The sequence below is a fragment of the Desulfovibrio faecalis genome (assembly GCF_053570625.1).
The window spans coordinates 3,327,551-3,384,908 of the sequence record NZ_JBRBQR010000001.1 but is presented as its reverse complement, the minus strand read 5'-3'; the positions used below and the strand labels follow the sequence as shown (position 1 = coordinate 3,384,908).

At 59.3% G+C, this 57,358-nt stretch carries 52 protein-coding genes and 1 tRNA gene (2 of these 53 cut by a window edge); 31 read left to right on the top strand and 22 right to left on the bottom strand.

What is annotated here, in order from left to right; translation table 11 throughout:
* From ACUZ79_RS14845 to ACUZ79_RS14785, 13 genes are all read left to right on the top strand, one after another.
* Positions 1-142: the 3' end of a putative nucleotidyltransferase substrate binding domain-containing protein gene (locus ACUZ79_RS14845; protein WP_449252054.1), read on the top strand. 1,673 nt of this gene lie to the left of the window's left edge; 142 of the gene's 1,815 nt are visible here — the last part of the coding sequence; its start codon lies beyond the left edge, outside the window; the stop codon is at positions 140-142.
* Position 143: 1 nt separating this feature from the next.
* Positions 144-776 (top strand): 3'-5' exonuclease, encoded by a 633-nt coding sequence (locus ACUZ79_RS14840; RefSeq protein ID WP_449252053.1) that lies wholly within the window; start codon positions 144-146, stop codon positions 774-776.
* Between the two features lie 54 nt (positions 777-830).
* Positions 831-1,145, top strand: a complete 315-nt coding sequence (locus ACUZ79_RS14835; protein WP_240825509.1) for a DUF485 domain-containing protein — start codon at positions 831-833, stop codon at positions 1,143-1,145.
* Positions 1,142-2,866: a cation acetate symporter gene (locus ACUZ79_RS14830; RefSeq protein ID WP_449252052.1), complete on the top strand. Its 1,725-nt coding sequence runs from the start codon at positions 1,142-1,144 to the stop codon at positions 2,864-2,866. The genes ACUZ79_RS14835 and ACUZ79_RS14830 overlap by 4 nt, the downstream gene beginning before the upstream one ends.
* Before the next feature lie 350 nt (positions 2,867-3,216).
* A complete protein-coding gene (locus tag ACUZ79_RS14825) occupies positions 3,217-3,771 on the top strand; it encodes a hypothetical protein (protein WP_449252051.1) in 555 nt (184 codons plus the stop codon).
* 156 nt (positions 3,772-3,927) lie between these two features.
* Entirely contained in the window at positions 3,928-4,407 is a 480-nt protein-coding gene (gene ahbB, locus ACUZ79_RS14820; RefSeq protein WP_240825506.1) for a siroheme decarboxylase subunit beta, read from the top strand.
* Positions 4,408-4,422: 15 nt separating this feature from the next.
* On the top strand, positions 4,423-5,694 hold the full coding sequence (gene hemL / locus ACUZ79_RS14815; protein ID WP_449252050.1) for a glutamate-1-semialdehyde 2,1-aminomutase: 1,272 nt from the start codon (positions 4,423-4,425) through the stop codon (positions 5,692-5,694).
* 121 nt (positions 5,695-5,815) lie between these two features.
* A complete protein-coding gene (locus ACUZ79_RS14810; protein WP_449252049.1) occupies positions 5,816-7,033 on the top strand; it encodes a cobalt-precorrin 5A hydrolase in 1,218 nt (405 codons plus the stop codon).
* The gene (cobJ, locus tag ACUZ79_RS14805) at positions 7,033-7,812 is read left to right on the top strand and encodes a precorrin-3B C(17)-methyltransferase (RefSeq protein WP_449252048.1); all 780 of its coding nucleotides are present in this window, start codon (positions 7,033-7,035) and stop codon (positions 7,810-7,812) included. Before ACUZ79_RS14810 ends, cobJ begins: the two co-directional genes overlap by 1 nt.
* Positions 7,813-7,909: 97 nt before the next feature.
* Complete coding sequence (locus tag ACUZ79_RS14800; RefSeq protein WP_240825498.1) at positions 7,910-8,296, top strand: cytochrome c3 family protein; 387 nt, start codon at positions 7,910-7,912, stop codon at positions 8,294-8,296.
* Positions 8,297-8,587: 291 nt separating this feature from the next.
* Positions 8,588-10,945, top strand: coding sequence for a hypothetical protein (locus ACUZ79_RS14795; protein WP_449252047.1), 2,358 nt, complete (start codon positions 8,588-8,590; stop codon positions 10,943-10,945).
* Between the two features lie 446 nt (positions 10,946-11,391).
* Complete coding sequence (locus ACUZ79_RS14790; RefSeq protein WP_192112785.1) at positions 11,392-11,562, top strand: hypothetical protein; 171 nt, start codon at positions 11,392-11,394, stop codon at positions 11,560-11,562.
* A gap of 1 nt (position 11,563) precedes the next feature.
* The gene (locus ACUZ79_RS14785) at positions 11,564-12,304 is read left to right on the top strand and encodes a ubiquinone/menaquinone biosynthesis methyltransferase (protein WP_346770025.1); all 741 of its coding nucleotides are present in this window, start codon (positions 11,564-11,566) and stop codon (positions 12,302-12,304) included.
* 108 nt (positions 12,305-12,412) lie between these two features.
* Here ACUZ79_RS14785 and ACUZ79_RS14780 read toward each other — a convergent pair whose 3' ends face one another.
* On the bottom strand, positions 12,413-12,610 hold the full coding sequence (locus tag ACUZ79_RS14780) for a DUF2065 domain-containing protein (protein ID WP_240825494.1): 198 nt from the start codon (positions 12,608-12,610) through the stop codon (positions 12,413-12,415).
* Positions 12,611-12,770: 160 nt separating this feature from the next.
* Here ACUZ79_RS14780 and mqnB point away from each other — a divergent pair, with 160 nt between their 5' ends.
* The 5 genes from mqnB (at position 12,771) to ACUZ79_RS14755 (ending at position 19,823) form a co-directional block, all read left to right on the top strand.
* On the top strand, positions 12,771-13,532 hold the full coding sequence (mqnB, locus tag ACUZ79_RS14775) for a futalosine hydrolase (RefSeq protein WP_449252046.1): 762 nt from the start codon (positions 12,771-12,773) through the stop codon (positions 13,530-13,532).
* A gap of 7 nt (positions 13,533-13,539) precedes the next feature.
* On the top strand, positions 13,540-14,505 hold the full coding sequence (locus ACUZ79_RS14770) for a polyprenyl synthetase family protein (protein ID WP_192112781.1): 966 nt from the start codon (positions 13,540-13,542) through the stop codon (positions 14,503-14,505).
* Between the two features lie 27 nt (positions 14,506-14,532).
* Entirely contained in the window at positions 14,533-17,532 is a 3,000-nt protein-coding gene (locus ACUZ79_RS14765; RefSeq protein WP_240825490.1) for an AIR synthase-related protein, read from the top strand.
* Between the two features lie 434 nt (positions 17,533-17,966).
* Complete coding sequence (locus ACUZ79_RS14760; RefSeq protein WP_240825487.1) at positions 17,967-18,785, top strand: septal ring lytic transglycosylase RlpA family protein; 819 nt, start codon at positions 17,967-17,969, stop codon at positions 18,783-18,785.
* A 144-nt stretch (positions 18,786-18,929) separates the two neighbouring features.
* Entirely contained in the window at positions 18,930-19,823 is an 894-nt protein-coding gene (locus ACUZ79_RS14755) for a DMT family transporter (protein WP_240825484.1), read from the top strand.
* A 55-nt stretch (positions 19,824-19,878) separates the two neighbouring features.
* On the opposite strand, the gene leuB is transcribed toward ACUZ79_RS14755, so the two are convergent.
* The 6 genes from leuB to ACUZ79_RS14725 form a co-directional block, all read right to left on the bottom strand.
* Positions 19,879-20,952, bottom strand: coding sequence for a 3-isopropylmalate dehydrogenase (leuB, locus tag ACUZ79_RS14750; RefSeq protein WP_449252045.1), 1,074 nt, complete (start codon positions 20,950-20,952; stop codon positions 19,879-19,881).
* A 316-nt stretch (positions 20,953-21,268) separates the two neighbouring features.
* Positions 21,269-21,760: a 3-isopropylmalate dehydratase small subunit gene (locus tag ACUZ79_RS14745; RefSeq protein WP_022659801.1), complete on the bottom strand. Its 492-nt coding sequence runs from the start codon at positions 21,758-21,760 to the stop codon at positions 21,269-21,271.
* Positions 21,761-21,829: 69 nt separating this feature from the next.
* Entirely contained in the window at positions 21,830-23,092 is a 1,263-nt protein-coding gene (locus ACUZ79_RS14740; RefSeq protein WP_240825479.1) for a 3-isopropylmalate dehydratase large subunit, read from the bottom strand.
* 198 nt (positions 23,093-23,290) lie between these two features.
* On the bottom strand, positions 23,291-24,838 hold the full coding sequence (locus ACUZ79_RS14735; protein ID WP_192112774.1) for a 2-isopropylmalate synthase: 1,548 nt from the start codon (positions 24,836-24,838) through the stop codon (positions 23,291-23,293).
* 115 nt (positions 24,839-24,953) lie between these two features.
* Positions 24,954-25,718, bottom strand: a complete 765-nt coding sequence (pssA, locus tag ACUZ79_RS14730; RefSeq protein ID WP_449252044.1) for a CDP-diacylglycerol--serine O-phosphatidyltransferase — start codon at positions 25,716-25,718, stop codon at positions 24,954-24,956.
* A gap of 73 nt (positions 25,719-25,791) precedes the next feature.
* Positions 25,792-26,433 (bottom strand): phosphatidylserine decarboxylase family protein, encoded by a 642-nt coding sequence (locus ACUZ79_RS14725; RefSeq protein ID WP_449252043.1) that lies wholly within the window; start codon positions 26,431-26,433, stop codon positions 25,792-25,794.
* A gap of 260 nt (positions 26,434-26,693) precedes the next feature.
* Between ACUZ79_RS14725 and ACUZ79_RS14720 the strand changes: the two genes are divergently transcribed.
* The 5 genes from ACUZ79_RS14720 (at position 26,694) to infA (ending at position 30,191) form a co-directional block, all read left to right on the top strand.
* A complete protein-coding gene (locus ACUZ79_RS14720; RefSeq protein ID WP_449252042.1) occupies positions 26,694-27,056 on the top strand; it encodes a chemotaxis protein in 363 nt (120 codons plus the stop codon).
* A 4-nt stretch (positions 27,057-27,060) separates the two neighbouring features.
* Positions 27,061-28,269: a metal-dependent hydrolase gene (locus tag ACUZ79_RS14715; protein ID WP_449252041.1), complete on the top strand. Its 1,209-nt coding sequence runs from the start codon at positions 27,061-27,063 to the stop codon at positions 28,267-28,269.
* A gap of 233 nt (positions 28,270-28,502) precedes the next feature.
* A complete protein-coding gene (gene moaC / locus ACUZ79_RS14710; protein ID WP_027180997.1) occupies positions 28,503-28,994 on the top strand; it encodes a cyclic pyranopterin monophosphate synthase MoaC in 492 nt (163 codons plus the stop codon).
* Positions 28,991-29,836 (top strand): prolipoprotein diacylglyceryl transferase, encoded by an 846-nt coding sequence (gene lgt, locus ACUZ79_RS14705; protein WP_449252040.1) that lies wholly within the window; start codon positions 28,991-28,993, stop codon positions 29,834-29,836. Before moaC ends, lgt begins: the two co-directional genes overlap by 4 nt.
* Positions 29,837-29,972: 136 nt before the next feature.
* Positions 29,973-30,191 (top strand): translation initiation factor IF-1, encoded by a 219-nt coding sequence (infA, locus tag ACUZ79_RS14700; RefSeq protein WP_006008898.1) that lies wholly within the window; start codon positions 29,973-29,975, stop codon positions 30,189-30,191.
* 102 nt (positions 30,192-30,293) lie between these two features.
* On the opposite strand, the gene ACUZ79_RS14695 is transcribed toward infA, so the two are convergent.
* On the bottom strand, positions 30,294-30,764 hold the full coding sequence (locus tag ACUZ79_RS14695) for a phosphatidylglycerophosphatase A family protein (protein ID WP_240825471.1): 471 nt from the start codon (positions 30,762-30,764) through the stop codon (positions 30,294-30,296).
* A 122-nt stretch (positions 30,765-30,886) separates the two neighbouring features.
* Between ACUZ79_RS14695 and ACUZ79_RS14690 the strand changes: the two genes are divergently transcribed.
* The 3 genes from ACUZ79_RS14690 to ACUZ79_RS14680 all read left to right on the top strand — a co-directional run bounded on the left by ACUZ79_RS14690 (position 30,887) and on the right by ACUZ79_RS14680 (position 32,414).
* Positions 30,887-31,333, top strand: coding sequence for a hypothetical protein (locus tag ACUZ79_RS14690; protein WP_449252039.1), 447 nt, complete (start codon positions 30,887-30,889; stop codon positions 31,331-31,333).
* Positions 31,334-31,341: 8 nt separating this feature from the next.
* A tRNA-Leu gene (locus ACUZ79_RS14685) sits at positions 31,342-31,426 on the top strand.
* A 49-nt stretch (positions 31,427-31,475) separates the two neighbouring features.
* Positions 31,476-32,414 carry a hypothetical protein gene (locus ACUZ79_RS14680; RefSeq protein WP_449252038.1) on the top strand — a complete coding sequence of 313 codons (939 nt, stop codon included), beginning with the start codon at positions 31,476-31,478 and terminating at the stop codon, positions 32,412-32,414.
* Positions 32,415-32,685: 271 nt separating this feature from the next.
* Here ACUZ79_RS14680 and ACUZ79_RS14675 read toward each other — a convergent pair whose 3' ends face one another.
* The 6 genes from ACUZ79_RS14675 to ACUZ79_RS14650 form a co-directional block, all read right to left on the bottom strand.
* Complete coding sequence (locus ACUZ79_RS14675; RefSeq protein ID WP_449252037.1) at positions 32,686-33,510, bottom strand: 4Fe-4S binding protein; 825 nt, start codon at positions 33,508-33,510, stop codon at positions 32,686-32,688.
* Positions 33,507-34,031 carry a 4Fe-4S dicluster domain-containing protein gene (locus ACUZ79_RS14670; protein WP_449252036.1) on the bottom strand — a complete coding sequence of 175 codons (525 nt, stop codon included), beginning with the start codon at positions 34,029-34,031 and terminating at the stop codon, positions 33,507-33,509. The genes ACUZ79_RS14675 and ACUZ79_RS14670 overlap by 4 nt, the downstream gene beginning before the upstream one ends.
* Entirely contained in the window at positions 34,028-34,369 is a 342-nt protein-coding gene (locus ACUZ79_RS14665) for a chaperone NapD (protein ID WP_449252035.1), read from the bottom strand. Before ACUZ79_RS14665 ends, ACUZ79_RS14670 begins: the two co-directional genes overlap by 4 nt.
* A gap of 78 nt (positions 34,370-34,447) precedes the next feature.
* Positions 34,448-36,718: a nitrate reductase gene (locus ACUZ79_RS14660; protein ID WP_449252034.1), complete on the bottom strand. Its 2,271-nt coding sequence runs from the start codon at positions 36,716-36,718 to the stop codon at positions 34,448-34,450.
* Between the two features lie 110 nt (positions 36,719-36,828).
* A complete protein-coding gene (locus ACUZ79_RS14655; RefSeq protein ID WP_192112751.1) occupies positions 36,829-37,275 on the bottom strand; it encodes a hypothetical protein in 447 nt (148 codons plus the stop codon).
* Complete coding sequence (locus ACUZ79_RS14650) at positions 37,272-37,844, bottom strand: cytochrome c3 family protein (protein ID WP_449252033.1); 573 nt, start codon at positions 37,842-37,844, stop codon at positions 37,272-37,274. Before ACUZ79_RS14650 ends, ACUZ79_RS14655 begins: the two co-directional genes overlap by 4 nt.
* Positions 37,845-38,187: 343 nt before the next feature.
* Between ACUZ79_RS14650 and uvsE the strand changes: the two genes are divergently transcribed.
* Complete coding sequence (uvsE, locus tag ACUZ79_RS14645; protein WP_449252032.1) at positions 38,188-39,441, top strand: UV DNA damage repair endonuclease UvsE; 1,254 nt, start codon at positions 38,188-38,190, stop codon at positions 39,439-39,441.
* Between the two features lie 42 nt (positions 39,442-39,483).
* On the opposite strand, the gene ACUZ79_RS14640 is transcribed toward uvsE, so the two are convergent.
* From ACUZ79_RS14640 to ACUZ79_RS14620, 5 genes are all read right to left on the bottom strand, one after another.
* Positions 39,484-40,005 (bottom strand): GNAT family N-acetyltransferase, encoded by a 522-nt coding sequence (locus tag ACUZ79_RS14640; RefSeq protein ID WP_449252031.1) that lies wholly within the window; start codon positions 40,003-40,005, stop codon positions 39,484-39,486.
* Positions 40,002-40,316: a hypothetical protein gene (locus tag ACUZ79_RS14635; RefSeq protein ID WP_240825451.1), complete on the bottom strand. Its 315-nt coding sequence runs from the start codon at positions 40,314-40,316 to the stop codon at positions 40,002-40,004. The genes ACUZ79_RS14640 and ACUZ79_RS14635 overlap by 4 nt, the downstream gene beginning before the upstream one ends.
* Before the next feature lie 21 nt (positions 40,317-40,337).
* The gene (locus tag ACUZ79_RS14630) at positions 40,338-40,796 is read right to left on the bottom strand and encodes an MOSC domain-containing protein (RefSeq protein WP_449252030.1); all 459 of its coding nucleotides are present in this window, start codon (positions 40,794-40,796) and stop codon (positions 40,338-40,340) included.
* Between the two features lie 244 nt (positions 40,797-41,040).
* Positions 41,041-45,354, bottom strand: a complete 4,314-nt coding sequence (locus tag ACUZ79_RS14625; RefSeq protein ID WP_449252029.1) for a translocation/assembly module TamB domain-containing protein — start codon at positions 45,352-45,354, stop codon at positions 41,041-41,043.
* Entirely contained in the window at positions 45,354-47,339 is a 1,986-nt protein-coding gene (locus ACUZ79_RS14620) for an autotransporter assembly complex protein TamA (RefSeq protein WP_240825448.1), read from the bottom strand. Before ACUZ79_RS14620 ends, ACUZ79_RS14625 begins: the two co-directional genes overlap by 1 nt.
* 132 nt (positions 47,340-47,471) lie before the next feature.
* On the opposite strand from ACUZ79_RS14620, the gene ACUZ79_RS14615 reads away from it, so the two are divergent.
* Positions 47,472-47,819, top strand: coding sequence for a DsrE family protein (locus ACUZ79_RS14615; RefSeq protein WP_240825447.1), 348 nt, complete (start codon positions 47,472-47,474; stop codon positions 47,817-47,819).
* Positions 47,820-47,916: 97 nt separating this feature from the next.
* Positions 47,917-48,750, top strand: coding sequence for a hydroxyethylthiazole kinase (thiM, locus tag ACUZ79_RS14610; RefSeq protein WP_240825446.1), 834 nt, complete (start codon positions 47,917-47,919; stop codon positions 48,748-48,750).
* A gap of 135 nt (positions 48,751-48,885) precedes the next feature.
* On the opposite strand, the gene ACUZ79_RS14605 is transcribed toward thiM, so the two are convergent.
* The 3 genes from ACUZ79_RS14605 to ACUZ79_RS14595 form a co-directional block, all read right to left on the bottom strand.
* Positions 48,886-50,928: a chemotaxis protein CheW gene (locus tag ACUZ79_RS14605; RefSeq protein ID WP_449252028.1), complete on the bottom strand. Its 2,043-nt coding sequence runs from the start codon at positions 50,926-50,928 to the stop codon at positions 48,886-48,888.
* Positions 50,929-51,465: 537 nt separating this feature from the next.
* Positions 51,466-53,295 (bottom strand): translational GTPase TypA, encoded by a 1,830-nt coding sequence (gene typA / locus ACUZ79_RS14600; protein WP_449252027.1) that lies wholly within the window; start codon positions 53,293-53,295, stop codon positions 51,466-51,468.
* A gap of 182 nt (positions 53,296-53,477) precedes the next feature.
* A complete protein-coding gene (locus ACUZ79_RS14595; protein WP_449252026.1) occupies positions 53,478-54,389 on the bottom strand; it encodes a purine-nucleoside phosphorylase in 912 nt (303 codons plus the stop codon).
* Positions 54,390-54,704: 315 nt separating this feature from the next.
* Here ACUZ79_RS14595 and ACUZ79_RS14590 point away from each other — a divergent pair, with 315 nt between their 5' ends.
* Positions 54,705-56,159, top strand: a complete 1,455-nt coding sequence (locus tag ACUZ79_RS14590) for a biotin carboxylase N-terminal domain-containing protein (protein ID WP_240825442.1) — start codon at positions 54,705-54,707, stop codon at positions 56,157-56,159.
* Between the two features lie 199 nt (positions 56,160-56,358).
* Positions 56,359-57,358: the start of an acetyl-CoA carboxylase carboxyl transferase subunit alpha/beta gene (locus ACUZ79_RS14585; protein WP_240825441.1), read on the top strand. It continues 1,256 nt past the right edge of the window; only the first 1,000 of its 2,256 coding nucleotides appear in the window; it begins with the start codon at positions 56,359-56,361; its stop codon lies beyond the right edge, outside the window.

Genomic DNA, 57,358 nt, shown 5'->3' with positions numbered 1-57,358 from the left:
GCGCAAGGGGAACCCCCTGGGCAACGAGATTGACACGGCCTCCCTGTCCACTCTGGACAAAGACCTGTTGCAGGACGCCCTCCAGGTGGTCAAACGCTTCAAGCGCATGATCAACCAGCGCTACGGGCTGGACAGGTTCTAAAATGCAAAACACCTGGATACAGGCCGTGACGCGCCGCTGGCGCATGCGCGGCCTGCGGGAACCCTACCGTTCCCTGCTGGATCAGGATGACGGCCGGCTTGTGAGCATCGATTGCGAAACAACCTCGCTCAATGTGAAGGAAGCTGAGCTGTTATCCATCGCCGCCGTCTGCATAGACGGCAGGCGTCTTTGCACCAAGGACGCCTTTTACGCGCTGATAACGCCGCAGCATGCCCCTGACGGGCAGAATGTGCGCGTGCACGGGCTGCGCCCGTGTGATTTCAGCACGGGTCTGCCGCTTCAGGATGTGTTGTCGGCTTTTCTTCAGTTTGTCAGAGGCAGAACACTGGTGGGCTATTATCTGCAATACGACCTTGCAGTGTTAAACAAAAACTTGAGGCCACTGATGGGGGCAGCATTGCCAAACAGTCGCATAGAGGTTTCAGGCCGCTATTACGACTGGCGATTTGCGCAATATCCTGGCGCCTACATTGATCTGCGATGGGAAACGATGGTCAGAAATCTTCGCCTTCCCACGCTGCCAAGGCACGATGCCATGAACGACGCCATAACAGCCGCCATGATGTATCTGGCGCTGCAATCGCGCGGATACGGCGCGCACAGGCTCCCATAACGTCCAATGTCTGCGCAAAAGACATTGCGGACAAATGTATGCGAGGAGGGAACAATGGCCTCAGAACTGACGCAACGAATTGAAAAGAACGCGCAATACCAGCACTTGATCAAGACGCGCAACGCCCTTGGCTGGCGTCTCACGCTTGTGGTTTTTGCCGCGTATTACGGTTTTATTCTGGTTGTCGCCTTTGACAAACAGCTCTTTGCCACGCCTCTTGCAGCCGGAATGACAACAACCTGGGGCATTCCCCTTGGCATCGGCATCATCCTGCTGACCGTTGTGCTTACGGCGGTCTATGTTCGCAAGGCCAACAACGAGTTTGACCCTGCGCTCAAGCAGATTCTTGAAAAAGAGGTGCAGTCATGAGGGGAATAAGCGCTTGCACATGCGACCATAAATTCGGGCGACACAAACTCGCCCCAGCGATCACCGCCACAACCTTCTTCATGGTTCTTTTTGTCGCCCTTCTGCCCGGTCTGGCCCTGGCGGCGGGTGTCATTGAAGAAACGCAAAAACAGAACACCGACTGGACAGCCATCATCATGTTCACCATTTTTGTCGGTGCATCGCTGTGGATAACCAAGTGGGCCGCCAAGCGCACACGCTCCGCTGCGGATTTTTACACGGCAGGCGGCGGCATCACGGGCTTTCAGAACGGCCTTGCCATCGCGGGCGACTTTATGTCGGCGGCATCCTTTCTGGGCATTTCTGCCGCAGTCATGGCAACGGGCTTTGACGGCCTGATATACGCCATAGGCTTTCAGGTGGGCTGGCCGCTCATAACCTTCATGCTGGCGGAGCGTCTGCGTAATCTTGGGCGCTTCACCTTTGCCGATGTGGTGGCCTACAGGCTCCAGCAGGTGCCTGTGCGCATTTTTGCCGCATCTGGCACCCTGGTTGTGGTGTTGTTCTATCTTATCGCTCAGATGGTGGGCGCGGGGCAGCTCATCAAGCTGCTCTTCGGGCTTGATTACCACTATGCGGTGGTTATCGTGGGCCTGCTCATGATGGCCTATGTGCTTTTTGGCGGCATGACGGCAACCACATGGGTGCAGATCATCAAGGCCTGCCTGCTGCTCGGCGGGGCCTCGTTTATGGCCTTTATGGTTATGGCCCAGTATGGTTTCAGCCCCGAAAAACTTTTCACCGCCGCTGTGGGCATCAAAAAAAGCGCGGCCATCATGGGGCCGGGCGGTTTTGTCAAAGACCCCGTTTCTGCCATTTCGCTCGGTATTGCCCTCATGTTCGGCACTGCCGGGCTGCCGCATATCCTGATGCGCTTTTTTACCGTGCCGGACGCCAGGGAAGCCAGAAAAAGCGTACTCTGGGCAACCACATGGATCGGCTATTTCTACATTCTGACCTTCATCATCGGCTTCGGGGCCATAGTGTTTGTGAGCACCAATCCCGAATTCCTCGATCCAAACGGCGTTTTGCGCGGGGGCAGCAACATGGCTGCCGTGCATCTGGCCAACGCCATTGGCGGCAATATCTTTCTTGGCTTCATGTCGGCGGTGGCATTTGCCACAATTCTAGCCGTGGTGGCTGGGCTGACGCTCTCGGGGGCGTCCGCCGTGGCGCACGATCTGTACGCCTCTGCCCTCAAAAAGGGCAAGGCCAGCTCCAGCGAGGAACTTAAGATATCCAAGCTGACAACCGTGGCCCTCGGCATCATCGCCATGTTTCTGGGCATTGTGTTTGAAAAACAGAACGTGGCCTTCATGGTGTCTCTGGCCTTTGCCATTGCGGCCTCGGCCAACTTTCCGGCTCTGATCCTCTCGGTGCTGTGGAAGGGCTGCACCACCAGAGGTGCTGTTGCCGGGGGCTTTGTGGGTCTGTTGGCCGCGCTGGTCATGACCATGCTCTCGGATGCCGTGTGGGTGGCAACCTTGGGTAATCCGCCAGGCTCCGCGCCCTTTCCGTATTCCTCCCCGGCCATTTTTTCCATGCCGCTGGCCTTTTTGTGCATATGGGTAGTGTCCATATGCGATCAGTCCCCGCAGGCGCAGAAGGAAAGGGAGGCTTTTGCCGACCAGAAAATCCGGTCTGAAACCGGCCTTGGAGCTTTCAAGCCCACGGCGCATTAAGACGACAGACACACTACGCCCACACCAAGGCCGTGTAGCAAAGCCTGACATGGGGCAGTGTTAGCCGTCAGCGGCCATCAAACAACCTGCCCGCCCGGAACAGATATTTTTCGGGCGGGCAGGCTCAATGAACTTGTAAACCTCATCCGCAAAAGCAACACGGCATTGCAGGGCATCTTATTTTACGGCGCGCGACTGCGAATGCCAACGCATTCCGGTTGCGGCGCTTTTCTTTGCGGGCTTGCCTTGCCGACTGCTGCAAATTTTGCCATGATGTTCATGAAGCTTCTGCCGGTTTTTTTGGCCCTTATACCCTTGTCCGGCGCAACAATCCTTTGAGGAGGGCATCCATGCTTACCCCCAACCAGTGTGTGCTTTACAGCGGCGGCGCCGCAGGAACAGAGCAGTTCTTCGGCGCTTTGGCCGAAAGCTGGGGTATGGAAGAAGTAAACTACAGCTTTGAAGGCCACCAGATCGAACGCACGCGCGGCGTGCGGGTGCTCACCTCTGAAGAACTGGCCCTCAAGGATGTCAGCCTGACCTATGTTTCGCGCCTCATGAGCCGCGAATACACGCGCGCACCCCTTTTCCGCAAAGTTTTGCAGTCCATCTGCTGGCAGGTCAGCAGCGGCGAGCAGATCATTGTCATCGGCGCAGTCCAGCCTGACGGCACCGTCAAGGGCGGCACCGGATGGGGAGCGGAATTTGCCAAGATATGCAACAAGCCCCTGCTTGTTTTTGATCAGCCCAAGAACGCCTGGTTGTCCTGGAACAAAGACAACTGGACCCAGACAGACGAACCCATGATCACCCATGCCCATTTTGCCGCCACAGGCACGCGTTTTCTTGAAGACAATGGCCGCATCGCCATTCAAGACCTGTTTGCGCGTTCTTTTTCGCGCTAAAGCAGAATAATTTAGTGTCAATGCACTAGAAAAATAATCCGCTTCTGCTGCAACGGCCCCTGGTTCGCAAACGGTCCGGGGGCCGTGCCTGCGACATGTATCCCACCTGCCGCAGGTTGCGCAGGCAGCGCCTCAGCCCATCGTACCGGAGAATTCATGAGCCGTCAGTTTACCCCCGCAGAACAAGCCGTGCTGCGCATCGTGCAGGACAACCTGCCGGATTCGCTCACGCCCTACGCAGATATTGCCGAAAAGGCAGGAATGACAGAAGCCCAGGTGCTTGAGCTGCTTGGTTCGCTCAAGGAATCCGGGGCAATCCGCCGTTTTGGCGCCAGCATCAAACACCAGAAAACCGGCTGGACGCACAACGCCATGGTGGCCTGGAAGATCGACGCCGACCTGGTGGAACAGTGCGGCACGCAGGCCGCACTGCACAACCATATCTCCCATGTCTACTACCGCCCGAGTTCCGCGCCAGACTGGCCGTATGAACTCTACACCATGATTCATGGCCGCAGCGAGGCCGAGTGCCTTGGCGTGGTGGAAGACCTCAAGCGTGATACCCTGCTGCGCGAGCATGCCGTGCTGCGCAGCCTCAAGGAACTGAAAAAAATTTCCATGACCTATTTTGCCTGATACAAGGAGCCTTTGATGGATACCACTTCTCGGCAGCTTTTTGAAAAGGCCTGCGCGGTTATTCCCGGCGGCGTCAACAGCCCTGTGCGCGCCTGCCACAACGTGGACAGCCAACCCCTGTTCATAGCCGAAGCTCACGGCTGCCGGATTACCGATGTGGACGGCCACGAGTATGTCGACTTTGTACTCTCCTGGGGGCCCATGATCCTTGGGCATGACGAACCTTCCGTCACCCGGGCCGTGTGCGAGGCCGCCAAACGCGGCACCAGCTACGGCGCTCCCTGCCCGGCGGAAGTAACCCTGGCCGAAGAAGTGGTTGCCGCCATGCCCAGCCTTGAAATGGTGCGCATGGTCAACTCCGGCACAGAGGCCACCATGAGCGCCCTGCGCCTGGCCCGCGCCGCCACCAAGCGGGACAAGGTGCTCAAGTTTGTGGGCTGCTACCACGGGCACGCCGATCCCTTCCTCGCCGCCGCCGGTTCCGGCCTTGCCACGTTCTCCATTCCCGGCACTCCCGGCGTGCCCGCCGCCGTTGTGTCCGACACCCTGCTTGCGCCTTACAACGACATTGATGCCGTCAAGGCCATCTTTGAGCAGCACGGCGCGAGTATTGCCGCCATCATTGTGGAGCCTGTAGCCGCCAACATGGGCCTTGTGCTCCCCAAACCCGGATTTCTTGAAGGCCTGCGCTCCCTCTGCGACCAGTACGGCAGCCTGCTCATTTTTGACGAAGTCATCACCGGTTTTCGCGCGGCCTTTGGCGGCGCGCAGGCCCGCTTCAGCATAGATCCCGACCTCACCACCTTTGGCAAGATCATTGGCGGCGGTCTGCCCGTGGGGGCCTTTGGCGGAAAGCGCCGCTACATGGAGCTCATCGCGCCCAGAGGCGGCGTGTATCAGGCGGGTACGCTTTCGGGCAATCCGCTGGCAATGGCTGCCGGCATAGCAACCTTGCGCTACCTCAAAACCGCTGACTACGCGGCACTTGAAAAGCGTACCCATGCCTTTGCCATGGAGCTGCGCGACATTCTGGCTTCCAAGGGCGTGCCGATTCAGATGCCCACCCTTGCTTCCATGTTCTGCCCCTATTTCAGCGAACAGGAAGTTACGGATTTTGCCAGCGCCACGCTGTGCGATCAGGCGCTTTTCACCACGTTCTACAAGCAGATGCGCACCCACGGCATCTACCTTGCGCCTTCCGGCTACGAGACGGGTATGGTTTCCTTTGTCCACACGGACGAGGATTTCAACAAGGCCCTGGACGCTGCCCGCAAGGTCATTTTTTAAGTCGAACCAGCAAGAAGGGGACCTCGCATGCAGGGGTTCCCTTCTTTATTTTTTCCTCGCAGCGGAATCCGCCGTATCCCCGTTGCCGCGCGTCACCAGACAGGCAGCCTAGGGAGGCCCCTTGCACAGTCCCCGCCGAATCACCGCGCTTGCCTGCTATGCGCTCAGCCAGTCTGCCCTGCCTCTGGCGCAGCGTCTGACGGACTGCCTTGCGGCCAAACCGTGGGGCCTGCCCGGTCAACTCCAGCCTCCCGCGCGTCCGGCCCAGCCATCAGAGCACACAGCCCCCGGCAAGCCCTCCGGTCTGGCCCGCGTGGAAATTTTCGCCCCCTCGCGGTTTTGCCCTGCGGGTGTTACGCCCTTTGAAAAAATCGGCTCCCTGCTGGCGGCAACCTATAAAAATTTTACGGCGCATGCCTTCATCGGCGCTACGGGTATAGCCGTGCGCGCGCTTGCGCCCCTGCTGGCGCACAAGAGCACCGATGCCCCTGTGATTGTACTTGATCCTGCGGGGCAGCACGTCATAAGCCTGCTCTCCGGCCACTGGGGCGGAGCCAACGAACTGGCCAGCCATGTGGCCCACCTGCTCGGCGCTACGGCAGTTATCACCACAGCATCGGACACGGCCTCCGATGCGCCCGGAGCAGGGACAAACCACCCCCGCAAGAGCGCTCCTGCGCTGGATATGCTCCTGCGCGACGCGGGGCTGCTGCCCGTGGACTGGAACCGCCTGCCCGCAGCGCAGGCCGCCATGGTCGAAGGGGAAAGCCTGAGCCTTTGGGATCCCTGCCATGCCGTGCCGGATCATCCCCAGTTGCAGCGCCTGCCCGCAGGGGAAGCCGAGGCCACGCCGCCAGAACAGCTCGGCCCTCTGGTTGCGGCGCACTGGCGCGAGCTTGCACCAAACCCCGCAATCTTGCGTGTGGCAGTTCCCCGACTGGTGATAGGTCTTGGCTGCCGCAAAAACGCGCCCGGCGATATGGTGGAAACCGCTACACGCAAACTGCTGGCGGCCCAAGGGCTTGAACCTCTGGCTGTGGCTGCGCTGGCGACCGTGAAAGAAAAATTACAGGAGCCCGCCCTGCTGGCCCTTGCCGAGCGGCTTGGCGTTCCCTTGCACGGATTTGAAGCCGCCGACCTTGCGCGCTGCCCCACGCCCAATCCGTCCGCAGCGGCGGGCAGACGCTTTAAACAGCCGCCTTTCAGTGTGTGCGAAGCAGCGGCTCTGCTGGCGGCAGCGCAGATTTTTCCGGCGGGCGCGCCCCGTCTGCTCCTCCCCAAAACTATCGAGCAAGGCCAGTTGACTCTGGCCCTAGCCATCTCGGACAGGATTGAATGATGAACCCAGCCAGTCTGCATGTTGTCGGCCTTGGCCCCGGCGATGCCGCATGTCTTACCCCTCAGGCCCGCACGGCCATAGCGAATGCATCCTGCGTGGCTGGCTACAGCCTCTACATGGAACTGGTGCCGCCGGAACTGCTGGCAGGCAAGCAGTGCATCAGCACCGGTATGCGGCACGAGGAAGAACGCTGCTCTGCGGCGGTGGACGCAGCGCTGTCAGGCCAGCCCACGGCCCTTGTCTGCTCTGGCGACCCCGGTATCTATGCGCTGGCGGGTCTGGCCCTCGAAATTCTGGAAAGCCGGGGCCTTGTGGGCAGAGTGCCCTTCAATGTTGTACCGGGCGTTCCGGCGGTCTGCGCGGCGGCAGCCCTGCTGGGCGCTCCCCTGATGCACGATTTTGCCTGCATCAGTCTGAGCGACCTGCTCACGCCCTGGGAAACCATTGAACGCAGGCTCCACGCGGCCCTTGAGGCCGATTTTGTCTGCGCTATCTATAATCCCCGTTCCAAGGGGCGCCCCCACCATCTGGAACAGGCTCTTGAAATTGCCCGGCATTTCCGCGCGCCGCACTGCCCTGTGGGGCTTGTGCGCAAGGCCTTTCGCCCCGGCGAAGAGGCCCGCGTGTTCCGCCTTGACCAATTTGACCCGGAACAGGTGGACATGCTCTCCATACTCATCATTGGCAATGCAGAGAGTCGGGCGCTGGGGAACTTCATACTCACCCCCAGAGGTTACGCGCGCAAAAAGACTTCCAATCTCGGCAACTTATCAAAATAGTTGGAATGTCATTTTTCCATAGTCATTGACTTACCGTAATGAGAGCCGTAAAATTACACCAATTTGTTCTCATCTGCCGCACAAAAGGAGGTCTGCCGTGAAGAAAGTTCTGGTTCTTACCTGTATCATGGTGTTTGCCCTGGCTCTGCCCGCGCTTGCAGCGCCCGCCGCTCCTGACAAACCGCTGGAATTCAAGGGTTCCCAAAAGACCGTTATGTTCCCGCACGCTGTGCATGCCAAGGTTGAATGCGTTACCTGTCACCATCAGGTTGACGGCAAGGAAAGCTTTGCCAAGTGCGGCAGCTCCGGTTGCCACGACGACCTCGCAGGCAAGCAGGGCGAAAAGAGCCTGTACTATGTTGTGCACACCAAGAAAGAACTCAAGCACTCCAACTGCATCGGCTGCCACTCCAAGGTTGTGGAAGAAAAGCCCGAACTCAAGAAAGATCTGACCGCCTGCGCCAAGTCCAAGTGCCATCCGTAGGTCTGCTTGGCTGCCTTGCTTCAAAAGCCGCCTCTGGGCGGCTTTTTTATTTGGGCATAACAGCCTTGTAGCCTTTGTATCGCGGCTGGCATGATCAGTAAGTCACGCGTTCCCTGCGCATTATCTTTTTGCTTCTGCGCGGCAGAAGGCAATTCTGGCGCAAAGAGTTTTGTCCTATTTGCGTCTTTTGCCATAAACTGATACGAAAATCTGTCGTTTTTGCAGTATGAAACGATGTATTTTGCATGACTCCGGCCTTTGGCCGCTGCACATAACCCCATGAGGTGGCGCATGGTTGCCAAGAACACCGCTGAAACCGATGACCAGATCATCGATCTCACAGAACTGATCGAAAAAGGCGAAGTTCCGGCAAACGATCCGTCCGAGCAGCCCCAGGCCGCTGCCGCCCCCGATGTGGAGGCGGATCAGGAGGCGCTGAACGAACATCTGCGCGGCCTCAACGATGGTTCAAATGCTGCGGATGCAGAAATTGACGACCTGCTCGCCCAGATGGACATCAAGGACGAAGGCCAGGACGCCCCCAATGACGTGGCGCTGGACTTCTCCGCTCCGTCTACGCAGACCGATCACCCCATTGACCCCAATGAGCAGTTGCTCATGCCGGGCATGGGCGATGTGGACAACCTGCTCAACGCCCTTGATATCCCCCCGCAGCCATCGGAAAGGGAGCCGGAAATTGCCGCCCCTGCCAGCGCAAGCCCTGTCGCAAGTCAGGCCGCTGACGATGCCGTGGACGCCCTGCTGAACGATTTTCATGCTACTGCGCCCGCGCCTCAAGCGTCTGCTGAACCACAAAACAGTATTCCTGATCTGGACGAACTGCTGGCATCTGTGAGTGCCGCCCCGGCCACCGGAAACACAAGCGATATTGACGACCTGCTCAACGCTGGCAACCTCGCAGATGCAAAGGCCGAACCTGCGACAGCAGCACCTTCCGCTGCGCAAAGCCCAGCCTTTTCCAACGATGATCTCGACAGCCTGCTGGCCGCTGCGGCCAATGGGCTGGATGTGCCCCCAAGTCCTGCGCAGGCAGCTGCCCCGGCACCAGCTGCCGTTTCTGCTCCAGCTTCGACACCTGCACCAGCACCCGCTGCAAGCCCAGACATGGGCGCCGACCTCGGTGTGGATATCGACAGCCTGCTGGCTGCCGCCGCAGACGACTTGCAGAGCAAGCTTGATGCTGCCCAGCCAGAAGCGGCTCCCGCGACGCAACCAACTCCTGTTCCTGCGCCAGCTCCAGCGCCAGCCCCTGCTGCAAGCCCGGATATGGGTGCCGACCTCGGCGTGGATATCGACAGCCTGCTGGCTGCCGCCGCAGACGACTTGCAGAGCAAACTTGACGCTGCCCAGCCCGAAACGGCCCCCGCGCCTGCTTCGGAACCTCAGCCCGATCTGAATGCAGACCTCGACAGCCTGCTGGCTGCTGTGACCGGCGGTGCGGCCCCTGCCTCTGAACCGCAGGAAGAAATTTCCGATGTTCTGCTCCATCCCGAGCTGGAACTCATGGCCGATGCACAGCCAGAGCCTGTTGCTGAAACATTGCCCGCCTCTTCGCCAGAACTGGAACCAGTGTTGGAGTCAGTTCAGGCCCCCCAGCCGGAACAGGCTATGGAACTGCCCACAGATTTTGACGCACTGCTGGCCGCCGCTACGGAACAAGCAGCCACAGACCATGCGGATGTGGCCTCGGCAGACATGCAGGACATTATGGCAGACGCCTCAGCTCAGGCAGAATCCGATGTATTTGAAGCCGTTGCCGCCGCTGAACCAGCGCAGGCAGATGAGCTTCCCCTGCTTGAACCCGATGAAATCCTGCCGCCGGATGCCAACGTGCGGACAGAGCCTTCCGTAGATGAACCTGCCGAAGTAGAAGCTGACGGAGCCGAACTTTTCACGGCTGAGCCTGCCGAAATGGAAGCTGCCGAAGTGGAGCCTGCTGCGGCAGATATGCCGGAAAGCGCCGGGCAGTTCGCCTATGAACCCGCATTCAGGCCTCAGGCGGCCCCTGTTACGGATTCGACAGATATGACAACTGCCGTTGCCGCCGCAGCCGTTTCCGGCGCAGCCCTTGAGGCTGTCATGGAGCAGGCCAAAGAGGCCTCGTCTCACGCCATTGACGCCTTTGCCCAGGCCTTTGACGCCTCCACGCGTGCGGCAGACGCTGCCGAAACCGCCAGCAAGCTCACGGCACGCGTTGAGCAGTGCGAGGCCGCGCTTCAGGAAGCCGGGGATCGCATCATTGCGCTGGAAACCGCGCTGGAAGCCCAGATTCACGCATCGCATGAGCTGGCCGCCAACAGCCTGCCCCGTCAGGAACTGGAAGACATGTTTGTCGAGGGGCATCCCCTGCATCAGAGCCTCATGGATTGCATCGGCAAGGCGGTTGCGGCAGCCCTGGCATCTGCGCCGCCCCTGCAGGCCGAATCTAACGATGCGCAATCGCTTGTGGAAGAGCGCCTGCAACCCGTTGTCACTGCCGCCCGCAGCGCCACGGCGCGCATAGACGCCCTTGAAACACGGCTGGATGCCCTTGAACCGCGCTTCAACGACAGGGTGGAACGGGCCGCTGCCGCAGCTGCGGCGCGCATACTGCGCGAAGAGATCGGCAGACTGCTCGAAGATCAGTAGGGGGCTTTTTGCCCTATGCAGCGGGGGGGCAACCAGCCGCCGGACCATTCCGGGTTGTTGGTGCCTCTTGGCAGCATGACTGCCCGTCTGCACTACGAGATTTTTTGGAGTAATCCCCTTGGCAACGTGCCCCAAGGCGAACCAGATTCGCCCCTTGCCAGGGCCCTGCTTCAATCGTTGCTTCGCCAACAGCGGGTATTTCAAGGTTAAACGGCTCCAGGCGCACAGGCATGTCGGCCTTGCCAATGACAGGCGGAACGCATATGCTGTTGCGCGGTTTCGCGGGCGCTGCCCCGTGATTCTCAATCAAAAAACAAAGGGGCGGGGGCTGTTGCTTCCGTTTCTTAACCCGTCCAGGCAATACCCGCTGTGGGTCACGGCCGTTCCCCAAAGGGGCGGGTTTTTCATATTTGCCGCGCCCGTCAGGGCCGGAAGCTGAGGCCCGCATGGATAAGGATCGCAAGGAAGCCCTTCAGGTTGCCAAGGAACTGACCGCCAAATTCATAGAAACGCGCACGGTTTCCCCCAGCAATTTTGCTGAGGTATTTCCTTCGGTCTATCGTGTTGTCTGCGCCGCCATCGGTGTGGATGCCGACCAGGACAAGGCCGGGAAATAACGTGGAATCTCCCCGCAACAACGCTACGGAAACTGTTGTCAAACCTGCGCACGATGCGGCTGTGGCAGGCATGTTTGGCCGTATTGTGCCTTTTTATGACCTGCTGAACCGCGTGCTCAGCCTCGGGCTTGACCAATACTGGCGCAAGGTGCTGGCGCAAAACGTGCGCCTGGGCGATACCGGGCGCGTACTGGATCTGGCGGCTGGCACGTTGGATGTTTCCCTTGCCATTCGCCGCCGCCACCCCTCGGCCATTGTTCCGGCTATGGATTTTTGCCCGCCCATGCTGGTGCGCGGCAGCCGCAAGCTCAAGGACGCCAACGCCCGCTGCATTCTGCCTGTTGCCGCAGACGCCAAGCGTCTGCCCCTGCCCGATGCTTCTGTTGACTGCATCACCATTGCCTTTGGCATCCGCAATATTCTGCCCCGCGAGGCGGCTTTTGCCGAAATGCTGCGCGTTCTGCGCCCCGGCGGCAGGGCCTGCATTCTTGAATTCGGTTCCGGGCAGGAACGCATCTGGGGCGGCCTGTACAACGTGTATCTCAACCACCTGCTGCCCAGGGTTGGCAAAGTCTTTTCAAAAGATCCGGGCGCGTATGAGTACCTTGCCGATACCATCCGCAAGTTCCCCTCGGCCCTCAGCCTTGAAAAAGAAATGCGCGCAGCGGGCTTTGAACGTGCATGGCACGAAAAGCTCACGTCCGGCATTGTCTGCCTGCATGTGGGTGAAAAAGCGCGCTAGATCAGATTGACGCACAAGAATATGCTGTTTCCTTGCCATCTGACGGCAAACGGCATCTGGAGGCTCACCGGTCGGCAAGCCAGACGAGGTGACGCAGGGAACCATGCCTCACCGCGAGGCCAATGCCACCAGACCAAGCCCTACGGCCAGGGCGATCAGCCCAAGGACGCGGAGACGGCTTTCCGGCTGGGGCAGCAATTGCAGCAGGGCACGCCGCATGCCGCCGGGAAAGAGTGTCCAGCAAAGGCCCTCAATAACGATGGCCAGACCAAGAGCGCGGAGAAAAAGGGCGTAATCGAATTTCATGGTTTTCTGGTGACGGAAAACCCGCCTTTTGTAAAGGAACGAATCATGGCTGCTCACACGGCGCTGTACAAAGGCACAAGCTTGACCTGCGGGGGAAATCCCGCAGGCGCGCTCTGTCCAGGCCTGCGTCCGGCAAGCAGCAGCCAAAGGCAGTAATCCTGTGAGCCTGCTGCTTTGCGCCGCCACCGGCCCGGAACTGGCGAGCCTTGTGCCCGGTTTTTCCCCGGCGGGGCTTGCCGCCACAGCCGGGGAAGCAACTGAAAGCCCGGCAAAATGCTGGCCAGAAATGCACCTTTGGCCCGTGAGCCTCAAGCATGGCGCCGCGCTGTGCTGCATTACCGGAGTCGGCCCCATTAACGCCGCTCTGGCCATGGGCATGGCCCTTTGCCGGGCTAAAGCCGAGGGTACGCCCATAACGGCTGTGCTCAACGCAGGCCTTGCCGGGGCCTTTGACCTGACAGAGCGTCGGCTTCTGGGATTGTGCATGGTGAGCGAAGAAATCTGGCCCGAATACGGTCTGCACGACGGGCGCTCCGTCACCGCCGAAGCTTTTGGCTTTCCGCAGTGGCAACCAGAGGGCGGGCCTGCGGTGCGCAACCGCCTGTCCCTGGCAGGGCCGGAAGCGCTGGAGCGCTTTGGCGCACGTCAGCAACGGCATGTTTTTTTGCCATGCACATCGCTCACCGTGGCCGGGGTCAGCGCAAGTTTTGCCAGAGCGGCAGACCTACGCGCCCGCTACCGGGCTGATCTGGAAAATATGGAAGGCTTTGCCGTAGCGTATGCCTGCGCCCGCGAGGGCATCCCCTGTGTGGAAGCGCGCAGCGTTTCCAACAAGGTCGGGCCGCGCGCCAATGATGAAAAGGATTTTCCCGGCGCGCTGCGCGCGCTTACGCGGGTGTTGCCCGCGCTTAACCTTATCTGAGTAGCATATGATCCAACTGAAAGCACGTCTGGCCCTTGAGCTGCCCGGCATCAACCGCGCTCTGAACAAGGCAGTGGATACCCTGCCGGAACCGGTGCGGCCTGTGGCCCGGCATATTTTTGATGCGGGCGGCAAGCGCCTGCGGCCCCTGCTGACCGTGCTCACGGCCCGCCTGCTGGGGCATGAGGCCAAGAGCATACAGGATCTGGCGATCACGCTGGAGATGCTCCACGCCGCAACCCTGCTGCACGACGATGTGCTGGACAATGCCGTAAGCCGCCGTGGCAAGCCCGCTGCGCATACGCTTTTTGACGTTTCCAGCGTCATTCTTGCAGGCGATGCCCTGCTGGCCGGGGCCAACGCCCTGGTGGCCAATTACGGCGACACGCGACTGACCCGCTGTTTTTCGGAAGCCACCAGCCGCACAGCGGCGGGTGAAATCCTCGAGATCGCGGCCCAGCGCCGCGTGGATTCCAGCAGCGCCGACTATGAAGACATGGTGCGCGGCAAAACGGCCTGGCTTATTCGCGCTGCCTGTGAAATGGGCGCGCTTGCCGCCGGGGCCGATGATGCCGCAGTGGCCGCTGCCGCCGCCTATGGCGAAAACCTTGGCATGGCCTTTCAGATGGTGGACGATGCCCTTGATTTCGCGCCAGAAAGCGTGACAGGCAAGCCCACTGGCGGCGATGTGCGCGAGGGCAAGCTCACGCCGCCCCTGCGCCTCTACCGCGACAGCCTGAGCACCGCAGAACGTAGCGCCTTTGACGCCGCGTTTTGCGCAGGGCTGATGACGGAAACCGATGCCGCAAGCATTGCCGAGAGCATCCGGCAGGCCGGACATGACGATGCCGTGCGCCGTCAGGCCGATGAATTTCTTGACGCGGCCAGGCAGGCATTAGAAACTCTGCCTGACAGACCCGAGCGCGAGCTTATGCGCCAGATGGCCGACTACGTGCGCGACAGAAAAAAGTAAGCAGCCAAACCAAGAGGAATGCAAATCATGCTCTATAGGGTGGAAACCGGCCCCCGCGCCGGACTTGACGATACCCAGGGCCGCAAGACGGCCCAGCACCTGCGCAAGGCGCTGAACATTTCTGTTTCTGGCGTTCGCCAGATCAAGGTCTTTACGGCTGACGGGCTTGATGCCGCGCAGGTGGCCCGCTTGCTGGACGAAAGCATCTGGCACGACCCCATCCTTCAGGAAGCCTCCCTTGAACCGCTGCCCCTGCTGGACCCTGCGGCAGACTGGTTTGTGGAAGTGGGCTTCCGCCCCGGCGTGACAGATAACGAGGCCCGCACCGCACGCGACACCGCCGCCATGGTGCTGGACATCCCGCGTGACAGCCTGCGCGTGTATACCGCCGTGCAGTACCGCATCAGCAGCGACAAGGCCGCACCCCTCACCCGCGAGCAGGTGGACATGCTGGCCCGCGACCTTTTGTGCAACACGCTCATTCAGCGCTACCGCATCAAGAGCCGTCAGGAATGGGACGCCCAGCCCGGCTTTGAAGCGCAGGCTGCCAGGGTTACAGGCGAGATCAACGAAACCGTTGACACCATCGCTCTTTCCGCCATGGACGACGAAGCCCTGACCAAGGCCAGCCGCGAAAATACCTGGGCGCTCAACCTCAAGGAAATGCACAGTATCCGCGAGCAGTTCACCGCGCAGGAAGAGGCTGACCGCCGCAAGGCCCTTGGCCTGCCCGCCGACCCCACGGATGTGGAAATGGAAGTGCTGGCCCAGACGTGGTCCGAGCACTGCAAGCACAAGATTTTTGCCTCGCGCATCAATTATACCGATGCCGCCACGGGCCGCAGCGAAGTGGTGGACAACCTCTACAAAACCTGCATCCGCGACGCCACGGCCATGCTGCGCGAGCGCATGGGCGAAGACGACTACTGCAAGTCCGTTTTCAAGGACAACGCGGGCGTTATCGCCTTTATCAACGGCTACGACGCCTGCATCAAGGTTGAAACCCACAACAGCCCTTCGGCGCTCGACCCGTACGGCGGCGCACTCACCGGCATTGTGGGCGTGAACCGTGACCCCATGGGCACCGGCATGGGCGCGGAACTGGTGTGCAATACGGACGTGTTCTGCTTTGCCTCGCCCTTCCACGATAAAAACCTGCCCCCGCGCCTGCTGCACCCCCGCCGCGTGCTGGAAGGCGTGCGCGAAGGCGTGGAACACGGCGGCAACAAGTCGGGCATTCCCACGGTCAACGGTTCGCTGGTTTTTGACGAGCGCTATCTTGGCAAGCCGCTGGTTTACTGCGGCACCGTGGGCATCATCCCCGCAGAGATTCATGGCCGCCCCGGCTGGTTCAAGCAGGCCGAAGAAGGCGACTACATTGTCATGACCGGCGGCCGCATCGGCAAGGACGGCATCCACGGCGCGACCTTCTCTTCTGAAGAGCTGCACGAAGGCTCGCCCGCCACTGCGGTGCAGATCGGCGACCCCATCACCCAGCGCAAGATGTACGACTTCATCATGCGCGCCCGCGATATGGGCCTGTACCACGCCATCACCGACAACGGCGCCGGCGGCCTTTCCTCCTCCGTGGGTGAAATGGCAGAAGATACGGGCGGCTGCGTGCTGGATATCGCCAAGGCTCCGCTGAAATACGATGGCCTGCGCCCCTGGGAAATTCTGCTTTCTGAAGCGCAGGAACGCATGACCCTGGCCGTTTCGCCGGAAAAGCTCGAAGAATTCATGGCCCTTGCCGCCCGCATGGATGTGGAAGCCACGGCCCTTGGCCGCTTCACCACATCCGGCTTCTTTGAAGTGCGCTACCACGACCGCATCATCGCCTCCATGCCCATGGAATTCATGCACGACGGCGTGCCGCAGCTCGAGCTTGAAGCCGAATGGAAGGCCCCTGAGATCACCGACGTCACCGTGGACGTGGCCGAAGTTGAGCAGACCGCATTTTTGCAGCGCATGCTCGGCACGCTCAATATCTGCTCCAAGGAATACATCATCCGCCAGTATGACCACGAAGTGCGCGGCGGTAGCGTGGTGAAACCCCTTGTGGGCGTCAAGCGCGACGGCCCGGCGGACGCTGGCGTTATCCGCCCCCTGCTGGAATCGGACGCGGGCCTTGTGATCTCCCATGGCATCTGCCCCAAGTTCAGCGATTACGACACCTACTGGATGATGGCCAACGCCATGGACGAAGCCATCCGCAATGCCGTTGCCGTGGGTGCAGACCCTGACGCCCTGGCAGGTGTGGACAACTTCTGCTGGTGCGACCCGGTGGTCAGCCCATCCAACCCTGACGGACGTTACAAGCTGGCTCAGCTTGTGCGCGCCTGCCGCGCCCTGCGCCAGTTCTCGCTGGCCTACGGCGTGCCGTGCATCTCGGGCAAGGACTCCATGAAGAACGACTACACCGGCGGCGGTGAGCGCATTTCCATTCCGCCCACGGTGCTGTTCTCCATTCTTGGCGTCATCCGCAACGTCACTGCGGCCCAGACCTCGGACTTCAAGCAGCCCGGCGATGCCATCTACGTGCTCGGCGGCACCTGGCGCGAAATGGCAGGCAGCGAAGCCGCTACGGAGCTGGGCCTCAAGGGTGGCCGCGTCCCCCATGTGGACGCCTCCAACGCCATGCTGCGCTACCGCGCCGTCAACGCCCTCATGGGCCAGCGCGCCATTTCCGCCTGCCACGACTGCTCTGACGGCGGCCTTGCCGTGGCCATTGCAGAAATGTGCATCGGCGGTCGCCTGGGTGCGGAAATCAACCTTGATGCCGTGCCCGCCTTTGAAGCCATGAACGTGACCGAACTGCTCTACAGCGAAAGCGCCAGCCGCCTGGTTGTGAGCGTCAAGCCCGATCTGGCCATGATTCTCGATGCGCTGGGAATGTGGCAGCCCTGTACCCGTATCGGTACTGTCACCGGTAACGGTCAGCTGACCATGAAATCCGGCGACAGCGTCATCGTCAACTCTTCGGTGGAAGATCTGGCCCGCGCTTTCAAGCGCACGCTGGATTGGTAACACCGCTACGACGGAACTGTCAGGGCAGGTAGCTTTGCGGCTGCCTGCCCTTTTTATTTGGCGGAATCCGGTGCCATTTCCTGCATTTCTGCGCAAATATTTCTGCCGCACGCAGGCTTTTGCCTCATCTCCATGCCAGTTCGCCATGCCGCGCGATCGTACCGATTTCATACTCCCCTGCTGCAATTTTGACATTTTCTAGACTATCTTTTTCAATAACTAATTGAATTAAAAGGTTTTATCAGTTTGACACGGAGCATTTTTTTACTGTATAGTGCCTCTACAAAGAACAGGCATTCCCCTGGGGAACCGATGGACGTTGAGCGCAAGGCGCGCTTGCTGCCATCATTGGAAGGTTCCTGGGGTCAGAACCGCGGGCGCGGTTCGTCCGGCAATTTCGCTGGCCAGCCTCGAACACTAACAAAGGAACGATCATGAAGTATTCACGCTGGCCATTAGTGCTGGCGGCCATAGCCTTATGCATGCTTTTGGCCTCCCCCATGAACGCCGACGCGGCTTCACAAAGCGCTCCCTCCGATCAAAAGCATTCGAACGCTACCCCCCACGCCGCCAAAAAGTCTTCCGGCGACACTGAGACTCGCAAATCCAAACGCGAAAAGACCAGTGACAAAACCGCCTCTTCGCACAGCTCGCGCTCCAAGCGCGATAAAGCTGAATCGCGCTCCAAATCCAAGCAACGCAAATCCTCATCCACTGCGTCCTTATCCGAAAAAGAACGCCGGGATAGCACAGACAGCCGTGATATCTGGCTGAAACGCGCTCAGGAAAGCGAAATCATGGCCGGCAAGGCCTCATGGTATGGACGCGATTTCCATGGCGGCTCCACCGCCAGCGGGCTTGATTACGACATGTACACCTTTACCGCCGCGCACCGCACCCTGCCCATGGGCACGGTTGTTCGCGTCACCGACCAGAATAACGGCAAGAGCGTTATGGTCTGTGTGACAGACAGAGGCCCCTTTGTGCGCGGGCGCATCATTGATCTTTCCTTTGCCGCAGCGCAACAGATTGATATTGATGATAAAGGCATCAGCAAGGTCAAGCTGGAAGTCATCAGTGACGAAAGCGGCACGCCCCTCAAACCCGATGAAGCATATTTTGTGCGCTACAACGCCGCTCAAGGTGATGAAAAAATCGGCCCCTTCCGCGCATTTGCGGATGCAGCCGCCATGCATGAAGCACTGCGCCAGGTTCACCCCGAGGCTGAAGTGGTCATGGATCAATCCAAGTAACAGCGCGATACCTTCCGCGCTGCACACGCGCGACAACGTCCCCGGTTTGTACCGGGGACGTTTTTTTATGCCGTGCGCAAGCTTGCCACACTGTCGCTTCCCCGGTATGGAATCTGTTTGTTGTTCCCCACCAAGAAGGATGTCATGGGCTTTTTTTACAGTATTCTTTCTTCTGCGGCCTTTGGCCTTATCCCGCTGTTTACACTACCGCTGATGCATGGCGGCGTTTCAGGGCCTTCCGCCCTGTTCTATCGCTTTGCCATTGCCACAGTGGTGCTGGGCATAGTGCTTGCCGTACGCGGCGAAAGATTCAGCGCGCGCGGCATTGATCTGTGCAAGCTTGCCGCCATGAGTTCCATGTACACAATGGCGGCCCTGCTCTTTTTTTGGGGATTCAAGCACATGCCGAGCGGTGTTGTGGCAACGCTGCAATTTACCTATCCCGTCATGGTCATGCTGATTATGATTGTGTTTTATCACGAGCGCTTCTCGTGGATCACGGCCCTGTCCATCCTGCTGGCAATTGCTGGCGTGTATCTGCTCTGCGGCGGAAGTGACGGCGACATGGGCGGGGCAAGCCTGCTGGCCGTGGCCCTGCTTCTGCTTTCCGCACTGTGCAACGCCGTATACATCACAACCATTTATGCCGCGCGCATTCCCAACATGAGCGGTCTTGTGATGACTTTTTACGTGCTGGCCTTTGGGGCGGTTATTTCCGGGGCCAACGCCCTGTTGTCAGACTCGTTCCAGCCCCTGCACTCATGGTGGGAACTGCTGCTCGCAACATTGCTGGCAGTGGTGACAGCCGTTATTTCAAACCTCACCCTCATTCTTGCCGTACAGCGCATCGGCTCCACGCTGACATCCATCCTTGGCGTTATGGAGCCTGTAACCGCCGTGGTGGTGGGTATTCTGGTATTCAGCGAGCCGTTCAGCATGTCGCTGGTCGCAGGGGTGGCCTTTATTGCCGCATCGGTTGTACTGGTCATGCTGGGCAAACAGATAACAGCCTTTTTTCAGCGCCACAAACACGCATAAAACAAAAGGCCGCCCGATGATGCGGACGGCCTTTTGAAATGGTTTGAAACGGAGACTACAGCCGCTCCACAACCTTGTCGCCCATCTCTTTGCAACCCAGCAGAGTTTTGCCGGGTTCCATAATGTCGCCAGTGCGGAAACCATCAGCCAAGGCCTTGCACACTGCCGCCTCGATGGCATCGGCTTCCTTGCCCATATCAAAGCCAAGGCGCAGCATCATGGCCCCGGAAAGGATGGTGGCAAGGGGGTTGGCCTTGTTCTGCCCCGCGATGTCGGGAGCGGAGCCATGGATGGGTTCAAACAGGCCGGGGCCGGAAGCGCCCATGGAGGCCGAAGGCAGCATGCCCAGCGAGCCGGTGATGACCGAGGCTTCGTCAGACAGAATATCGCCAAAAATATTACCCGTGAGGATCACGTCAAACTGCGAAGGATCGCGCACAAGCTGCATGGCGGCATTGTCCACGTACATGTGAGTCAGTTCCACATCGGCGTATTGGCGATGGGTTTCAATGACCACTTCCTTCCACAGGCGCGAGGTTTCCAGCACGTTGCTCTTTTCCACAGAGCAGACCTTGTTGCGGCGTTTACGTGCCGTTTCAAAGGCCACCGTGGCAATGCGGCGGATTTCTTCCTCGTTGTACACCATGGTGTTGTAGCCGGTGCGCAGGCCATCGCGCATTTCCTGCCCGCGCGGTTCGCCAAAATAGATGTCGCCGGTCAGTTCTCGCACAACCACGAGGTCAAGGCCCTTGGCGGCGATGTCGGCACGCAACAGGCACGCGCCGGCCAGTTCGGGCAACAGCATGGCCGGACGCAGGTTTGCAAAAAGCTCAAGCTCCTTGCGGATGCGCAGCAGGCCTTTTTCCGGGCGTTTTTCAGGCGCGAGGGCGTCCCACTTGGGACCGCCCACAGCTGCCAGAAACACGGCATCGGCATTGCGGCACTTGCGCACGGTTTCTTCCGGCAGCGGGTCGCCAGCCGCATCGATTGCGGAACCGCCGATGTGGGCGGTGTCGAAAACAAATTCGTGGTCAAACTTTTCGGCGGCGGCCTTGAGAACCTTAACACCTTCGGCCAGAATCTCCGGGCCGATGCCGTCACCCGGCAAGAGGCAGATGGTCTTTTTCATAAAATATCCTTGAACTCAATGCTTTCTGTTGATGCTCATTTTCTTATAATTAGCCGACTACCAGCTCTTTTTTACATGAAGATTTTTGCGCCAGAACAAGGAAAAAAGGGGGTTGCCGACAGGAATATACACTTACGGTATTTGACTGGAGGCAAAAGCCCGTTTTGACGCAGTTCTGACCAAAAATATCCTGTAAAAATTGGATTTTTGTTCTCTGGCAAGGCAGATAATCCTTTTTGCGCAGGGAGTGTACTCTCATGGTACTCGACCGGAGTAAAAAGGATTATCTAACGCAGCCAGAGGGCAAAAGGCCAATTTAGGCCAAGCGTTCCTTGACATAGCCAACCAACCCACCCTTATCCAGGATGGCAGCCATGGACTTGGGCAGCGGCGGGCAGGTTATCTGCGCGCCGTTGGTCAGATCGCGGATAATGCCGGTGGCGGCGTCGATTTCCAGCTCGTCGCCGTCATTGATCTTGTCCACGTCATCGCCCACTTCCATGAGCAGAAGGCCCATATTGAAGGAGTTGCGGTAAAAAATGCGCGCAAAGCTGTGTCCGATCACCACGTGCATGCCCGCGCCAAGAATGGCTATGGGCGCGTGTTCACGGGAAGAGCCGCAACCGAAGTTACGGCCCGCAACCATGATGTCGCCGGGGGTCACGCGCTTGACCCAATCGGGTTCAAGGCCGGACATGCAGTTTTCACCCAGCTTTTTGGAATCGGTCGTAACCAGAAAACGCGCGGGAATGATGGCGTCCGTATCAATGTGTTCGCCCACTTTGTGAGCCTTACCTTTGTAATTCATGAGGCTGTCCTTCTTTCTCTGCGCCGGGCGCGGTGGGCCGTGGCACAGACAGGTGCTGATGTGTGCTGCCTACAGCTGATCAGGCCCGGCCACGCAACCCGCAATGGCCGAAGCGGCTGCCACGATGGGGCTTGCCAGATAAACCTCGGAACTCAAGCTGCCCATACGGCCCTTGAAGTTACGGTTGGTGGTGGCCACGGCGCGTTCTCCATCGCCCAGAATGCCCATGTGACCGCCAAGGCAGGGGCCGCATGTGCAGGGGCCGACCACGCAGCCGGATTCCATGAAGGTTTCGATGAGGCCTTCCTTGAGGCACTGCTTCCATACCGTGGGCGTGGAGGGCAGCACAATACAGCGCAGGTGCTTGGCAACCTTGCGGCCCCGCAGCACTTCGGCGGCGTCACGCATGTCGCTGATGCGGCCATTGGTGCAGGAACCGATAACCACCTGCTGGATGGGCGTATCACGCACCTCGGAAACAGGCTTGACGTTGGAGGGCAGGTGCGGGCAGGCCACCACAGGCTCCTTGCCGGTCACGTCGATATTGACTACGCGCTCGTAAACCGCGCCGGGGTCTGCGGCCAGATCCTGCGTCAGGCCGGGGCGCTTGTGCTCCGCACAGTAGGTGCGCGTTTTGGCGTCCACGGCAAACAGGCCCACCTTGCCGCCAGCTTCAATAGCCATGTTTGCCATGCACAGGCGGCCTTCAACGGAAAGATCGTCCACCACAGAGCCGCCGAATTCCAGGGCCTTGTAGAGAGCGCCGTCCACGCCGATGGCGCCGATGAGCATGAGCATCAGATCTTTGCCGCGCAGCCACTTGGGCATCTGACCGTTGATGTTCACGCGGATGGTGGAAGGCACCTTGAACCAGGTTTCGCCCAGCGCCATTGCGGCGGCGATATCAGTAGAACCCATACCCGTGGCAAAAGCGCCGATGCCGCCGTAGGTGCAGGTGTGGCTGTCTGCGCCAATGACCACATCGCCGGGGCCCACAAGTCCCTGCTCGGGCAGCAGGGTGTGCTCCACGCCGCAGTCGCCGCCTTCGTAATAGTGGGTGATGTTCTGTTCTTCGGCGAACTTGCGCGTCACCATGACCTGATTGGCGGAATCAATATCTTTTTGCGGCGTAAAGTGATCCATGACCAGAGCGATCTTGTCTTTGTCAAAAACCTTTTCCGCGCCCATTCCCTTGAAAGATTTGATGGCCAGCGGCCCGGTGATATCGTTGGCGAGCACCAGCGACACGCGGCACTGAACAATCTGGCCGTCCTGTTCCACAACTTCGTCTGTGTGGGCTTGCAAAATTTTTTGCGCAAGCGTCTGTGGCATGATCTACTCCTTTCATCCTGGCTCCACCGAGGGGGGGCGCGGCGAATACGGTGTTTCGTAAGGCGCGGCAAAAACCGAGCGCCTGTTTTTATGTAATTCGCACAGGCTTTACCTGCACGGCGAGGGTGCACCTTGGCTCCACAGGTCAGCCGCCCCAGGGAGGGGCGGTCAGACCCGCTCAGACCAGAGGAACAGCCATTAATCGTGCTGGCAGTGCAGCCTCGGCCCCTCCTGCTCCTTCTTGAACAGGTGGTTAAGGGCGTTGACGTACGCACGTGCACTGGCAACAAAAATATCCGGATGGGTACCGCGTCCCACGGCGCTCACTTCACCCTCGCGCAGGCGCACGGTCACTTCGCCCTGGGCATCGGTGCCGCCGGTGATGGCGTTGATGGCGTACTGCTCAAGCTCGGGCTGGCGACCCACCATGTCGGCGATCACGTTGAACAGGGCATCCACAGGGCCAACGCCAAAACCAGCGCCGCTGCTCTCAATCCCCTTGATGTCCATGATGACGGCAGCCGTGGGCGGCACGCCGCCCGCATCGGAACTCTGCACGCTCACATGGCGCAGGCGGAAAAGATCGGGCATGCGGTAGACTTCTTCCTGCACAAGGGCCATGAGGTCATCATCGTGCAGGGTTTTCTTGCGGTCGGCCAGCTGCTTCACGGCTTCAAACACGAGGTTGAGCTGCTCATCGTCCAGCTTGTAGCCCATGCTCTCAAACTTGTTGCGCACGGCGTTGCGGCCAGAGTGCTTGCCAATCACAAGATTGCTCTCGGTGCGGCCCACAGACTGAGGCGTCATGATTTCGTAAGTTTCGCGGTTCTTGAGCATGCCGTCCTGATGGATGCCCGACTCGTGCGCAAAGGCGTTGGCGCCCACAATAGCCTTGTTGTTGGCAATGGGCTGGCCGATGGTCATGGAAAGCAGGCGGCACGAAGGATAAAGCTGCTCGGTGACGATGTTGTGCTCAAGCTGGTAATAGTCGTGGCGCACACGCAGGTTCATGACCACTTCTTCAAGGGCGGCGTTACCGGCGCGCTCGCCAATACCGCACAGCGTAACCTCTGCCTGGCGCACGCCAACGCGGAAGGCGGCAAGCGTGTTGGCCACGGCAAGGCCGAGGTCGTTGTGGCAGTGCACGCTGAAGATGGCCTTGTCGCTGTTGGGCGTGTTTTTGATGACGTGGTCAAGCAGCGCGGCGTATTCCTGCGGCTCGGCATAGCCCACGGTATCGGGCAAATTGATGGTGCTGGCCCCGGCCTTGATGGCGGCCTCGACCACGCGGCAGGCAAAATCGCCTTCGGTGCGCGAAAAATCCTCGAGGGAAAATTCCACGTTGCTGGTATATGTGGCGCAGCGTTTGACGCCCTCGACGATCATCTTAAGAACGTCCTCGGGATCTTTGCGCAGCTTGTGCTTCATGTGCAGGGGAGAGGTGGACAAAAAGACATGGATGCGGGGATTTTTAGCCACTTTGACGGCTTCCCAGCAACGATCAATGTCATTGGGGACGCAACGGGCAAGGCCCGCCACCTGAATGTCGCCAGCCTGTGAGGCAATGCGCTGCACTGACTCGAAATCGCCGGGGCTGGAGGCGGGAAAGCCCGCTTCCATAATGTCCACGCCGAGCACTTCAAGCTGGTGGGCTACACGCAGCTTTTCCTGCAAGTTCATGGTGGCGCCGGGCGACTGCTCGCCATCGCGCAAGGTGGTATCGAAAAAATAGACGCGGTTGTTCATGACAAACTCCTCTGGTTCTGACAAAGATGGCTATATCTTGCATAACGGCCACCGTAAAGGGCGGCTGTCCAGGGGAGCGTTTCCGCCCTTAGGGGGCGGCAACCGTTACGCAACCTCAATCGCTCTGGGGCGATAGGGCGCGTAGTAGCTGACGATTGCGGCGGGGAAGGATGACGAAGGTGTAGACAAGGCCGCCAATGATGTAGACGGCGCAAAGCACAAATCCCATGACGCGCGGAAAGGAAATGACCGTTCCGAGCACAAGCAGGAAGAAAAGCATGGTGCGGATGGGATGGGCACGCAGGAAATCATATTCCTTAAAGGAAAAATAGCGCACCTTGCTGACCATCAAAACCCCGACGCCAATGGCGAGCACAAGGGTCATATAGGGCAGGGCCGAAGCCATGGCGGCAGGAAAATGTGCGGCGCAAAAAACAAAGGTAACGACAGTGCAGCCGCCCGCAGGAATGGGCAAACCAATAAAAAAGCGCTTCCCCACAGCAGCGGTGCTCACGTTAAAGCGCGCAAGGCGCAATGCGCCGCAGGCAGCGTAAATGAAGGCGGCGGCAAGCCCCATGCGGCCAAGGGCCGAAAGCTCCCACTGCCACATGAGCATGGCCGGGGCAATGCCAAAGGCCACAAGGTCAGAAAGCGAATCGTACTGAACGCCGAACTCGCTGGCCGTATTGGTAAGGCGGGCAACCTTGCCGTCCAGACCGTCCATGACGGCGGAGAGCAGGATGGCGAAGCAGGCCGATTCAAAACGTCCCTGCACGGCCCAGACCATGGACAAAAAGCCGAGAAACATGCTCAACGTCGTGATCATGTTCGGCAGGAGGTAGACTCCTTTGCGCGGCTTTTTAACTTCCGGGGCCATCATTCACCATCTTTACTAAACTAAGTGCCGGTCTGTCGGCTTTTGAGCGTGGCATTGGGCGCGTTTTTCGGCCAGGCTACTTCGCTCTGGCCACCACGCTCTGCCCGGCGAAGACCTGTTCGCCGATGCGCGTGGCCGCAACATATCCCTGAGGAAGGTAAAGGTCAACTCGCGAACCAAAGCGGATCATGCCGTAGCGTTCCCCACGTGCAAGGGCTTCGCCCTCGTCAACGCGGCAGACAATACGGCGGGCGATAAGCCCGGCAATCTGCACCATGGTCCAGGGGTTGCCGTCCGCATCGCGCATGCTGTAGGCGCAGCGCTCGTTGTGCGTGGAGGCCTTGTCAAAAGCGGCATTGACAAACGCGCCGGGGAAATAGCGGATGCCTTCAACTATTCCCGCTACGGGCGCGCGGTTCACGTGCACGCTGAACACGTTCATAAAAATGCTGATGCACAGCTTGGGTTCATCGGTGAAGGGGTCGGGGCGCTCCTCAATGCGGATAACCTTGCCGTCCGCAGGGCTTACGGCAAGCCCCTCGCCCTGTGGCACCACCCGCTCGGGATCGCGGAAAAAGTGCATGCTGAACCAGCAAAGGGCCAGAAAAATCACGGCCAGAAGCCACCAGCCCATGCAGGCAAAAACCAACGCGCTGAGCGCGGTAAGGCCGATACAAGGCCAACCTTCGGGGGTGATGCCGCTATTGGGTGCACGCATGGCGACTCCTGTATGAATTGGCGCAGCCAGCCAACGCCGGACAACGCTTGAATAAAAAAGGGCAAGTGCTGAACGTGCTACATACCCTGCGTTTTTCTGCAAGGCAAGCCCACAGGTGGATGCCGTGCCGCAAGGATGCGCGCGGGCGGAGGAGCATCACGATCACGTCGTAGCGGCCAATTGCCTTCACGGTCAGCGCTCATCCGCAGAATCCAGGATTTGCCCGCAGAAAGCGTGCCTCAGCCCCTGTTGCAGAGTTTTTGCGACACAGCTATACTGTGGATATGAACAGAAAGTCCGTTGCCTGCCTTTTTGTACTACTGCTGACCGCCGTTGGCGGGCTGGGCGGTTGCGGCCCCAAGGACATCGGCGCGGGTTCCTCCATCGAGAGCGATTCGCAGCCCCAGGGCGTGAGCGTGGAAGATCAGTTGCGCTACCCCGTGTACGGGTCGAACAACACCCAGCGCATGCTCTATTATCAAAACCGCCCCGATGTCATGACCAACATGCAGCAATGGCGCATGCAGCAGTTTCGCCGCATGAACGGTCTTGATACGGACGTAAGCCCAGAAGACCCGCAATACAGGTCTGTGCCCAAACAGCGCAGCCCGTTCAGGCAGTAACTATATGGATCCAATAACTCACGCCGCAAGCGGCGCGGTGGCCATGCTCGCCATGCCCCACCGTCCCGCGAGCCGCTGGGCGGTGCCTCTGGCCGCCCTGGCCGCCGCCTCCCCCGATGTTGATGTGCTCATGGCGAACACCCCCCTTCAATTTTTGCTATTGCACCGGGGCATTACGCATTCCCTCTTTTTTGCTCCGCTGCTGGGGCTGGTGCTGGCGCTCGTGGGCTGCTCGCTGTGGAGGGCGCAAACGCCCGGTCACTGGCGGTTTGCAAAAACATGGCTGTTCATGACGGCTATGGTCTTGCTGCACATCTGGCTGGACTGCATCACCACATACGGCACCATGATCTTTGTACCCTTCTCGCACATACGGGTGCGGCTGAACGCGGTGTTTATCATTGATCTGCTGATCACCCTGCCCCTGCTGTGGGCCATCTGGCGCTGGCGCGCACGGCGCGGGCTCCTGCTGGTGGCAATGGCGTGGCTCTTTGTCTATCCCGGCATTTCCATAGGCCTCAACGCATGGCATACGGCGCAAATCCGCGAACGACTCACGGCGGAAGGCCGCGCGCCTCAGGAGATTGTGGTGCTGCCGGATGCCTTTTCGCCCTTTTTCTGGCGCGCCCTGTATTCAGAAGCCACACCCAACGGGGGCACGGTGTACACTCAGGGCTTGAACGCCCTTGGCACCCCTCAAGGCCCGGAAGGTGCCGCCACCGCCCTGCCCGAGAGCCTTGCCCGCGACCTTGCGCGACAGTCTGTTGTGGCTGACGCTTTTTTGAATTTCACCCTGCTGCCAGTGGTGGCCCCCCTGCCAACCGACATGCTGCCCGCCGATAATCCGCAGGCAACGCAGCCAGCAAACACCCCGGCCCCCACCTATGTAATGATCCACGACCAGCGGTTTGGCAGCAGCCTTGCCATTGTGCGCAAAATCATGAGCATGCGCCCCAGTGCGGACATTCCTTTTAAATATATGGCGGAGCTGACTCCTGCACCGCAGCCTGCCGAGCAGGATGCCCCTGACGAAAATTCCGTGCAGGAAAATGCCGCAACCGCAGGGCCGCTCGTATCCACAAAGGCCGCATTTCCGCAACGCCTGCTGCGGGAGCGGATGCGCTTTTCTGACAGCGGGCGCGACTCTTTCTGGCAAGCCCCCCGCCCGCCCACAACTCCCCCGCTGCTGCAATGGCTTGTGGGCTTGCGCTAAGCCTGCCCTGTCCGGCCCAGCTCAATGCCCCACAGCTCAAAGTTCAACCAGCACTTTCTCCTTTCGGGAAACTGCGGCGAGGAGCGCGATTACAGGCGCAATGACTCCCGTCGCTTTTTGGGGTAGCATCATATTTTGCTCCCACTTGCTGCGTATTACCAGCACGACATGCGGAACGCATATTTGAAACAACATCCCGGCAGCCCGCGCTGCGGGAATTTTTTGAGGTATCAATGAACGACAACTTTACGCATCTCGACAGCCAGGGCAACGTAACCATGGTGGATGTAGGCGCAAAAACGCCTACAGAACGCGTAGCCATAGCTGAAGCAGTTGTAGAACTGGCCCCGGCCACCATGGAACTGCTGATCAAAAACGCCTTGCCCAAGGGCGATGTGCTCACCTGCGCCAAGATTGGCGGCATTATGGCTGCCAAACGCACCGGCGAACTTATCCCCATGTGCCACCCCCTCAACCTCACCTATGTGGACGTGCGCTTTACGGTAACAGAAATGCCGCCCACGGTGCGTATTGAAGCGGAAACCCGCACGGTCGGCCCTACCGGCGTGGAGATGGAAGCCATTGTTGCGGCCCAGACCGCAGCGGCCACCATTTACGACATGTGCAAGGCCGTTCAGCGGGATATCGTCATCAGCCGTGTACGCCTGCTGCACAAACGCGGCGGCAAAAGCGGCGAATTCAACGCCTCGGATATTGACGCATGAACCTCGCTCAAATCGACCCAGTAGCCCTTTCCATAGGCAGCCTGCAATTGCGCTGGTATGGGCTTATGTATCTGGCTGGCTTTGGCCTTGGTTGGGCACTGGGCCGCTGGCGCGCCTCGCGCCCCGGCTCCGGCTGGACAGCCCCAGATGTGGACGACCTGCTGACCTGCGTGATGATCGGCATCATCCTGGGCGGCAGAATCGGTTACGTGCTGTTTTATGATCTGCCTGTCTACATCAGCGATCCCATGGAGATTCTGCGCATCTGGAACGGCGGCATGTCCTTTCATGGCGGGCTGCTGGGTGTACTCGGCGCATTCTGGTATTTTGCCCGCTCGCGGGGCAGGTCGTTTCTGGAAGTATCAGACTTCATCGCCCCACTGGTGCCGCAAGGGCTCTTTTTCGGGCGGCTCGGCAACTTTATCAACGGCGAGTTGTGGGGCAAGGTCAGCGACGTGCCGTGGGCCATTGTGTTTCCCGGTGCCGGGCCTAATCCGCGCCATCCATCGCAGCTTTACGAGGCTGCGCTTGAAGGGCTGGTGCTCTTTTTCATGGTTTGGATTTTTTCGTCCAGACCGCGAAAGACGGGCGCGGTCTCCGGCCTGTTCGCACTGGGCTACGGCGTGTTCCGCTTTGCCGTGGAATTTGTGCGCATGCCTGACGTGCAGCTTGGCTATCTGGCCTTTGGCTGGCTGACCATGGGCCAACTGCTCTGCGTACCGCTCATACTGGCGGGGCTGTGGCTGCTGTGCCGCAAGGCCCCGGTGCTTGCACCCCATGTGCCCCCTGTGGAGAACAAGCCCCGCCCCGGCGGCAAATCACCCAAGGGACGCAAGAAATAACTTTCTACCCGTGCAGTGACAGCGGGCGCTGTTTGCGCGCCGAATATCCCCCGAGCAGGGACACCGGCGTGTTGACAGCGCCCCGCTTTTTTGTGAAGCTGACCGGCGTTTATCCACATCATATTTTGGAGTACTCATGGCCAAGGAAGGATCAATCGAAGTAGACGGCGTGGTGCAGGAAGCTCTGCCCAACGCCATGTTCCGTGTGGAACTGGAGAACGGCCACGAAGTTCTGGCCCACATTTCCGGCAAGATGCGCAAGTTTTACATCCGCATTCTGCCCGGCGACCGCGTCAAGGTCGAGCTTTCCCCTTACGACCTTACCCGTGGGCGCATCACCTACCGCATGAAGTAGCTGCGGGCGCGGCGGCTTTTTCCGCCACCAGAGTGGCCTTTTGCGCCATTGGCCGCGCCCCCTTTCAGCTTTCCGCCTATTCTGTGGCCCTGCCCTCGCGGCCTATACAAGGCCCATCACACGCAGCAGAGCCACGCACAGCAAGGCCCACACGCCAGCCACAACATCATCGATCATGATGCCAAACCCGGCGGGCAGCCAGTTTTCAGAAGCCCGCACGGGCCATGGCTTGCAGATGTCGAACAGCCGGAAAAAGGCAAAAGCCGCCAGCACCAGCCAGAAACTGGGGCTTTCAAAAGGCAGCAGCACAAGCCACACCCCTACCAACTCGTCGATGACAACTTCGCCGGGGTCTTTGCGCTCAAGCAAGTGCTCGGCACGGGTGGAGGCCAGACCGCCGACCACAAAAATCACGACCAGCAGCACAGCCCGCCACGGCAGGGACAGAGGCAGAAAAATATACGGCGCCAGCAGGCAGGCGATGGCCGTGCCCCACGTGCCGGGAGCCTTGGGGTCAAGCCCGGCAACGCCCAGACGACAAAACGACAGAATCAGCTTGTCAAAAAAACTCATGCGGCCTCCGCTATGTGCGTGTTTTTTGTGCATCTTACGCCCAAAGCGCCCGCAAGACCAGCACTGAAGACATCCACGCGCAATTATTGCCTAAAGGGCTTCTTTGCCGTATATGCAAGCTCATGGACAAAAACCGCAGCGAACTTTTTGCCCACTTCAGCTATGACGACAGCCTCACATACGAGGCACTGCTTGAAGTGGAAGAAGAACTGACCCGCGAGGTTGAGCAGTTGCTCCAGCGGGCCGGGGCGGCCCATCTGGACTTTACGCCTCTGGGCGACGCGCTCATGTTCCAGTGCGTGTTTGAAGCGCACAGACTGTATGTGTACCGCAAGATTGCGCTCGAAATTGCGGCCCTGCTGCCGCAGGGCGTGCGCGGCAGATTGCTGTGCCTGGACAAGAATTTTGAATCCATGCACGTTTTCTGGCTGCGCCCCGGCGAATGGCAGGAAGAGGAACGCCCTGTCCCCGAAGACCCGCCAAACGGCCTCAAAACATGGCGTATCGCAGGCTCCGGCCCGCAGGATCTCGCAGAGGATGACCTGAAAGATTTGTCACGAAAAGAATAAAGAAATGTGCCTGGGTGGTGGAATGGTAGACACAGGGGACTTAAAATCCCTGGCCGTAATGGTGTGCGGGTTCAAGTCCCGCCCTGGGCACCACATCTAAAAAGTTTTCAACAGATTCATCCTGCAATTTCATGGAGAAGGTATGCCAAAATATGATTCTCCCCGTAGTCTTGCATTTATCCAGTTCAAAATCGAGCTTACGAATGAGATTCGTAAATTTTGGATGAAAATATGTTCGCTATCATATGCCGAAAAATATTTAAATAATATCACCTGTGAGAACAGAGAGCAACTTATAGGAGATTTGCCCGAGCATAAAGACACGTTCTTAACAAATCTTAATTTAAAATACGCTGAATTTGTGGATGAAATCTCAGACACTGAAGAATACATCCGGCAAGATTCAATAGTGAATATTATCTCTATTTTTGAAAGCTATATTTTCAATGCATATCAACGAATGATTGCAGTAAAGGATACATCCACGGCGACAAAAAAAGAATCTGAAAAACAAATTTCAATATCAATTATTGAGAATATTGTAAAAAGTAAAAACCCAATAATTGAATTTGCCAATGTTGTTACATCACAAAAATTGAGAAACAAAAAAACAAGTGAAATGGTAAAAGAAATATGTGATGCATGCAAATCTGGAGCCAGGCAAGAAAAATCAAAAGAATTAAGTGAATTAAACAAATATGTCCTTTTGAGAAACTCGATAGTCCATAACTCTAGATTTGCAAGTCAAGATTTAGAAAATGCATTTGGAGAATATGAAAGCGGGAAAAAATTGGCCACCAAAAATAGAGAAGATGTTTTAAAGCTATCCAGCATTTGTTTAAGAATAATTGAATCTATTGATAACCAATATTGCAAAGCAGTAATAAAAGATAAAGACGCCTGCCTGCTTGCGAAAGAAATCTTCATTGTAAGGGGACTTGAAAAAGGCATTCTTAAAAACGAGGTCTATAACAAAACTGGTGTCAACTTTTCTGCAGTCGAACTTGATGCAATAATTGCAGAAGTTCGCCGAGAATCATACAAAAATGACTTTATTTTTTCGCCAACCATGCTTAATTAAACTCAAATTTTCTGAAAGAAAACATTGGCAAATTTTAAGAACTACAATAGTTTTTTTACCTATTGCTCAATTTTTTTTCATAGCGAATTACGCCACCCCAAACTCCATCTACTGAAACTGCGTCAGTTGTACTAGTGCGATTATTTTTGGTTTTTTTGCAACCATTATGACCTATCAGAGGAATTCAATCTTCCTGTCCGGCGTGGTGATGGCATGGGAACAAATCCGCGTGGGAATGATACTGAGACGAAATCCCTGATTTGCTCCCCCACTATCTCTGAGCCATCCCCCGCCACTCCAGCGCCTTGCCATAGCTCGCGCAGGTATTGACGCAGTCGCCGCAGTGGGTGCAGTCCCTGCGCTCGGGGCCGCCCTTGTGGCGCGGATTCAGCTCAAGCGAGCAGGCCTGCTGGCAAGGAGCCTTGCCCTTGCAGGTGCAGTTTGCCGCCTGCCAGCCGATGCGCAGGCCCGGAGCCTTGGCGGGCAGGCATTGGGCCGCAGCGCCAAGCAGTACCGACTGCGGGCACACAAAGCGGCACCACAGTCTTTTGCCAGCCACAAGCTCCAGCGCCAGCGCCGCCAGCGGCACAGTCACCGCCCCAAGCAGCAGCCAGAAGTCCCCGCCTTGCCATACAAGCATGGGCAGGAGCGATAGCTCGCCCGGCAGCGAAACAATGCCCATTGCGGGAAAGCCCGCCACCAGAGCCGCCGCAAGCCCGGCCCCGAGCAGCAGAGCCTTGCCCGCAAATGCGCGGCCTTCCTTCACGTGCGCGCCGCCTTGCCGCCCGCGCAGCCAGTGCGCCAACTCGGAAAAAAATCCGTAGGGGCATATCCACGAGCAAAAAACTCTGCCCAGCACCAAGGCCAGCGCCAGCGAGATCAAGGCCCCGGCCAGCAGGCGTTCGCCGGGTAAAAAGCCTGTGGCCCCAACCTGAGCCGCACCAACCGGGTCAGCAAAGGGAATGCCGAAAAAATCCAGCGCAAAAAAGCTGCCGCTGATCTGGCGCAGTTCTGCTGCATTGAGCCACGGCAGCACGCACAGTCCCGCCACCACCAGCACCTGCGCGCCGCGTCGCGCCCAAGCGAGAATCTTCATGCCTTGCCTCCGGGCGCTTTTTCCGTGGGAGCCGCCATTGGCGGCACAAAACGGGATGAAGCGGGAACAATCTCCACAGCCTGCACCGGGCAGACATAGTCGCAGATGCCGCACCCAACGCAAGCCGTGGTCATGGCAGGCACCAGCCCGCCGCTCAGCACCACGGCTGTTCCGCGCAAGGGGCAGCGGTCATAGCAGGTCATGCACATGGTGCCGGTTTTGTAATTGTGGCAGCGGTCTTTAAGAATATAGGCATGCCCCATTCCCGCCCGCGCAATTTCCTTTACGCCGGTGTCCAGCGCCCCGGTGGGGCAGACAGGCGGGCACTTCATGCAGAGGTAGCAGGGTTTTCTGCGGGGGCGCACCTGCGGCGTATGCCGCGCGCGCCCCAGACCGCCAGCCAGCTCAATGCTCTCGTGCGGGCAGGCAGTCACGCACTTGCCGCAACGAACGCACTTGCGCAAAAAGGTTTCTTCATCCACAGCACCCGGCGGGCGCAGAGGCGGCACAAAAAGGCTCATTTCGTCTCCCCTGCCTGTTCCCCGCCATTGTCAGCGTCCGCGCCCGCATGGCGGCGCGACTCATGCGCAGGGCAGCCCATGTGCCCTTGCGCGTCCAGATCATCCTCATAATCGGCAAAGGCCAGATGCAGATCGTCCACCTCCGGCAGTTCCCGCAACGCCATGAGTTCCTTCTGGATTTTGTCCGAAGGCTGCTCCACCACGACCACCAGCCCGCCAATGTCCGCGCCATCCGGCGTGCGTTGCACATCCAGAATGCCTTCTCTGCCCTGCAAAGCCTTCTCAAGCCCTGCGCAGGCTGCTGCTGACGCACTCAGGATTATTCCCGCAATAGCCATATTTCCTCCCGCGTTGCCCCGCCCGCATACCAAGCATACGGACGGGGCCTTCACTCATATGGGGCTTACCGATGGGCGTTAAACCTTGCGAACCCGCGCGGCGCAGATCTTGTATTCCGGCTCGCGCGAACCGGGGTCGGTGGCGTCCAGAAACAGCTTGTTGACCAGCTTTTTGGGATCAAAAAACGGCACGGCCACAAGCCCTGGCCTGCACACATCGCTTACGCGCGCGGGCAGTTCCATTTTGTCGCGCCGGGTTTCCAGAATCACGTTGTCCCCGTGCTTCACGCCGAGGGAGGCGGCGTCCTGCTCGTTGATTTCCACAAAGGCCGCCGGATTGGCCTTGAGCAGTTCCGGCACCTTGCCTGTCATGGTCGCGGTGTGCCAGTGGTCGATAACGCGCATGGAGGTAAGGTACAGCGGGTATTCGGCATCCGGTTCTTCCGCCGCGCCCTTGGCGGGCCGCATGAATATGGTAGGCTTGCCGTCCGGCTTGCCGTAAAAGAAAAACTTGTCCGGATGATCGGCGGGCACCAGCGGATCATGCCCGCGCACAAAGCGCAGATTGGTACCGGGATGATCCTCCGAGGGGCAGGGCCAGATGATACCCGATTCCTTACGCAAGCGCTCACGCGTCATGCCGTAGAAATCATAGGTGGTGCCCTTGGCCACCATGCGCCATTCGTTCCACACGTCCTCGGCGTTTTTGAAGTTCACCAGCTTTGGGTCAACGCCAGCGCGTTTGGCGAATTCCACCAAGGTGTTCACCGTGGGACGGCACTGACCGGGCGAATCCACGGCCTTTTCAGTCAGCGAATACCGTCGCTCGCCGCAACCGTACACGCCGTCGCGCTCGCACCAGAATGAAGGCGCAAGCACAAGGTCGGCGTATTGCAGGGTAACGGCATCGGGGAAGGCCTCAATGCACACGATAAACGATTCCGGGTGCGACATGGCCTTGTGCACCTTGTTCAGGTTGGGCAGGGTGTGCGCGGGGTTGGTCTCGCAAATGACCATGCACTTCACATCGCCCCGGCCAAGGGCCTCAAAAAGTGCCACGGTGTGATAGCCGGGATTGGGCGAAATGCGCCCTTCCGGCAGGCCCCAGAGTTTTTCCATCTCCGCCCGGTGCTTGGGATTGGGAATGGCACGGCCCGCTGGCAGCAGATGCGAGAGCGCGCCGGTATCGCGCACGCCGCCGCAGGCGTTTGGCTGGCCCGTGAGGGAAAAAGGCGTTGCTCCTGGGCGGCATATCTGCCCGGTCAGCAGATGCAGGTTGTGGATGAGGTTGTTGGCAAAAACCCCCTGCACGCGCTGATTGATGCCCATGCACCACAGGCTCATGGTGGCGGATGATTCGGCAAAAGCCCTGGCCGCCGAATAAATCTGCTCCACAGGGACGCGGCAGATTTCGGCTACTTTTTCAGGCCGGTAGTTTTCCAAAAAGGCCTTGTAGCCTTCAAAGTCCGAGGGTTTGCCTTCGGCATCCACAAAGCTCACATAGCGCTGCCAGAAACGCGGGTTGTCCAGTTCTTCATTGATGATGACCCAGGCCATACTGTGCATGAAGGCCAGATCCGTGCCGGGGCGAAAGGCCACGTGCATGTCGGCTATGCGGGCAGTATTGGTGCGGCGCGGATCGGCCACAATGATCTTGATGCCCGGCTCCACCTGCTTGCGGCGGGCAATGCGGCGGAACAGCACGGGGTGCGCCTCTGAGGTATTGGAACCGATGATGAAAAAACAGGTGGCCTGATCGATGTCGGCATAGGTGCCCATGGGCTCGTCCTTGCCGAACGTGGTGGTATAGCCGCCCACAGCCGAGGCCATGCACAGGCGGGGGTTGCCGTCCACGTTGTTGGTGCCGAAGCCAGCCTTGAATATTTTGCTGGCGAGGTAGCTTTCTTCCGTCAGGCATTGGCCGGAGCCATACCAGGCAACTGAATTTGCGCCATACGTATCAATGCTGTGTCGGAATTTGGAGGCCATGAGGTCAAGGGCTTCATCCCAGCTCACAGGCTCAAAAGGGCCGCCCTTTTTGCGCCGCACCATGGGCTGGGTGACGCGCTCCTTGGAGTTGAGCACGGGAATGAGCAGCGAGCCTTTAAGGCACAGCAGGCCCGCGTTGTGGTTGTTGGGGTCGCCCTGAATGGCAACGGCCTTGCCGTTTTTAACGCCCACCATCACCCCGCAGCCGGTGCCGCAGTAACGGCACACGCCTTTGACCCATTTGTCGGGTTTCTGATCGTCCGCAGCAAGGGCGAGGGTTGGCAGGCCCACGCCAGTGGCCGCCGCCATAGCGGCAGACATGGCAAAAAAACGTAAAAAATCACGACGCGATGAATTCATATCCGCAACCTCGCTGTTAGCTTGGCATGATTGTTTCTTTACTGCGGGCCGCCCTGCTTGGGGCTGGCCCACCCTGCGCCGTCAGATGCGGCGCATACCGCACGTGCGGGCTACCAGTCCGTCTTGCCGCTGGGCATACGGTATTCGTAAGCCTTGCCGTGCATTGGGCTCTGGTGGTTGGGATGACAGGCGGAACAGTCATCGCGCTTGCCGAACTTGGCCTCCATGCGCTGGATGGAAAGCGAATGGCAACGGGCGCAGACCTCGACCCCCGGCTTGCGGGTAAAGGGAATGGCCCCCTTGCCGTCAGGCATGCCGTGGCAGGTCTGGCAGCGCACAAGGGTGATGCCGTGCTTGCTCTCGTACCATTCCTGCGCAAGGCGGGGGGTGCTCTTCATGTGGCAGGCGTAGCAATCGCCCGCCATCTGCGGAGAATCCAGATGCTTGGCCGCCTCGCAGCGCTCCGCAGGGAAGGCCCAGGCCATATACAGAAAATAGCCGCCCGTCAGCACCGCCAGGGCAAGCAGAACGATGAGCAGTTTCTTGTTGCGAGTCATGGCCGTATCTCCTTGATTTTCTGTGCGAACTTCTGATTTGCTGGAATGCGCTCGTCAAATACGGGCAAGTGGGCAAGGTTGCGATGGCAGCCCACGCAACCGCTGCGGGCCTGACCGTTCTTGCCTTCGTAATTGTCGTGCGCAAGGCGGCCCTCTGCCGAGATCGGCCCGTCTGCCTTGGCATTGCGGGTCAAATCCTGATGGCAGGCGCGGCAGTTGACATCGTCCGTAAAGCGGCGGGCAATGGGTTGCATGGCGGCCCGGTCAAGATCCGTACCGCCCTCCACATTGTGAACCCACAGGTCTTTTATCCCCATCCATGCCTTGGCGCCGAGCATGCGGGCCAGATTGCCCGAAGGGATATGGCATTGCGAGCATCCGATGGCTTTGCCCTGTGCGTCCTTGGCGTGCGGGGAGAGCATCAGTTCATCCTGATACACGCGCATTTCGTGGCAGGACAGGCAAAACTCCGTCCGCGACGAATACGACACTCCCGCTGCCGCCAGGCCTACGCACGCGGCCAGGGCGATACAGCCCACAATCCAGACGCGCTTAGAAGGATACGGCATGGTTTTGGTCTCCATGGCTGATGGTGCCGCCATGCCAAAAGGGCATTCCCGCCCGGGGATATGCCTGCGGCAGGGCGCAAATTGTGAATTTCACCACAAAAAGCAAAAGAGGTGCCAAAAACCCTATTTTGAAAATTTGTGTGATTAGCGGTAGTTTGTGATCTTCTGGAAGTCAGGGGCTTAGGATTTGTCAGAATAAAATGACAAAAATCATCTTATTCTGACCATGTGACAACTGGAGCAGACAAAAAACCGAGCCAGCACTTTGGTTGGCTCGGGAGCGTAAGCTTTTGGGGGTCTGGCAGCCTCTTGCGGCCCGGCGCAAATCCGCTACAGTATGCCCATGATACGTTATGGATTTGCCTGCAAGACCATCGGGGTGCCCGGCGCTGACCTGAGCGCCCTTACCCTTGCGCGGGCCACGCCCGAAAACATGCTCGCCGTGTGCCGCCATAACCTGCGCGCACTGGGAACCATGTTGCGCTACTGCGCCTCGGCGCGCATCTCCCTGATGCGCATAAGCTCGGACATCATCCCGCTGGCCTCGCACCCGCAAAACACATTTGACTGGCGTGCCAAGCTGCACGAGGAATTTGAGGCACTGCGCGCAGTGCTGAAGCAAACCGGCATCCGGGTTTCCATGCATCCCGGTCAGTACACGGTGCTTAACTCCCCTCGGCAAGAGGTGGTGGAGCACGCCTTTGCTGACCTTGTATTCCATGCCGACTTTCTTGACGCGCTGGGGGCGGACGTCAGCGCCCGCATCGTCTTGCACCTTGGCGGAGGCTATGGCGACAGGGCATCCGCCCTCGCGCGGCTGGCAAAAAATCTGCTGGCCCTGCCGCCGCACGTTCTGGCCCGCATTTCGCTTGAAAACGATGAGCGCACCTTTACTATTGAAGATGCTCTGTGTATCTGCGAAAAATGCGGCCTGCCCGCCATCTTTGACGTTTTTCACCATTCCCTGAACTCCCCGGCAAAGGGAAATCTGGCGTACTGGCTTGATCGCGCCATGGAGAGCTGGAACCCGCAGCATGGCCGCCCCAAGCTGCATTACAGCCAGCAGCTTGCTGGCGGCAAAGCGGGCATGCACTCGCGCACCATTGCCATGCGGGATTTTATGAAATTTCATCAGTCTCTGGGGCAGCGTGAGGTGGATGTGATGCTGGAGGTGAAGGACAAAAACCTTTCAGCCGAAAAGTGCATCCAGCTCACCAATCCTGGGCTGACGCGGCAGGAGCTTACGGCCCAGTGGGCCAGATACAAGTATCTTGTGCTGGAGAGAGATCAGGCAGCCTACACAGCCATACGCGCCCTGCTCAAGGCGGAGACGCCCGATGCCAAGGGTTTTTATGCACTGGTGGAGCAGGCGATGGAAAAGGAACTTTGCGGCCCGCAGGCGCGCAATGCCGCCGAGCATGTGTGGGGCTATGTGGACAAGCTGGCCGCGCCCGCAGAAAAAAAGCGCGCTCTGGCGGGCATGGCAGAACTGCAAAACGGCCTTGCCGCCCTGCCCCGCGTCAAGCGTCTGCTGCTGACCCTGGCCGAGCGGCATAAGGTGGAATACCTGCTGCACAGCCTCTATTTTTATGTGTAGCAAAAAAAATTGGCGCAGGGCAGAACCGTGCGCCGAAAGATGTCAGGCTGGTTCGCCCTGCCACTCCATGTGCAACAGGGGGTAGGGATTGCCCTGCCCGTCCAGAGCCGACCGCCCCACCACCTTGAAACCCTGCCGCTCATAAAAAGCCAGAGCCTGCGGATTCTGTTCGTTCACATCCAGTGTCAGCCGGGGATGCAAAGCCCGCACATGCTCCAGAAGCGCCCTGCCCACACCGTGACGGAAGCAGCGCGGCTCAACAAAGAGCATTTCCACCTGCGCGCCGTTGCAGCCAATAAAGCCCGCCAATGGGCTGCCCGTAGCGTGTTGCGCGGGTGCAGCCTGCCCGCAAGGCGCAAGCTCCGCCACCCATAGGATTTCCACGCCCGGCAGATAGGTGTTGTGCACATCATGAAACAGGCGTTCCACCTCGCCGGAAGGCAAAAAATGGTGGGTGGCCTCCACGCTGCGCCGCCACAAATCCGCCAAGGGCGCATGGTCGCAGGCTGTTGCCTGCCGGATGCGCAATGTCTGCGAAAGAGCCTTTTCGACAACGCCGCTCATCGAACATTCTGATGAGCAACCCCGGCCAGCAGACCGGCAGTGCGGTCGACACGCAGGGGCGGCACATGGCTTTGCACTTCAAGGGTAAACTGCTCCTTGACCAACTGGCCGCTGTCGAGCAGAGCGCGGACGCGAGCCTCGCGGTCGGGCGCGGCAGAAGCCACCGCCGAGGGTGACTGCTCATGCCCCTTGGCGTACTTGGGCGAAAAATGTCTTTCGACCAGCGCCACGCAAACAGTATAGGCCACAAAAACCACTGTTACCCCGCCGAGAAACAGCGCCGTGCGCAGCAACATCTTAAGCGTTTCCATATGTCTCCCGACCTGAACGTGTTATGCAGGCGCAGCTTCCCCGGCAGAGGGAGCCAGTACTTCCATCATGTCGCCCGTGCGCACAACGCCGCCGTGCAACACCTTGGCAAATACGCCCTGGGTGGGCATGATGCATTCGCCCATGGTGTGGAATATCTGGCAATGGCTGTGACATTCCTTGCCGATCTGCGTAACTTCCAGCAGCACGTCATCACACGCAATACGGGTTCCCACCGGCAGAGCGGCAAAATCAATACCGTCCACTATCAGATTTTCTCCAAAACAGCCGTTGGCGACCAGAGCGCCCCGGGCCTTGAAGGCCTCGATGGCCTGCCACGAAAGCAGGCTGACCTGACGGTGCCAGTTGCCCGCGTGAGCGTCGCCCTCAATGCCGTGATTTTCTATAATATTCGCCTGATCCACGGCCTTTTTGGCCGTGCCTTTTTTCTGACTGGTGCAAATGGCTATGATCTTGCCCATACTACATTTCCTTTACTGTCGTTATGCCTTGCCGCCTGCAAGCGGCTGTCCGCAGTCTGCCCCAGATAGGCGGCTGCGTCCAGTCAGGCTGCAGGCCTGCTGCCTGACACATCATGTATGCTTGCCCACCCGCACATCCCGCAGGCGGGAAACCGCGCAAACAGGTACGTGAGCAGTGGAGCTGCCTAATAACACTATTTTCGTATGTTATCACAACCCGCACCGCCCGCCAAGATGAGCGGCATCAATAATTATACTTCCAGGTCAGGCCGCCCTTGGTACTCTGCTGCTCGGTGCGCAGTTCAAGATTGGCCTTCGGGGTCAGCTCCAGCTGAATCACAAAGGCGGTTGTGCCCTGTTTGGCTCCCTGCTGCACGCCCACATAGATATCTTCCGTGAGGTACTTGCCCATTTCCACCGAGCTGCCAGCCGCCATGCCGTCGCCGCCTTGGCCCGACTGGCCCGTCCCGTTTGTGCCGGAAGCGCTGGAATTGAAGCGCAGCACATCAACGCCCAGCACCTGACGTGCAGAATCCAGCACACCACCGCCTCCGCTGCCCGACCCAAATCCGGCCAGCTGCGCCACGGCGGCGGCCAGACGCAGATTTTCAAACCTCCCAAGCTCGCTGGCACTTTTGCCAAAAAGTATCTGGGCCAGAATTTCATCGCGCGGCATTTCAGGGTCGCTGCTCAGGATCAGCTGCATTTTGCGCACCGTGCCCACAATGCTGATATTGGCCATGAGTGCAGGGGTCTGACTGGTGAGCATGATGTCCAGCAGGGGGTTGGATACAGCCCCGCCGCCAAAGGTCACAGCGCCCCGCGCCAGCTTGAAATTTTTGCCCAGAATATCAAGACTGCCTTTTACAGCGCTGAGCTGGCCGGAGATCAGAGGTTCGGCGGGCGTACCGCCTACATGCATGTCTGCCTTCCACTCGCTCTTGAGTCCAAACCCTTCCACGACAAAGCGCCCCGGGATGACAATGCGCAAGTCCAGCAGGCCCGCACTGCCGCCAGAAGCGGGAGCAGTTGGGGCTGGGCCGACGGCTGCGGGGGATGCGGTCTTTTTGCCCTGCGGCACGGCAGGTGTGGGCGGTTCATGCCCTGCTCTGGCCCAGGCGGGCGAAACCTTGCTGATGGGCAGGGTGGTGATGCTGGTGCCCACATCAAGGTTATTGAGCAGCACAAGCCCCTGATTCACGGTGACGGTTCCCCGTACTTGGGGCGCTGCGGCGCTGCCAGCCACGGAAGTCTGCGCCGAAAGTTCCACGCGGATGTCGCGGCGTCGCAAGGGGCGCAGATGGTCAACCACGGCCTTGAAATCAAGCATGCTGCCGTCAAGCCTGGCCTGCCCCGTGATGCGCGCTGTACCGCCCTGCCCATCAGCTGCGCCAAGGTTCAGACGGGCAAGCCCCAATGCGCCGCCACGGCCTTCTTCAAGATCAAGCCGTAGGTTGATGCCCGTGAGCAGCACACCGTACTGCAAATTTTCGTAACGGGTGTCGTCCATGCGCACAAAACCCTTGGGAGCCGGGGCCTCAAGGCTGCCGCCCACATCAAGCGAAAGCGCAAGCCGCCCCGCAAGCCGCTGGTCAGCCACGGGCATAAGGCTCCACAGGGGGGCCACAGCTCCATTCCAGTGCACTGCCGCGCGGAGCGGCCCCTGCATGTTCGGGCTCGGCAATCCGTCCGGCCCGAAAAGAAGGGGCAAACGGGCTTCTACCCGGCATTCCGTACCGCCCAGAGCCACCACCGTGGCCTGATCCGGCACAAGGCGCAGGGCCAGAGCGCCGCTGCCAGCACTGTCCCGCTCCAGCTTGCCGGTAAGCGCAAGATTCATGGGTTTGAGCGCCGCCCCTGGCACCACAAGGCCGCGCACGTCCACGCGCAGATCCCCGCCGGGTTGAGCCGGAGTGCCGGTAAGCCGTGCGCTGGCCTCAAGCTCGCCCTTGGGCAAGGCCGGAATCAGCACATGCCAGGGCGCGAGCGAAAGACGCTCCAACGTAAGGCGCAGATCAAGCTTTTCCGGCCCAAGGGCGGCCTGCGCCCGCAACCTGCCGGAAGGCTTCATGGTTACATCAAGACCGTTGACCTCCAGATCGCCCGCGCCGTAGCGCATTGTGGCCCCTGCCGCCGCGCGCAGGCCCAGCTTTTGCGCGGGCAGGTCAAGATCAAGACGGCGCAGTTCAAGCAGGCCGGGCTGCCAACGCACGGCGCAACGCGTTGCGGCAAATCCACTTGTTTCGAGGCTGGCTTCCAATGGCCCAAATATGGAACCCTGGGCGCGCAGCTTGGCACCAAGGCGGATAGTCCCGCTGCGTACCCCGGCGAGGTCAAGCCGGACGGCAAGCAGGCCCTTGCCGAGGGTATCGGTCAGAACCGCCTCGCCCTCCAGGCCCTGGATTTCCACCGCCGGGTCTTTGCCTGCCCGGTAAGCCATCCGAGGCACTCGCCAGCGAAGCGTTGCCTGCTGTGAGTACGCGGCCTGCGAGGCCGGAGTCTGCGTTTTCAGGGCTTGAGAATTTTTGCCTGATAAATCCTGGCCTGACGAACTTTGAGCAGCTGCGGGCACCGCAGGTTCCACCCGCAGCGAAGCCAGTTCAAGGGAGAGCGCGGCGTCTCCGTCCAGCCGCGCCCCAGGCAACATGGCGGACAACGCCTGCCAGTCCGCCACGCGCACGTCCACCTTGCCGTTCACGCGGGGCATACCGCCTACCAGCGGCGGCAGGGGCAAGGCCGCACTCACCTGGCCAGAACCAGCCACGCCCAGCAACTGGCATTGAAGGTCACGCAGGCCAGCGCGCAAAAGACCATGCCCGTCTTCACTGTCGTTCAGGGCAAAAAGCGTTGCGCCAAGGCGCTGTGGATGGCTATCCACCACGGCGGAGGCCTGCACTTTTACTGTCAGTTCCGCTGCCTGCGCCGCATCTTTTTGTCCGGGGTCTGTCAGCCCGACTTCTGCCGGGGTTGCACTTGTCTGCTTGAAAGCGCCAAGCAGCACCCGCCCCCAGTTGAGCGGCGTGGATTCCAGTTTCAGGGAAATATCCGCCAGGGCATGCCCGCCCACGTTCCACGCGGGGCAATCCAGCGCTATCTGCATATCTGGAGTTTGCAGCGGCCCCTTTGCCGTGATGCGCAACTGGGCGAGTTCCGGCAGCAATGTACTGTTTGTGAAAGGAGCGGCGGCTGATGCAGGTGCGGTCTTTTCAGCAGCGTCTTTTTCCGAATCAGCTTTCCCGCCAGTGTTGGCCTGAATATCCACATCCAGCGGCCCGTCCAACCAGGAAACGGCCTCGCCAGTGTCCCACTTTGCATGCCCGGCAAGATGCAGAGGCCCGGCTTCCACCCGGATGCTTTCCAGCGCGGCGCTGACCCCGGCGGCTCCACCACCAGCGACGGGAGCAGTGACGCGCGCGGCAAGGCGCGCCTGTACATAGGTTCCTTCGCGCAGCAGGGCGGCAAGCACGCCTGACTCGGCGGGCAGATTCCTGGCAGAAGAGATTTCTACGGAAGAAGAACTTGCAGGAGAAGCAGTGGAAGCGTCAGAAGCACTGCGCAATATCGAGGAAAGCTCGGCTGTGGCATCAAGGCCAAGAACTTCGCCCACGTGAGAGGGGGTGAGAATCACTTTGGCTGTTGAGTCAACCCCGTGGATTGCCGCCCCACCAACGTACAAAGGGCTATCTTCCGCACAGGCTATTCTGAGCAGCAAGAAGGCTTTCGCCCCCTGTATTCCACCCTCCACCCGCAGGCTGGCTTCAAGAAGTACATCGGCGGAAGTTTTATTTTTCCCTCCGCCCTGCGCTTCGGGATGCAACGCAGGGCGCACTCCGGGCAATGTCGCGCCGGGTGTCGCTGGCTGGCCCTCTGCGGTAGGAGCCTCCCCACCCAGCAAAGCTTGAGGCAAATGGGCATTGAGGATGTTCAGCCCGCCAAGATGCACCTGCGGCAACCAGCCGGGCAAACCGCCAAGCATGCGTAGCGCATCACCCAGCATGGCGCGCAAGGCAGCCTCAGTCAGGGGCGGCGCAGGCGCAGGAACGGGCGCGTCCGGCAGTATGGGCAGGCGCAACAGTTGCGCGTCATTTACATATACGGAAGCAATGCGCACGACCGAAGGCAGGGCGCGCCAATCCCATTGCGCGCGGCAGTCCGGCAGACGCATCCACAGGCCGTCACCATCGAACAGTTCCAGGCCAAGAGAAAATTCAAAGGGCAAGGAGCCGGAAAGATGGGTAATGCGCGCCCGCACGCCAGCAGGCGGCGTACCGGATCCCGGCGCGGCTTCCATAGCCGTATTGATTTTTTCCGTCAGCCAGCCCTGCACGGATTCGCTGCGCAAGGCCGCGAGGGTTGCGGCAAGGGCAATTACGCACAGCAGCACGCACAGGCCCAGCGCCCAGCCTGCACGGCGCAGCCACTTGCGAAAGGAACCACTACCGCCGCCAGAGGGTTTTCTGTGGCCGGACTGGCCCGCATTGGAGGCAGCCTTGCCGCCCAGAGCGGCAGATGCGGAAGGAGAGGAAGACGGCGGGGCCACGCTGTGTTCCTGATCCATCAGAAAGACTGTCCTATGCTGACGTAAATCTGCACCGGGGGATCGCCGTCAATGGGCTGCAAGGGAAAACCCACATCCAGCCGCACAGGGCCGATGGGCGTATAGTACCGCAGGCCAAGGCCAGCACCCCAGTTCATGTCGCCGATGATGCGCGGCAGCTCGTCCCTGTAGACCATGCCGCCATCCAGAAAAGGCACAATGCCCACATCCTCGGTAATTTTATAGCGCGCCTCAAGATTTACCACCTGATAGGAACGCCCGCCAAGCGGTTCGTCCTTGTGGTCGCGGGGACCGAGCGACTGATAGGCATAGCCCCGCACAGAGCCAGCCCCGCCCGTGTAATAGCGCAAACTGGCCGGAATGGTGCGCAGCCCGGCACCCGCAAGCCCCCCGGCCTCGACCCTGCCCGCCAGCACAAGCTTGTCGTCCGGCAGGCCGTCCTTGCGGAAGGGGGCGTAATAGCCGCTGGCAGAAACAACCCCTGTCATGACGTTGAACGATTCGCCGTAAAAGCCCGTGTAGGGCTTGACCTTGACCGCAAGTTCCGACCCGTCGGAAGGATTGAGGATATTGTTGCGAGTGTCGCGCCGCAGCCCCACCCGTGGCCCGAAAAATCCGTAGCCCTTGGGGTCCTGCTCGTTATCCTTGATGGAGCCGCTTTCGCCCCCAAGGCCCGCGCTGCCCCACCACTGGCGAGAAAGTCGCCGCTCGATGTCGCCGGAGCCGCTGCCCGCAATTTTTTCGTAGGCGCTGGTATCTTCCCGCAGGGTGGAGCCGGTGACGAGCAGTTTCTGCTCCCTGGCCATAAAGGCGGGCTTTTCAAACACCGCCTTGAGGCCTTGCGTTTCCGTAGCCAGCGGCGCTGAAAGCGTGAGTTTTTCACCATTCCCAAAGACATTGCGGTTTTCCCACATGCCTTCCACACCAAGGCCCGTATCCGTATCGTACCGGGCACTGGCCCCCACCGAGTGGAAGGGCGCTTCCGCCACGGTCACTTCCAGCGGCAGCACGGAGGCGCTTTCGCGCCCCGCGCCCCAGGCGAGATTTTCTTCCAGAGGTTTGACCTGCACGGAGCGGAACAAGCCCAGGCCGCGCAGCTTGTTGGCGTAGTCTTCCACCATGTCCGAATCCCACGGTTCCTCGCCCACATTCCAGGGCGCGAGCCGCTGCACGTATTCGGCGTTCACTTCCTTTGCTCCGCGCACTTCGATACGGCCCATGAGCGCCGGAGGACCGGGCCGCACCAGGATATCGGCATTGAGTTTGCGGGCCTCGCGGTCAAGGGTGTAGCTGGTATCCGCCACAGCGGCCAGGGGATAGCCCTGCCGCCGCAAGGATTCTGGCAGGGCATCCACCGCCGCGAGCAGGTCATCGGCGGCAATGGGCTTGCCAATGGCGACACCCGGCAAAACTGTGGGGAAGGACGGCGGGGGCACGGGTTCCGTTTGCAGCCCCCAAAAGCCCACCTCGCGCTGCCGATTGCGGAAAAACTGCGGGATGTCGGGCTCCGGGTCGTAATACACATCGGCGCGGCCCAGGCTGTAACGCTTGCCCGGCGAAAGGACAAGGTCAACAACAACGGGTGAGGCGTCCTTGTCTATTTGAACAGAAGCAAGGCCGTCATAATAGCCTTGGGAGTGCAGCAGGCTTTGCGCGCTGGCGGTGTCGGCTCTGGCGCGCCTTTCAAGAGCCAGCAGGCTGTCTGGCTGTTCCTTGGCAAGCTGCACAAGCTGGCTTGAGGCCTTCATTTGCCCTGCCAGAGAATCAGGGCCGTCCTGCACCTTGATACGCACCTTGTACGGCACGGGCTTACCCTGCCAGGCCGTTTCCAGCCCCGGCGGCGCTGGCTGCGGTTCTTCTGCGGGCGCTCTGGCCAGCAAGCCGCAGCCCCCGGCGCACAGCAGCAACACCAAGACTGCGAAGGCTCGCAGTACGGAAAGGCTGGTCGCCCTCTGGGGGGGTAGTGCGCCAAGGGTGGAGATCATGTCGAATCATACGTTGCCCCGCCGCATGAATCAAGAACCATTCGCAACTGTTGCTTGCAAAAAACTGCCGCTTGGCTAGGATTGATGCAACAGGCCTTGCAGCCTGCGCAACGCATAACAACAGGAAGAAGTATGAATTACGATCTCTGCCTGCACATGGACAGCAAGGACCCCGACATCCTGCGTCTTGTTCTTCGTAATGCGGCCAACTACATCAAAGCCCTGCCCCAAGAACGCTTTCAGCTTGTGGTTGTAGCCAACGGCCCAGCCGTCACCCAGTTCGTCAAGGGCAATGAAGAATTCCGAGCCATTGCGGCCCCCTTGCAGGATCAGGGCCTGCGCATCCTGCTGTGCGCCAACGCGCTGGCCGACAACAAGATCGATCATGCTGGCATCTGGCCCGGCTGCGATGTTGTGCCCGCCGGGCTTGTGGAAATTGTGCGCCTGCAACGCGAAGGCTTCGCCTATATCAAGCCCTAGGACGAACTGCGTTTCTGTGGGCATCTGCGGTGTCTGAGCGCGTTCTACCCTGCGCTTTTTTTACTATTGCTTCCGGTCTGGCCGGGGGAGACAGAGCATGGAATGCTTTGGGGAAATTCTCGACATGGTGCGCCGCCAAAGCCCCGTGGTGCACAGCATTACAAACTATGTGACAGTCAATGACTGCGCAAATATCATTCTGGCTGCGGGGGGATCGCCCATCATGGCTGATGATGCGGCGGAAGTGGAGCAGATTGTGGGCCTCAGTTCGGCTCTGGTTCTCAATATCGGCACCCTCAATACCCGAACGGCGGCATCCATGCTTGCAGCGGGCAAACGCGCCAATGCCCTGAACATTCCTGTTGTGCTCGACCCTGTGGGCGCGGGCGCGTCCAGCCTGCGCAACGAAACGCTGCGCGCCCTGATGCAGGAGGTGCGCTTTGCCGCCATCAAGGGCAACAGTTCTGAAATCCGTTTTCTGGCGGGCGATAAAGCCACGGCGCGCGGCGTTGACGCAGATGAAGGCACACTGGTTTCAGAAGACAACCTTGCCGCCTCGGCCCGCATGGCCATGGACATGTGCGCCGCCACTGGTGCGGTTATCATCATCAGCGGGCGCATAGACATTGTGGCCCACTCAAAAGGGGCCTGGGCCGTCAGCAATGGCGACCCGCTCATGACGCGCATCACCGGCGCAGGCTGTATGACAGCCGCCGTGGTGGGCTGCTGCGTGGGCGCTGCCCCGGCCGAGCTGCCACAGGCCTGCCTGTGCGCCATGTGCTCCATGGGCGTGGCCGGGGAGATCGCCGCAGAAAATATGGGGGCCGTGGGCGGCGGCACAGGCACCTACCGCACTCTGCTGCTGGATGCCATGAGTTCCCTTGACGGCCCCGCCATCACCTGCCGGGGCAAGGTACAGCACATAGCCTGACCTGCGCTCCAGAGTTCAACTACTCACAAAGCCCTCTGCCGCTCGACATTTGAGCGGCAGAGGGCTTTTGCAATTCTGGCTTCGGGCTGGCAGAAAAAACTTTTAGCTCAGCTTACGAATGGATGAGTTACTGCTCTAAATGGGTAGCCGCACAACGCAGAGTACATCGTTGGCGTAGCGCCCATCGCGCTTGTATTCGCGGTAGCCGCGCGAGCGCGCGCAACCCACGGCATACAGCACACCATCCACAGATTCGAGCTGCGAGGTGCATTCGCCCTGTCCTAGAGCCAGCCACTGGGGCCGCAGCTCACGGTTTTCGCCAGGGTGCATGTGGGCTTCGCTGGCGGCCACAAGGGTTCCGCCCGCCTCGGCAAAAAAGCTTGCTGCCCCGGTGATCACTTCGCCATCCCCATTCTTGGGCAGGGTATCGCCCAGCATGTCCGCAAACTGCGGCAGGGAATCGAAAACAATGCCTATGCCACCAACGGCCTGCCCCCCCTGTGGTGCAAACACGGGAGCGCTGTACACATAGGTTGGTTGCGCCGCGCCCTTGGGGTGATACAGTTCAGTGGCGCGAAAGGGCGAGACGGAAAAATCGTCCGAATCCTTGAGCGACAAGGTACGGCGCACATACTCCTCGCCTATCTGCTGCCCGTAAAGACTGCGCTCCCCGGCCTGCGAACAGGCCACAACGGTTCCGCGCGCATCGTAGAGAAACAGGTTTGAGTACACCGTGTAATAGCTGTTGATGTACTCCAGAATATCCTCAAGGCGTGAGAGGTCGCCCCTGCTGACGGACGGCTGCGCAAGGATACGGCGAAAATCCGGGGTCAGCGCCCACCAGCGGCAATCGTTGGCGCGCTCATACAAATTGCGGTCCATTATTTCCACGGTGATGGAGGCCAGAAAGGAGGCATCGTTCAAACGCGAGGCCGTGACCGTTTTTAGCAGGCCATCGGTGAAATAATGGAACTCATGCTCCATTTCGATGCCCATTTTGCGCACAGCATCCAGGATGGGCGGCAAGGCCTGGGCGGCGAGGCGTTCGTCATCCCGCGCATTGCCGCTTTGACGGGCGGCCATTATCTGCCCGTTGAGCGCAGCCAGCGTCAGATCGCCCATAACATCGCCGGCCTGTTCTTCAATGCTGGTCAACTGGGCGGAGAATCCCGCCTCCCGCCGCACAAGGGCAACATCAAGCCCTTCTGCCGCCTTGCTGGCAAACGCGCTTTGCGCGTTGCGCAACACGTGGGTTTGCCATGCCTGCCCCTCATAGCCCTGATAACCTTCTGAAGGACGCGAGACCGCCAGAGTTGCCTTGCTGGCATGACTGGTCACGGTAAAGCTGTCCTCCGGGGTGAGGGCAAAGGAACTCCCGATGGGAACCATCCGCGTATCGCTGCTGGCAAAGGCCTGACCTTTTTCGTCCAGCAGCAGGATGACCATATCCTGCGCAAAGCGGGCCATACCTGCAAAGAGGTCTGCGGTTTCTCCGTCCATATCGAATACAAGACAGAGCACGCCCAGGGGTTCGGCGATACCTTCGCCCCTGATGGCGTGGGAATATACAAGGGCCGACCTGCCATCGGGGGAGAGGTCTGTAGGCCGAAAGGTTTCCACAAATTCCTGCGCGGCCAGCGTCTGCCTGACCAGCGGATCTTTTGAGGCACTCACAGGCCTTTTGGTATCAAGCTGCACGCACACCCGGCCCTGAGGATCAAGCACCAAGATGTCACGGTACACGCTATATTTTGAGCGGTAGGCAGCAAGCCGGGCGCGCAGCGTGGGTACATCGCATGCGCCGCTCTGCAAAAAGCCCACAATCTCGCCATCTGTTGCCAGAAAGCTCACGTCCGCAGTGCGCTCATAAAGATTGCGCTTGATGATGTCCATGACCACCTGGGCCACAGGCGACATTTCGCGCACGGCTTTTTCAAGCAGCTTTTCGCCCAGCATGCTGGTCATGTCCTGCCGCAGCAGGCCAAACGTATCGCGGGTCTTGAAGATGAAATCAAAGAGGGTGGCGGCAATGGCGTTGCAATTGATCTTGCCCGTGAGGGCAATCCACGTCCATTGCCGTTCCAGTTGAGAAAATACCGTGTGGCATCGCCTGATATCAGGCATAAAGGGAATCAGCTGCTCAACGGCCTCTTTCGTGGACGCATGGGGGTCGCGCACAATCACCTCGCTCGGATTTTCTCTTGGCGCCGCAAGGCAGAGCAAAAAAACGGACGGTTAATAATCCGTTGCAAATTACAGTAGCTGTATCAAAACTCAAGCGGGGGGGCAAAGAACCTCTAAAAAATTTACACAAAAGTCAATGCTACTCTCTTTTTTTTTAAAGAGGTATTTTTGCACACCTTGTGATTTGTCTTATTGAAAATGATAAGCAACAAACAGTAAATTTGTTAGCACACTAATCATCCATGACAGTCAAATATACTTTAGGTTCTTGCATTTAAACATGTATTCAATACACACAATCAAATTATTATTTGTATTGCGGACAGAGTAGCACACCATAAGCTTATCGACAGTATAATAAAAACTTAAGAGCTTTTGTCTGAAAGGCCTTGCCATTCATGGCAGGGAACCATGAGCCACCACAAAAAATCATGCTGGCGGCGCAAACAGCAACACCCCCGCAGGGCATGCCCTGCGGGGGTGAACTATCAAAATGAACGGAAGGATATTGCCGCTCGCGGTGTTGATGCTTTAGCTGTTCTTGCGCTTGCCTGCGGTCTGGTAGCGCTTCATGGCCGAAAGTTCGGCCTTGCGCAAACGGATGGAAAGAGGCGTGACTTCCACCAGTTCATCTTCGCGCACAAAGTGCAGGGCATGTTCAAGGGTCATTTTTTTCACCGGAGTAAGGGTGACGTTTTCATCCTTGCCCGAAGCGCGCAGGTTGGTGAGCTTCTTTTCCTTGGTGGGGTTCACATCGATGTCGTTATCGCGGTTGTGTTCACCCACGATCATGCCTTCGTACACCGGGTCGCCGGGCTCCACAAACAGAACGCCGCGCGGCTCAAGGTTAAAGAGGGCGTAGGCCACGCCAGCGCCAGCGCGGTCGGCAACGATGGACCCCGTGTAACGCGTGGGGAAATCGCCGCGCCATTCTTCGTAGCCTTCCACATAGGAGTTCATGATGCCGGTACCCTTGGTATCGGTGAGGAACTCGTCGCGGTAGCCGATAAGCCCGCGCGAAGGCACGCTGAACTCAAGGCGCACACGGCCCGTGCCGTTGTTGACGCAGTTGAGCATACGGCCCTTGCGCTGGGCCAGCTTGTCAGTCACCACGCCCATGAACACTTCGTCGCAGTCCACGTACAGGCGTTCGATGGGTTCGATGACCTTGCCGTTATCGTCCTTGCGCAGAATAACTTCGGGGCGGCCGACGGAAAGTTCAAAACCTTCGCGGCGCATGGTTTCGATAAGGATGGCCATCTGAAATTCGCCACGGCCCTTGACCAGGAAGGCGTCACGGTCTGCCGTGTTTTCCACGCGCACGGCCACGTTGCGCAGGGTTTCCTTGACCAGGCGGTCATAGATGGCGCGGCTCTGCACAATCTTGCCCTCGCGACCGGCCAGGGGAGAACTGTTGATGCCAAAGCGCATGGCCACAGTGGGCTCATCCACGCGGATACGGGGCATGGCGCGGGGATTGTCGCGGGTGCAGATGGTATCGCCGATGGTCACATCTTCAATACCTGCCAGAACCACGATGTCGCCGGGCAGGGCCTTTTCCACTTCCACCACCTGCAATCCATCATACACCTGAAGCTTGGTGGCGCGCAGGGGCTTGGCCTGACCGTCCTCACCAATGCAAGCCAGGGCTTCCTTGGCGAAAACAGTGCCGTGCATGATGCGGCCCACGGCCAGACGGCCCAGATAGTCGGAATAGTCAAGGTCGGCCACCAGCATCTGGAAGGGCTGCTCCGGGTCGTAGCTGGGCCCGGGGATGTACTTAACAATGGCATCGAACAGGGGCGAAAGGTCCTTCTGCTCGTCGTCAATGTTGTTCATGGCCACGCCAGCGCGCCCAATGGCGTACAGCACAGGAAATTCAAGCTGGTGCTCGTTGGCGTCCAGATCAATGAACAGGTCGTAAATTTCGTTGAGCACTTCCTGGGGGCGGGCGTCCTTGCGGTCAATCTTGTTGATGACCACAACCACGGGCAGACCGGCCTCAAGGGTTTTGCGCAACACAAAGCGCGTTTGCGGCAGCGGCCCTTCAGAGGAGTCCACCAGCAGGATTGCGCCGGTAGCCATGGAGAGAGAACGCTCCACTTCGCCGCCAAAGTCGGCGTGGCCAGGGGTGTCAATGATATTGATCTTGACCCCTTTCCAGTTGACGGCGCAGTTCTTGGCGGCAATGGTGATGCCGCGTTCGCGTTCCAGATCCATTTTGTCCATCACGCGGTCGTCAACCTGCTGGTCGGCGCGGAACACGCCGCCCTGTTTGAACAGACCGTCCACAAGGGTGGTCTTGCCGTGGTCAACGTGGGCGATAATGGCGACGTTACGAAGGGATTCATTGTGCTGCATGGCTTTGTGCCCTTAAAAAACACTAGGTAGTGCGGTTTTGTTCCCCGCCGGGGGGAGATTCCGACTGGCAGCGAAGCTGCGCCAGTTCAGCGCCGGGTGCGGCCGACGCAGGCAGGGGGAAAAACCGGCAGTCGGTATTGTTTGTTCTTTAATGATGTCCGGGCCGCGCTTTTACGCACTTTTCAGAGTTTTGTCACCATGGCGCGGATGAGCCGACCCAGATTTTTGCCCGCCACTGCGGCCACTGCGAGGATTTCTTCCAAGGGGGCCGGGGTCATGCAGTCAGGTAAATTTTTATTGGTCAAACATGAAAGGCCAAGTACACGCATGCCCATATGCCGTGCCGCAATGATCTCAAGTACAGTGCTCATGCCCACGGCATCCGCTCCCCACTGGCGGTACATGCGTGTTTCTGCGGGCGTTTCCATTTCCGGCCCATGCACGCCAATGTATACGCCGCGCTCAAGCCGCAGGCCCATTTTTGCCGCAGTTTCCATGGCCATCGCCCGCAAATCCGCGTCCAGAGGCGCGCACATGTCGGGGAAGCGCGGCCCCCACGCCTCAACATTGATCCCGGTTAGGGGCGAATGACCGGTATTATTGATGATGTCGCTCATGCACATGATGCCGCCAGCATCGAACTGCGGGTTCAGCCCGCCAGCCGCATTGGTGATAACAAGCGTTTTCACGCCCATCAGCGCCATAACCCGTACTCCCATGCAGACCTCTGCCGGGGTGCGTCCTTCATAGAGATGGCAGCGACCTTGCTGGATAAGCGCATAGCGCCCTATGGAGTCGTCCTCTCCACACGCTCCGGCAAACCGGCCCCATACAAATGCGCCCGCATGCCCTTCCACGCTGGAAGCGGGGAAACCCGGCAAGTCGGTATAGGGAACAACAACACGGCCTTGCAGCTTTTCTGCCAGAGCAGAAAGCCCCGTACCCAGCACAATGCCTACAGGTGCATCCGCATCGGGCGCGGCCTTGGGATCAAGCCTGCGCGCTCCCAAGGGCAAAGCCAGAGGCCCCTGCGCGGCCTGAATGGCGTCACGCAGTGCCGTTGCGGCGCGCTGGACATCCTGAAAATTTTGCATAGAATCCCCTCCTGAAAAATACGCTCAGTGGTCTGCTGTCAGGCCGCAATCCGCGCCGCGCGTTCCTTTGCCGCTGCGCGGCTTTTTGTGCCGGACAGCCCCTGCGCGAGTGGATTTTCGCGCCAAAAGCGGGTAAGAGGTGCGGATGCACAGTCTGTATAGCTCGCCAATCGACACCCCACAAGGGGGGAGCGGGCAACGAAACAGAACCGTAACACCCCGCGATGCAAATCCAAACTCCGGCACACGCCCGCTCCGCCTCTTGGGCAATCGCGGCCATGCCGGGCATAAACCAACACAAAAAAGCGCAATTCAATGAGGGAGACAGGCTTGGACAAAGCTCAGGACAGCATTCCCCTGCAAAAGCACAAAATTCTGGTGGCCAACCGTGGCGAAATAGCCATGCGCATCATGCGCGCCTGCCGCAAGCTTGGAGTGGCCTTTACCGCCATCTTCACGGCTGAGGACGCGGCATCGGGCCATGTGCGCCTGGCGCGCGAACAAGGCGGAGAAAAAAGCCTGTACCGCGTGTCATCTTACCATGACGCCAACGAACTTATGGCCGTGGCCGACGAGGCGGGCTGCACAGCAGTTCACCCCGGCTACGGTTTTTTTGCCGAGGATTTTCGTTTTGCACGCCGCGTAACCAAACGCGACCGGAAACTTATCTTCATCGGCCCCTCGTGGAAAATCATTCGCGAGCTGGGCGACAAAATCAACACCAAGCGCCTGGCGCGCAGTCTGGGCGTACCTACCGTCCCCGGTTCCGACCGCCCCATCTATGACGAGATGGAAGCCGAACGCATCGCCAAAAGCGTGTTCGAGTTTCAGGATCAGCAGGGCATCACGCGCCCGCTGGTGCTGGTCAAGGCTTCCGCTGGCGGCGGCGGCATGGGCATTGAGGAAGTGTACGACCCGGATCAGTTTCGCTCGGTCTACCGCCGCATCCGCAGCTACGCCCTGCGCCAGTTCAAGGATGAAGGCGTGCTCATCGAGCAGCGCATCACCGACTTCAACCACCTTGAAGTGCAGGTGGTTTCTGACCGTTCAGGGCAGAATCCCGTGCATTTCGGCACCCGCAACTGCTCCATTCAGTCCACTGGCCGCCAGAAGCGCATTGAGATCGCCCCGGGCTTTGCCCCCGATGAACTCAAGTACACTTTTGACGCGGGCAAGGTGCTGCGCGATATTGTTGACTACTCCCTCACCATGGCCCGCAAGGTGGGCTACGACAACGTGGGAACCTGGGAATGGATTGTGACCCGCAAGGGCGAACCCTTCCTGATGGAAGTGAACACGCGCATTCAGGTGGAAAACGGCGTTTCAGCACGTATTTCAAGGGTGAACGGCAAGGGCGATGTAGACCTCATCGCCGAGCAGATCCGCATTGGCCTTGGCGAGCCGTTGGGCTACGGGCAGTCGGACATCACCTTTGAAGGTCTGGGTATTGAATACCGCCTGATCGCCGAAGACCCGGACAGCAACTTCACCCCCTGGGTGGGCCGCATTGAAAAATTTGCATGGAAAGACCAGCCATGGCTGACCATGCTCACCCATGTTCCGACAACCGAGCCTTACGAAATTCCCACAGAATTTGACCCCAACCTGGCTCTTGCCATCATTTGGGGCAAAGACCTTGAGGAAGCCAAGGCGCGCGGCCTTGAATTTCTTGGGGATCTTCGGCTGGAAGGCCACAATGCATCGGGCGAGGAGCTGAAGTCCAACGTCAACTTCCTTGCGGCCAACACAGAGCGCATTTTGCGCTTCTGACGGGACCAGCCCATGAGCACGGCACCGTACACACATCTGGCGCAGGTTTCCGCTGACTGCGGAAGCTCCTGCGCCGTGACCGGGACGAACAACGTACGCCCCCAGTATGGACGCATGCCGGCAGACAATCCATTGGCCGCCCGGAATTCCGGGGATTTCGCCTACCTAAAAAAACCAGTCTAGCTGGCCCCAATATACTATGGACAACAACATCGAAAAACGCATCCAGAGTCTGCGCGACAGACTTACCTATCTGGTGGACATATTCGCCGGCAAGCACAAGGACAACGCCGACCTGCTTGAAGAAAAGCTGACCGCCTTCACTGCGCGCGTCCGCTCCGGCAATGTGGAAGATCCCTATGCTGAACTTGCCACGGTAGAAGATCTTTTCAACTATGTGGAACGCCGCCTTGAGGGCAGCATCACGCCCATGGACAAGGTGCGCATTGTGCGCCACGCCCAGCGTATCTGCCTGCGCGACATACTTGAAAACGTCTACGACAATTTCACCGAAGTGGGCGGCCAGGACGAGCACAGCCTCGACCCCAGCATGCTCATTGCCCGCGCGGTCATTACCCGCCGCCGGGGCAAAAAGGTGTACACCCAGTCCGTTATGGTTATCGGGCAGGAAAAGGGCCACGGCGCGGAATTCCGCAACGGCGGCTCGGTCAAGCCCTGGGGCAACGCCAAGGCGCAGCAGTACATGCGCGTGGCCGAGACCGAAGGGATACCTGTCCACACCTACATCTTCACGCCTGGCTCGTATCCCATTGAGGATTACCCCGGCGCGGCGCAGCAGATCGCCCGCAACATCTACAGCATGGCTGGCCTGCGCGTGCCCGTAATCGCCGTCATTTCCGAAGGCGGTTCCGGCGGCGCGGAAGCCATCGGCCTTGCCGACAAGCGCCTGATGCTCTCGCACGGCTACTATTCGGTTATTTCACCCGAAGGCGCCGCCGCCATTGAAGGCCGCATCAAGGCTGGCCAGCGCGCCACGCCCGAGCTGATTGAAAGCTGCGCCACTAACCTCAAGATGACTGCGCAGGACAACCTCAAATTCGGCTACATCGACCGTGTGGTGCAGGAACCGCCGCTGGGCGCGCGCCCCTGGCACTTCGACTTTTTCCGCAGTCTGCGGCAGGAAGTGCTGCGCGCCACCGACGAGGTCGTGATCTCCACACGTACCATGCCCGGCCTCA

Bases quoted from the DNA above. Each gene is read 5' to 3' on its own strand.
- ACUZ79_RS14840 (WP_449252053.1), top strand. From the start codon at position 144: ATGCAAAACACCTGGATACAGGCCGTGACGCGCCGCTGGCGCATGCGC.
- ACUZ79_RS14835 (WP_240825509.1), top strand. From the start codon at position 831: ATGGCCTCAGAACTGACGCAACGAATTGAAAAGAACGCGCAATACCAG.
- ACUZ79_RS14830 (WP_449252052.1), top strand. From the start codon at position 1,142: ATGAGGGGAATAAGCGCTTGCACATGCGACCATAAATTCGGGCGACAC.
- ACUZ79_RS14825 (WP_449252051.1), top strand. From the start codon at position 3,217: ATGCTTACCCCCAACCAGTGTGTGCTTTACAGCGGCGGCGCCGCAGGA.
- ahbB (WP_240825506.1), top strand. From the start codon at position 3,928: ATGAGCCGTCAGTTTACCCCCGCAGAACAAGCCGTGCTGCGCATCGTG.
- hemL (WP_449252050.1), top strand. From the start codon at position 4,423: ATGGATACCACTTCTCGGCAGCTTTTTGAAAAGGCCTGCGCGGTTATT.
- cobJ (WP_449252048.1), top strand. From the start codon at position 7,033: ATGAACCCAGCCAGTCTGCATGTTGTCGGCCTTGGCCCCGGCGATGCC.
- ACUZ79_RS14795 (WP_449252047.1), top strand. From the start codon at position 8,588: ATGGTTGCCAAGAACACCGCTGAAACCGATGACCAGATCATCGATCTC.
- ACUZ79_RS14790 (WP_192112785.1), top strand. From the start codon at position 11,392: ATGGATAAGGATCGCAAGGAAGCCCTTCAGGTTGCCAAGGAACTGACC.
- ACUZ79_RS14780 (WP_240825494.1), bottom strand. From the start codon at position 12,610: ATGAAATTCGATTACGCCCTTTTTCTCCGCGCTCTTGGTCTGGCCATC.
- ACUZ79_RS14770 (WP_192112781.1), top strand. From the start codon at position 13,540: ATGATCCAACTGAAAGCACGTCTGGCCCTTGAGCTGCCCGGCATCAAC.
- ACUZ79_RS14765 (WP_240825490.1), top strand. From the start codon at position 14,533: ATGCTCTATAGGGTGGAAACCGGCCCCCGCGCCGGACTTGACGATACC.
- ACUZ79_RS14760 (WP_240825487.1), top strand. From the start codon at position 17,967: ATGAAGTATTCACGCTGGCCATTAGTGCTGGCGGCCATAGCCTTATGC.
- ACUZ79_RS14755 (WP_240825484.1), top strand. From the start codon at position 18,930: ATGGGCTTTTTTTACAGTATTCTTTCTTCTGCGGCCTTTGGCCTTATC.
- leuB (WP_449252045.1), bottom strand. From the start codon at position 20,952: ATGAAAAAGACCATCTGCCTCTTGCCGGGTGACGGCATCGGCCCGGAG.
- ACUZ79_RS14745 (WP_022659801.1), bottom strand. From the start codon at position 21,760: ATGAATTACAAAGGTAAGGCTCACAAAGTGGGCGAACACATTGATACG.
- ACUZ79_RS14740 (WP_240825479.1), bottom strand. From the start codon at position 23,092: ATGCCACAGACGCTTGCGCAAAAAATTTTGCAAGCCCACACAGACGAA.
- ACUZ79_RS14735 (WP_192112774.1), bottom strand. From the start codon at position 24,838: ATGAACAACCGCGTCTATTTTTTCGATACCACCTTGCGCGATGGCGAG.
- pssA (WP_449252044.1), bottom strand. From the start codon at position 25,718: ATGATGGCCCCGGAAGTTAAAAAGCCGCGCAAAGGAGTCTACCTCCTG.
- ACUZ79_RS14725 (WP_449252043.1), bottom strand. From the start codon at position 26,433: ATGCGTGCACCCAATAGCGGCATCACCCCCGAAGGTTGGCCTTGTATC.
- ACUZ79_RS14715 (WP_449252041.1), top strand. From the start codon at position 27,061: ATGGATCCAATAACTCACGCCGCAAGCGGCGCGGTGGCCATGCTCGCC.
- moaC (WP_027180997.1), top strand. From the start codon at position 28,503: ATGAACGACAACTTTACGCATCTCGACAGCCAGGGCAACGTAACCATG.
- lgt (WP_449252040.1), top strand. From the start codon at position 28,991: ATGAACCTCGCTCAAATCGACCCAGTAGCCCTTTCCATAGGCAGCCTG.
- infA (WP_006008898.1), top strand. From the start codon at position 29,973: ATGGCCAAGGAAGGATCAATCGAAGTAGACGGCGTGGTGCAGGAAGCT.
- ACUZ79_RS14695 (WP_240825471.1), bottom strand. From the start codon at position 30,764: ATGAGTTTTTTTGACAAGCTGATTCTGTCGTTTTGTCGTCTGGGCGTT.
- ACUZ79_RS14690 (WP_449252039.1), top strand. From the start codon at position 30,887: ATGGACAAAAACCGCAGCGAACTTTTTGCCCACTTCAGCTATGACGAC.
- ACUZ79_RS14680 (WP_449252038.1), top strand. From the start codon at position 31,476: ATGCCAAAATATGATTCTCCCCGTAGTCTTGCATTTATCCAGTTCAAA.
- ACUZ79_RS14675 (WP_449252037.1), bottom strand. From the start codon at position 33,510: ATGAAGATTCTCGCTTGGGCGCGACGCGGCGCGCAGGTGCTGGTGGTG.
- ACUZ79_RS14670 (WP_449252036.1), bottom strand. From the start codon at position 34,031: ATGAGCCTTTTTGTGCCGCCTCTGCGCCCGCCGGGTGCTGTGGATGAA.
- ACUZ79_RS14665 (WP_449252035.1), bottom strand. From the start codon at position 34,369: ATGGCTATTGCGGGAATAATCCTGAGTGCGTCAGCAGCAGCCTGCGCA.
- ACUZ79_RS14660 (WP_449252034.1), bottom strand. From the start codon at position 36,718: ATGAATTCATCGCGTCGTGATTTTTTACGTTTTTTTGCCATGTCTGCC.
- ACUZ79_RS14655 (WP_192112751.1), bottom strand. From the start codon at position 37,275: ATGACTCGCAACAAGAAACTGCTCATCGTTCTGCTTGCCCTGGCGGTG.
- ACUZ79_RS14650 (WP_449252033.1), bottom strand. From the start codon at position 37,844: ATGCCGTATCCTTCTAAGCGCGTCTGGATTGTGGGCTGTATCGCCCTG.
- uvsE (WP_449252032.1), top strand. From the start codon at position 38,188: ATGATACGTTATGGATTTGCCTGCAAGACCATCGGGGTGCCCGGCGCT.
- ACUZ79_RS14640 (WP_449252031.1), bottom strand. From the start codon at position 40,005: ATGAGCGGCGTTGTCGAAAAGGCTCTTTCGCAGACATTGCGCATCCGG.
- ACUZ79_RS14635 (WP_240825451.1), bottom strand. From the start codon at position 40,316: ATGGAAACGCTTAAGATGTTGCTGCGCACGGCGCTGTTTCTCGGCGGG.
- ACUZ79_RS14630 (WP_449252030.1), bottom strand. From the start codon at position 40,796: ATGGGCAAGATCATAGCCATTTGCACCAGTCAGAAAAAAGGCACGGCC.
- ACUZ79_RS14625 (WP_449252029.1), bottom strand. From the start codon at position 45,354: ATGGATCAGGAACACAGCGTGGCCCCGCCGTCTTCCTCTCCTTCCGCA.
- ACUZ79_RS14620 (WP_240825448.1), bottom strand. From the start codon at position 47,339: ATGATCTCCACCCTTGGCGCACTACCCCCCCAGAGGGCGACCAGCCTT.
- ACUZ79_RS14615 (WP_240825447.1), top strand. From the start codon at position 47,472: ATGAATTACGATCTCTGCCTGCACATGGACAGCAAGGACCCCGACATC.
- thiM (WP_240825446.1), top strand. From the start codon at position 47,917: ATGGAATGCTTTGGGGAAATTCTCGACATGGTGCGCCGCCAAAGCCCC.
- typA (WP_449252027.1), bottom strand. From the start codon at position 53,295: ATGCAGCACAATGAATCCCTTCGTAACGTCGCCATTATCGCCCACGTT.
- ACUZ79_RS14595 (WP_449252026.1), bottom strand. From the start codon at position 54,389: ATGCAAAATTTTCAGGATGTCCAGCGCGCCGCAACGGCACTGCGTGAC.
- ACUZ79_RS14590 (WP_240825442.1), top strand. From the start codon at position 54,705: ATGAGGGAGACAGGCTTGGACAAAGCTCAGGACAGCATTCCCCTGCAA.